The organism is Streptomyces sp. NPDC051172, from assembly GCF_040682555.1.
Classification (GTDB): Bacteria; Actinomycetota; Actinomycetes; order Streptomycetales; family Streptomycetaceae; genus Streptomyces.
This window is the reverse complement of the sequence record NZ_JBFBBE010000009.1, coordinates 1-57671: the sequence shown is the minus strand read 5'-3', so window position 1 is coordinate 57671 and position 57671 is coordinate 1. Positions and strand designations below refer to the sequence as shown.

Annotated in this window: 45 protein-coding genes and 3 pseudogenes (1 of these 48 running past the window's edge); 25 read left to right on the top strand and 23 right to left on the bottom strand. The window is 69.9% G+C overall.

From position 1 onward, the window contains the following. The 3 genes from AB0N07_RS07480 to AB0N07_RS07470 all read left to right on the top strand — a co-directional run. On the top strand, positions 1-690 hold the end of the coding sequence (locus tag AB0N07_RS07480; RefSeq protein ID WP_365833071.1) for an aldehyde dehydrogenase family protein. It extends 732 nt beyond the left edge of the window; the window shows 690 of its 1422 coding nt (coding positions 733-1422); the start codon falls outside the window, past its left edge; it ends in the stop codon at positions 688-690. A 540-nt stretch (positions 691-1230) separates the two neighbouring features. Next, positions 1231-2646, top strand: coding sequence for a DEAD/DEAH box helicase (locus AB0N07_RS07475; RefSeq protein ID WP_365833069.1), 1416 nt, complete (start codon positions 1231-1233; stop codon positions 2644-2646). A gap of 162 nt (positions 2647-2808) precedes the next feature. Further along, the gene (locus AB0N07_RS07470; protein WP_365833067.1) at positions 2809-3048 is read left to right on the top strand and encodes a DUF5302 domain-containing protein; all 240 of its coding nucleotides are present in this window, start codon (positions 2809-2811) and stop codon (positions 3046-3048) included. Positions 3049-3553: 505 nt separating this feature from the next. On the opposite strand, the gene AB0N07_RS07465 is transcribed toward AB0N07_RS07470, so the two are convergent. The 5 genes from AB0N07_RS07465 to AB0N07_RS07445 all read right to left on the bottom strand — a co-directional run bounded on the left by AB0N07_RS07465 (position 3554) and on the right by AB0N07_RS07445 (position 7106). Next, a complete protein-coding gene (locus AB0N07_RS07465; protein ID WP_365833065.1) occupies positions 3554-3841 on the bottom strand; it encodes an SCO5918 family protein in 288 nt (95 codons plus the stop codon). A 77-nt stretch (positions 3842-3918) separates the two neighbouring features. After that, on the bottom strand, positions 3919-4326 hold the full coding sequence (locus AB0N07_RS07460) for a hypothetical protein (RefSeq protein ID WP_365833063.1): 408 nt from the start codon (positions 4324-4326) through the stop codon (positions 3919-3921). Positions 4327-4405: 79 nt separating this feature from the next. Then, on the bottom strand, positions 4406-5920 hold the full coding sequence (locus AB0N07_RS07455; protein ID WP_365833061.1) for a DEAD/DEAH box helicase: 1515 nt from the start codon (positions 5918-5920) through the stop codon (positions 4406-4408). A 243-nt stretch (positions 5921-6163) separates the two neighbouring features. Beyond that, positions 6164-6370 (bottom strand): cold-shock protein, encoded by a 207-nt coding sequence (locus AB0N07_RS07450; RefSeq protein WP_020943091.1) that lies wholly within the window; start codon positions 6368-6370, stop codon positions 6164-6166. A gap of 301 nt (positions 6371-6671) precedes the next feature. Further along, a complete protein-coding gene (locus AB0N07_RS07445) occupies positions 6672-7106 on the bottom strand; it encodes a DUF5994 family protein (RefSeq protein WP_365833059.1) in 435 nt (144 codons plus the stop codon). An 837-nt stretch (positions 7107-7943) separates the two neighbouring features. On the opposite strand from AB0N07_RS07445, the gene AB0N07_RS07440 reads away from it, so the two are divergent. Further along, positions 7944-8624 (top strand): hypothetical protein, encoded by a 681-nt coding sequence (locus tag AB0N07_RS07440; protein WP_365833057.1) that lies wholly within the window; start codon positions 7944-7946, stop codon positions 8622-8624. Between the two features lie 83 nt (positions 8625-8707). Here AB0N07_RS07440 and AB0N07_RS07435 read toward each other — a convergent pair. Then, positions 8708-8848, bottom strand: a pseudogene (locus tag AB0N07_RS07435) (hypothetical protein); the annotation flags it as partial. A 220-nt stretch (positions 8849-9068) separates the two neighbouring features. Between AB0N07_RS07435 and AB0N07_RS07430 the strand changes: the two are divergent. Next, a complete protein-coding gene (locus AB0N07_RS07430; protein WP_365833055.1) occupies positions 9069-9557 on the top strand; it encodes a GNAT family N-acetyltransferase in 489 nt (162 codons plus the stop codon). An 846-nt stretch (positions 9558-10403) separates the two neighbouring features. On the opposite strand, the gene AB0N07_RS07425 is transcribed toward AB0N07_RS07430, so the two are convergent. From AB0N07_RS07425 to AB0N07_RS07390, 8 genes and pseudogenes are all read right to left on the bottom strand, one after another. Next, positions 10404-12089, bottom strand: coding sequence for a ribonuclease J (locus AB0N07_RS07425; protein WP_365833053.1), 1686 nt, complete (start codon positions 12087-12089; stop codon positions 10404-10406). A gap of 412 nt (positions 12090-12501) precedes the next feature. After that, positions 12502-12747, bottom strand: a pseudogene (locus AB0N07_RS07420) (aldo/keto reductase); the annotation flags it as partial. Positions 12748-12775: 28 nt separating this feature from the next. Continuing rightward, a complete protein-coding gene (locus AB0N07_RS07415; RefSeq protein WP_365833051.1) occupies positions 12776-13684 on the bottom strand; it encodes an amidohydrolase family protein in 909 nt (302 codons plus the stop codon). Positions 13685-13723: 39 nt separating this feature from the next. Further along, positions 13724-14071 (bottom strand): L-rhamnose mutarotase, encoded by a 348-nt coding sequence (locus AB0N07_RS07410; protein ID WP_365833049.1) that lies wholly within the window; start codon positions 14069-14071, stop codon positions 13724-13726. After that, positions 14068-16071, bottom strand: a complete 2004-nt coding sequence (locus AB0N07_RS07405) for a hypothetical protein (RefSeq protein ID WP_365833047.1) — start codon at positions 16069-16071, stop codon at positions 14068-14070. The genes AB0N07_RS07410 and AB0N07_RS07405 overlap by 4 nt, the downstream gene beginning before the upstream one ends. Before the next feature lie 8 nt (positions 16072-16079). Beyond that, positions 16080-16976: a carbohydrate ABC transporter permease gene (locus AB0N07_RS07400; protein WP_365833045.1), complete on the bottom strand. Its 897-nt coding sequence runs from the start codon at positions 16974-16976 to the stop codon at positions 16080-16082. Between the two features lie 55 nt (positions 16977-17031). Then, positions 17032-17949 carry a sugar ABC transporter permease gene (locus AB0N07_RS07395; protein WP_365833043.1) on the bottom strand — a complete coding sequence of 306 codons (918 nt, stop codon included), beginning with the start codon at positions 17947-17949 and terminating at the stop codon, positions 17032-17034. Then, positions 17946-19310 (bottom strand): ABC transporter substrate-binding protein, encoded by a 1365-nt coding sequence (locus tag AB0N07_RS07390; RefSeq protein ID WP_365833041.1) that lies wholly within the window; start codon positions 19308-19310, stop codon positions 17946-17948. Before AB0N07_RS07390 ends, AB0N07_RS07395 begins: the two co-directional genes overlap by 4 nt. Positions 19311-19632: 322 nt before the next feature. Here AB0N07_RS07390 and AB0N07_RS07385 point away from each other — a divergent pair, with 322 nt between their 5' ends. Further along, positions 19633-20394: an FCD domain-containing protein gene (locus AB0N07_RS07385; protein WP_365833039.1), complete on the top strand. Its 762-nt coding sequence runs from the start codon at positions 19633-19635 to the stop codon at positions 20392-20394. A 257-nt stretch (positions 20395-20651) separates the two neighbouring features. Here AB0N07_RS07385 and AB0N07_RS07380 read toward each other — a convergent pair whose 3' ends face one another. Continuing rightward, complete coding sequence (locus tag AB0N07_RS07380; RefSeq protein ID WP_365833037.1) at positions 20652-21107, bottom strand: hypothetical protein; 456 nt, start codon at positions 21105-21107, stop codon at positions 20652-20654. A 173-nt stretch (positions 21108-21280) separates the two neighbouring features. Next, the gene (locus AB0N07_RS07375; protein WP_365833035.1) at positions 21281-22606 is read right to left on the bottom strand and encodes a HAMP domain-containing sensor histidine kinase; all 1326 of its coding nucleotides are present in this window, start codon (positions 22604-22606) and stop codon (positions 21281-21283) included. 152 nt (positions 22607-22758) lie between these two features. Here AB0N07_RS07375 and AB0N07_RS07370 point away from each other — a divergent pair, with 152 nt between their 5' ends. The 5 genes from AB0N07_RS07370 to AB0N07_RS07350 are packed head-to-tail and all read left to right on the top strand — an operon-like array spanning position 22759 to position 28249. Then, positions 22759-23415 (top strand): hypothetical protein, encoded by a 657-nt coding sequence (locus tag AB0N07_RS07370; RefSeq protein WP_365833033.1) that lies wholly within the window; start codon positions 22759-22761, stop codon positions 23413-23415. Further along, positions 23379-24164 carry an ABC transporter ATP-binding protein gene (locus AB0N07_RS07365; RefSeq protein WP_365833031.1) on the top strand — a complete coding sequence of 262 codons (786 nt, stop codon included), beginning with the start codon at positions 23379-23381 and terminating at the stop codon, positions 24162-24164. The genes AB0N07_RS07370 and AB0N07_RS07365 overlap by 37 nt, the downstream gene beginning before the upstream one ends. Next, on the top strand, positions 24151-24813 hold the full coding sequence (locus AB0N07_RS07360) for an ATP-binding cassette domain-containing protein (protein ID WP_365833029.1): 663 nt from the start codon (positions 24151-24153) through the stop codon (positions 24811-24813). The genes AB0N07_RS07365 and AB0N07_RS07360 overlap by 14 nt, the downstream gene beginning before the upstream one ends. Continuing rightward, positions 24810-27461: an FtsX-like permease family protein gene (locus AB0N07_RS07355; RefSeq protein ID WP_365833027.1), complete on the top strand. Its 2652-nt coding sequence runs from the start codon at positions 24810-24812 to the stop codon at positions 27459-27461. The genes AB0N07_RS07360 and AB0N07_RS07355 overlap by 4 nt, the downstream gene beginning before the upstream one ends. A 59-nt stretch (positions 27462-27520) precedes the next feature. After that, positions 27521-28249 (top strand): response regulator transcription factor, encoded by a 729-nt coding sequence (locus AB0N07_RS07350; protein WP_365833025.1) that lies wholly within the window; start codon positions 27521-27523, stop codon positions 28247-28249. Positions 28250-28313: 64 nt separating this feature from the next. Here the strand turns inward: AB0N07_RS07350 and AB0N07_RS07345 are convergent, their stop codons facing one another. From AB0N07_RS07345 to AB0N07_RS07335, 3 genes are all read right to left on the bottom strand, one after another. After that, entirely contained in the window at positions 28314-30467 is a 2154-nt protein-coding gene (locus AB0N07_RS07345) for an FUSC family protein (protein WP_365833023.1), read from the bottom strand. A gap of 315 nt (positions 30468-30782) precedes the next feature. Further along, complete coding sequence (locus AB0N07_RS07340) at positions 30783-31958, bottom strand: glutathione-independent formaldehyde dehydrogenase (protein WP_365833021.1); 1176 nt, start codon at positions 31956-31958, stop codon at positions 30783-30785. A 298-nt stretch (positions 31959-32256) separates the two neighbouring features. Beyond that, positions 32257-33378, bottom strand: coding sequence for a hypothetical protein (locus AB0N07_RS07335; RefSeq protein WP_365833019.1), 1122 nt, complete (start codon positions 33376-33378; stop codon positions 32257-32259). Positions 33379-33512: 134 nt separating this feature from the next. Here AB0N07_RS07335 and AB0N07_RS07330 point away from each other — a divergent pair. Continuing rightward, positions 33513-33758: pseudogene (locus AB0N07_RS07330) on the top strand (hypothetical protein); the annotation flags it as partial. 69 nt (positions 33759-33827) lie between these two features. On the opposite strand, the gene AB0N07_RS07325 reads toward AB0N07_RS07330, so the two are convergent. After that, a complete protein-coding gene (locus AB0N07_RS07325; protein ID WP_365833017.1) occupies positions 33828-35609 on the bottom strand; it encodes a helix-turn-helix domain-containing protein in 1782 nt (593 codons plus the stop codon). Between the two features lie 273 nt (positions 35610-35882). Here AB0N07_RS07325 and dnaK point away from each other — a divergent pair, with 273 nt between their 5' ends. From dnaK to AB0N07_RS07285, 8 genes are read left to right on the top strand one after another with little or no spacing between them, the layout of a single operon-like run. Further along, a complete protein-coding gene (gene dnaK, locus AB0N07_RS07320) occupies positions 35883-37784 on the top strand; it encodes a molecular chaperone DnaK (protein WP_365833014.1) in 1902 nt (633 codons plus the stop codon). Positions 37785-37792: 8 nt separating this feature from the next. After that, positions 37793-38401 (top strand): nucleotide exchange factor GrpE, encoded by a 609-nt coding sequence (locus tag AB0N07_RS07315; protein WP_365833012.1) that lies wholly within the window; start codon positions 37793-37795, stop codon positions 38399-38401. 6 nt (positions 38402-38407) lie between these two features. After that, positions 38408-39361 (top strand): J domain-containing protein, encoded by a 954-nt coding sequence (locus tag AB0N07_RS07310; RefSeq protein WP_365833010.1) that lies wholly within the window; start codon positions 38408-38410, stop codon positions 39359-39361. Next, on the top strand, positions 39358-39765 hold the full coding sequence (locus tag AB0N07_RS07305; protein ID WP_365833008.1) for a chaperone modulator CbpM: 408 nt from the start codon (positions 39358-39360) through the stop codon (positions 39763-39765). The genes AB0N07_RS07310 and AB0N07_RS07305 overlap by 4 nt, the downstream gene beginning before the upstream one ends. Next, positions 39756-42395 carry an ATP-dependent chaperone ClpB gene (clpB, locus tag AB0N07_RS07300; RefSeq protein ID WP_365833006.1) on the top strand — a complete coding sequence of 880 codons (2640 nt, stop codon included), beginning with the start codon at positions 39756-39758 and terminating at the stop codon, positions 42393-42395. The genes AB0N07_RS07305 and clpB overlap by 10 nt, the downstream gene beginning before the upstream one ends. Then, a complete protein-coding gene (gene trxA, locus AB0N07_RS07295) occupies positions 42392-42838 on the top strand; it encodes a thioredoxin (RefSeq protein ID WP_365833004.1) in 447 nt (148 codons plus the stop codon). The genes clpB and trxA overlap by 4 nt, the downstream gene beginning before the upstream one ends. Before the next feature lie 5 nt (positions 42839-42843). Next, complete coding sequence (locus AB0N07_RS07290) at positions 42844-43107, top strand: UBP-type zinc finger domain-containing protein (RefSeq protein ID WP_365128997.1); 264 nt, start codon at positions 42844-42846, stop codon at positions 43105-43107. After that, positions 43107-44921 (top strand): FAD-dependent oxidoreductase, encoded by a 1815-nt coding sequence (locus AB0N07_RS07285; protein WP_365833002.1) that lies wholly within the window; start codon positions 43107-43109, stop codon positions 44919-44921. Before AB0N07_RS07290 ends, AB0N07_RS07285 begins: the two co-directional genes overlap by 1 nt. Before the next feature lie 563 nt (positions 44922-45484). On the opposite strand, the gene AB0N07_RS07280 is transcribed toward AB0N07_RS07285, so the two are convergent. Both AB0N07_RS07280 and AB0N07_RS07275 read right to left on the bottom strand, forming a co-directional pair. Beyond that, a complete protein-coding gene (locus tag AB0N07_RS07280) occupies positions 45485-48301 on the bottom strand; it encodes a SpoIIE family protein phosphatase (RefSeq protein ID WP_365833000.1) in 2817 nt (938 codons plus the stop codon). 158 nt (positions 48302-48459) lie between these two features. After that, positions 48460-49503 carry a PP2C family protein-serine/threonine phosphatase gene (locus AB0N07_RS07275; RefSeq protein ID WP_365832998.1) on the bottom strand — a complete coding sequence of 348 codons (1044 nt, stop codon included), beginning with the start codon at positions 49501-49503 and terminating at the stop codon, positions 48460-48462. A gap of 462 nt (positions 49504-49965) precedes the next feature. On the opposite strand from AB0N07_RS07275, the gene AB0N07_RS07270 reads away from it, so the two are divergent. Genes AB0N07_RS07270 through AB0N07_RS07260 form a run of 3 tightly spaced genes read left to right on the top strand, consistent with a single transcriptional unit; the run spans position 49966 to position 54485 of the window. Continuing rightward, positions 49966-50793: an FAD binding domain-containing protein gene (locus AB0N07_RS07270; protein ID WP_365832996.1), complete on the top strand. Its 828-nt coding sequence runs from the start codon at positions 49966-49968 to the stop codon at positions 50791-50793. Then, on the top strand, positions 50790-53507 hold the full coding sequence (locus AB0N07_RS07265; RefSeq protein WP_365832994.1) for a molybdopterin cofactor-binding domain-containing protein: 2718 nt from the start codon (positions 50790-50792) through the stop codon (positions 53505-53507). The genes AB0N07_RS07270 and AB0N07_RS07265 overlap by 4 nt, the downstream gene beginning before the upstream one ends. 6 nt (positions 53508-53513) lie before the next feature. After that, the gene (locus AB0N07_RS07260) at positions 53514-54485 is read left to right on the top strand and encodes an antibiotic biosynthesis monooxygenase (RefSeq protein WP_365832992.1); all 972 of its coding nucleotides are present in this window, start codon (positions 53514-53516) and stop codon (positions 54483-54485) included. Between the two features lie 44 nt (positions 54486-54529). On the opposite strand, the gene AB0N07_RS07255 is transcribed toward AB0N07_RS07260, so the two are convergent. After that, positions 54530-54775 (bottom strand): hypothetical protein, encoded by a 246-nt coding sequence (locus AB0N07_RS07255; protein WP_365833248.1) that lies wholly within the window; start codon positions 54773-54775, stop codon positions 54530-54532. 618 nt (positions 54776-55393) lie between these two features. On the opposite strand from AB0N07_RS07255, the gene AB0N07_RS07250 reads away from it, so the two are divergent. Next, the gene (locus tag AB0N07_RS07250) at positions 55394-56683 is read left to right on the top strand and encodes a tyrosine-type recombinase/integrase (RefSeq protein WP_365832990.1); all 1290 of its coding nucleotides are present in this window, start codon (positions 55394-55396) and stop codon (positions 56681-56683) included. Between the two features lie 24 nt (positions 56684-56707). Next, entirely contained in the window at positions 56708-57607 is a 900-nt protein-coding gene (locus AB0N07_RS07245) for a hypothetical protein (protein WP_365832988.1), read from the top strand. Positions 57608-57671: the final 64 nt, after the last annotated feature.

The following is a 57671-nucleotide window of genomic DNA, read 5'->3' as shown; positions in this document are numbered from 1 at the left end:
AGCCCCCAGGTGCTGATGGCCGACGCACTCTCCTACGGCGACGAACTCATCGACCACATGACCGAGGCCGCGTTCCTGACGATGGGACAGAACTGCACGGCCGGTTCCCGCGTCCTGGTCCACCACAGCATCGCCGACGAGGTCCTGGACCGCTTCACAACCGCAGCCGAACGCCTGGTCGTCGGCGACCCGGCGGACCCCCGCACGCAACTGGGCCCACTGATCAACCGGACGGCCTTCGACCGGGTCGCGGCGGCGGTGGAAGCCGCACGTTCCGGCGGAGCCCGCATCCACACCGGAGGCCTGCCGCACGGCCTGCCCCAGCGCGGCGCCTACTACCCGCCCACCGTGATCACCCACGCCCCCGAAGGCAGCGACGTCCTCACCCAGGAACTCTTCGGCCCCGTCGTCACCGTCCAGACCTTCACCTCCGAAGAAGAGGCGCTGCATCTGGCGAACGCCACCGAATACGGCCTCGCCGCCTCGGTGTGGACCCGCGACCTCGACACCGCCCTCCGACTGGCACGCGGCATCCAGGCCGGCGTGGTCTCCGTCAACGCCTACAGCGAGGGCGACATCACCACACCCTTCGGCGGCTGGAAACAGTCCGGATTCGGCGGCGTGGAGAAGTCGACCAACGCCTTCGACCAGTGGACCCGCGAGAAGACGGTCTGGATCCGCACCCGCTGATCCCGCTGAGGCCGTGTCAGGCATCCAAGCCTCGCCGTGTCGATGCCGGTGCCGCGGCGGCCCTTCCACTGCCGGGCCGAGCACACGGCGACCTCGGAGCGGGCGGGGATCACCTACCGGCTCGCCAGGCCGGGATCCGCGCGGTCCCGGACGACGGTGTGCAGCGCCGGGAGGCCCTCGGCGCCCCACTGCACCTGCCCCTGGCAGACGGCCGGAGCGAACCGCCATGGCCGCACGGACACCACCGGCGGGCCGCGCAGCCGCCCCGCCGGACGGCACTGACGGCGCTGGGCGCCCCCGGGCTTCGTACGAGCCCGGGGGCACCTTTGCCGTCGCAGATGCATGTCGGAAGGGCTGCCGGGCCGTGTCGGTTCACTCGGGAGGGGCGATCGTCATCAGGGGCGATGTATGCCTCGTGTTACCCTCGCTTGTTTGCGTGGTCGTCGCGGTGGGCAATTCTGCCTGTTCGGTTCCGCTTGTGCGCGGGCTGTATCACCCTGCCGGGCCTTCCTCGGTTCGTTCCTCTGCGGAAGGCTGTTCATGAAGCACCCCGATGACTTCGGCATCGCTCACGGCGGTCCCGCCCAGCCTGAGGCCACGACCCCGGCGCTGCCCCCAGCCGTCTCCTTCGCCGGTCTGGAACTGCCCGTGGGGGTGGTGCGGACACTGACCGGACTCGGGGTGCGTGAACTTTTTCCGATCCAGGCCGCCACACTTCCCGATGCCCTGAAGGGGCGCGACGTCCTGGGACGTGGACGCACCGGATCGGGCAAGACGCTCGCCTTCGGCCTGCCGCTGCTGACCCGTACGGCCGGGCGGCGCGCCGAACCGAAGCAGCCACTCGCTCTGATCCTCGTGCCCACCCGGGAGCTGGCCCAACAGGTCACCGAGGCGCTGGCGCCGTACGCCGAGGCCCTGCAGTTGCGGATGACCACGGTCGTCGGTGGCATGTCGATCGGCCGGCAGATCGCCGCGCTGCGCCAGGGAGCCGAGGTGGTCGTCGCCACCCCCGGACGCCTGCACGACCTGATCGAGCGCAACGCCTGCCGCCTGGGACGGGTAAGGATCACCGTGCTGGACGAAGCCGACCAGATGTGCGACTTGGGATTCCTGCCGCAGGTGGTCGACCTGCTCGACCAGGTACACCCCGACGGTCAGCGGATGCTGTTCTCGGCCACTCTGGATCGCGACGTCGACCAGCTGGTCCGCCGCTACCTGCACAACCCCGTCGTCCACTCGGTCGACCCGTCCGCGGGCACGATCACGACGATGGAGCACCACGTTCTGGTCGTCCACGGCCCTGACCGCTACGCCGTCACCACGGAGATCGCCGCCCGCGACGGCCGTGTACTGCTGTTCCTCGACACCAAGCACGCCGTCGACCAGCTCACCCGGCATCTGCGGGCCAGCGGCGTGCACGCCGGGGCCCTGCACAGCGGCAAGTCCCAGCCACAGCGCACACGGACCCTGGCGCAGTTCAAGAACGGCCAGATCACCGCTCTGGTGGCGACCAATGTCGCGGCCCGTGGCCTGCACGTCGACGACCTCGATCTCGTGGTCAACGTCGACCCGCCCACCGACCCCAAGGACTACGTGCACCGGGCGGGCCGCACCGCCCGCGCCGGTGAGTCCGGCAGCGTGGTCACGCTCGTACTGGCAGGCCAGCGCCGTGAGACGAGCGGCATGATGGCCGAGGCCGGCATCGAGGCAACCGTCACCAAGGTGCGCTCGGGCGAGGCGGAGCTGAGCCGGATCACCGGTGCCAAGGCTCCCTCCGGCACCCCGCTCGACGGCGGGCCCGCCGTCCCCCGGCCCAAGAACAGCAACGCGCCCTTCCGCGGCCTCGGCACCACCAAGGACCCCTCCCGCGGAGCCGGCGGCAGGTCCCGAAAGACCGGCGAGGCCCGCAAGCTCGCCGAGGCCCGCAAGGCGGCCCTCGTGCGGCGCAACAGCTGAGAGCCGTTGCCCGGCGGCCAATGTCCTGGCCGCGGGGTCGACAACCCGCGGCCCGGCCCGAAGCTGCCGCAGAAACGGAGCAGGATGATGTTGCCGACGTCCTGCACTGCGTCCGGCATGACAAGCTGTGCTTGCCCACCCCCCCGAACCCAGGAGGTCATCATGACCGCAGAGCCCGAATCCACCGGAGGTTCGGAGCCGGCTGGCCCCGAGATCTCTCCTCTGGCGGACAGCGACGGCAGCTACGACCTCAAGCGCAAGTTCCGCGAAGCCCTGGCGCGCAAGCGCGGTGCGCAGGCGGACGCCGCTGATATCGCCGCCAACCCCGATGCGTCGAAGGTCCGTTCCACGCGCGGCCCGGCTGCCAGCCAGCGCTCGTTCAGGCGTAAGAGCGGCGGCTGAGTCGATCAGCCCCGGCGATCCGGCCGCTGAACAGCCCCTTGGGCGCCGCCCACTTGCGCGCCCCATGCCGTGGCCCGCAGCGTGCACGTACCCCTGTGCGCGTTGCGGGCGAGGCGCAGCCGGCGGTCTCGTCTGTGGGAATGCCGCTGCGGCACCGAACAGGCTGTAGCCGGCGTTGGAGACGATCATGTCCACGAGACCGAGAGCCCGCCGGTCGAACAGCCGCTGCCACGCCATCTCCTGGTCGAGGAGGCAGGAGCGGAGCACTACGGCCAGTGCCCGCTGTCGGGGCACCACCGGCCGCATCGCGGCCCGGGAGGGCACGGAATCAGTGGGCTGATGCAGGGTGCGCGCGGTCGCGGTCGCCGTCGCACGTGTGCAGCGCTACCGGGTAACGGCTCGGGCCGTGTCGCACCGGTTGTCGCCGGGCAGCCCCGCGACGAGAACCAGGCCGGCGGGTCGTACCGACCTCATGCGGCCTCGCGGCTCACCACTTCGGAATCGTTCACCGGCCGAGCGCCCTGTCGTCCGCCCGCGCATCCCGGCTTGGCGCGACCGGGGGCACGTCGTGGCAGGTGAAGCCGAGTCGGGTCAGTGCCCGGCGCATCTCGGCCACCGTGAAGTCACGGCGGTTCTGCCTGGTGATCATTTCCCCGACCTGCATCACGGGGTAGACGCGGCGGTCGATGCTGACAGACACGCCGGTGACAGGTTCGGGCGGGACGCCGGTCATGGACTGTTCGATCTCGATCTTGGTCAGGTCGAAGGGGTACCGGGCGATGACACAGCGCATGGCTGCCTCCACGAAGTGGGGGAGAAGGCCGGGGACGGTGACCGGGTGACGGCGGTCGGGCGGGGTCGGTACGACGGTCAGGGCGTGAGAGCGAGCACGCCCAGGGCGTAGCCGTGTTCGTCGATCACGGGGGACACGTCCAGTGTCCGGATCCGCATGGCGGCCTCCGCCTCACCGAGTATCGATGTGGACGAGGTGAACGGCCCGCGGTCGAGTGGGATGTCCTGCAGCCGGGTTCGGTCGCTGTACCACGAGCCGCCGCGGTGTGCGGCGAGCTGGGCCCGTGTGACCAGTCCCGCGCACCGACCGTCCTCGTCCCGGAGGAGCAGATGCGGGACCCGCGCACCGATGAGGACGGACAGGGCCACGTCGACCGCCATGTGGTCGTCGACCTGCGGCCCGGGAGCATACATGGCGTCGCGGGCGGTCGGACCGGTGCCGTCGGCGCTGTCGAGCTCTTGTGTTCGGGGCGGGAACGTCGTCAAGGGCTTTTCCTCTTCGTTGGGGCGGGCAGGACGGGCGACGGCTCGTCCCGACCGCAGGGAATGCTTCCCCGGGCTTGAGCTATGGGTTGTTCCTCGGTACAGGCCGACGGCCCCGGGCGGCGGCCCGGCCGCTTCCGCCACGGCCGGCCCCCTGGCCGCTCCTCCCACGGTCGGCGGCCCGGCTCCTGTGATGCCGGCCGACGGATCCCCTGCTCTCGGGCCGTTCTTGGACCGGCGCGGGGAGGGTGACGGGCACGCCGGACGGGGTACGGGCACCGGTGATGCGGTGCAGTTCGGCCTCGCCCGGGCGGACCCGCACGATACGCGGAGTGATGTCCGCGTCGGCCATCAGACGGTCCATCGCGCGCCGCTGGTGCGGCAGCACGAGGGTGACGACCGTGCCGGACTCGCCTGCGCGGGCGGTACGGCCGCCGCGGTGCAGGTAGTCCTTGTGGTCGCCGGGCGGGTCGACGTTCACGACGAGGTCGAGGCCCTCGACGTGGATCCCGCGGGCGGCGACGTTGGTGGCCACCAGGGCCGTGACGTGGCCGTCCTTGAACTGGGCCAGTGTCCGGTTGCGCTGTGACTGGGACTTGCCGCCGTGCAGCGCCGAGGCGCGCACACCGACGGACAGCAGGTGTTTGGTCAGGCGGTCGACCGCGTGTTTGGTGTCCAGGAACATGATCACCCGCCCGTCGCGGGCGGCGATCTCGGTCGCCGTGGTGTGCTTGCCGGCGTCGTCCACATGCAGCAGATGGTGCTCCATGGTGGTGACGGCTCCCGCGGACGGGTCGACCGAGTGCACCACGGGGTCGTGGAGGTAACGGCGTACCAGGAGGTCGATGTTGCGGTCCAGAGTGGCCGAGAACAGCAGTCGCTGGCCGCTCGCAGGCACGAGGTCGAGCAACTGGGTCACCTGCGGCATGAAGCCCATGTCGGCCATCTGGTCGGCTTCGTCCAGGACGGTGACGGCGATCCGGTCCAGCAGGCAGTCCCGCCGTTCGATGAGGTCCTTGAGGCGGCCGGGCGTGGCGACGACGACCTCGGCACCGCCGCGCAGCGCGCTCGCCTGTCGGCCGATCGACATGCCGCCCACCACGGTGGCGAGCCGCAGCCGCAGGGTGCGGGCGTAGGGGGTGAGCGCGTCGGTGACCTGCTGGGCCAGTTCCCGGGTGGGGACGAGGACGAGGGCGAGCGGCTGCCGGGGCTGGGCCCGCTGTCCGTCCAACCGGGCCAGCAGCGGCAGGCCGAAGGCGAGCGTCTTGCCGGAGCCGGTACGGCCGCGGCCCAGGACGTCCCGGCCGGCCAGCGCGTTCGGCAGCGTGGCCGCCTGGATCGGGAAGGGCACGGTCACGCCCTCGGCGCCGAGGGCGGCCAGCAGACGTGCGGGCATGTCCAGCTCGGCGAAGGCCGCCACGGCCGGCAGCGGCTCGGTGAGGGTGGCCGGCAGCGCGAACTCCTGTTGGCGCGGGGCGGGGCGTGCGCCCCGGCCGGTCTTTCGCCCGACGGCCGGACGGGGACCCTGGCGGCCCGTCCCCCGAGTAGGGAAGCGGCTGCCGGAAGCGGTGCCTGTGTGACGGGGGGTGCGGTTCATGGAAGAACCTTCCTCGATGCGGCGTATCGAGGAATTCCGTCCAGCGGTGACGACCGCACGAGGATTCGCAAGAATGAGCCGAAGAAAAAAGAGCCGGGCCTCGTTGGCGCTGGAGCGGGGACGGTCGGCAGTCCGGAAAATCCGGAAAATGGGAAAATCAATGGGCTGGGGCCCGTACCCCAAGAGCACGGGCCCCAGCCACATGATGCGCGAACCACTGGCTCGCGACGATTCGCGTCTGCGTCAGGCGGGAACGATGTTCTCGGCCTGCGGGCCCTTCTGGCCCTGCGTGACGTCGAAGCTAACCTTCTGGCCTTCCTGAAGCTCGCGGAAGCCTCCGTTGCTGATGATGTTCGAGTAGTGGGCGAACACGTCAGCGCCGCCGCCCTCCTGCTCGATGAAGCCGAAGCCCTTTTCCGCGTTGAACCACTTCACGGTGCCAGATGCCATATTGAATCTCCCTTGGGGGGCAGTGCCGGACTCCGCACTTTACGAAGCCGAGTCGCCGCGATGATCACCCCTCCGGAAAGACTCCGGAAAGCTTCGCAAAGAAAAAATCTCTGGCAACCAAAACTGCAACTGACCCTACGTTAACACAGGCCGTATGGAGACGGTCATGCGTTTTCGGGAGCATCCTGTAATTATCCTCCCGTGTCGGGGTGTTTTTCTGTAGTGGCGGGACCAGGTTTCTGCGCCGCGCTCGTTCAGCTTCCGGCGTATTTCCCGGTTCAGACGCACGCCCGGCAGTGCCTCATTCCGCCTCTCCTGTCGACCCCCCGAGGCGATCGGTCTCGGCGAGGGCCAGCATGCGCGCGGCGGTCAGGGGGTTCTCGGGGTCGGCCGCGGCGGCCAGCAGCCGGGCGGCGGTTCCGGCCGGCTCGTCCGGCGGGACGACCAGGAGCACCCAGCGTCCCATGGAGCCGCAGTCGAGGGAGATGACGTGCGTCTCGCCCCCGGGGCCGGCCGGCTCCACGGCGATCACCCGGCCGGGCGCCATGACGGTGCGCGGGGTGTCGGGCCATTCGCTGGGGTTCACGGTTACCCGCACCGCCGTGTCCAGGTCCGGATCCAACGAGCCGACGAGCGAGGGGAGTTCGAGCTCCAGCGCATTGCAGCGCGGCCACCAGGCACCGTCCAGCGGGCCGTGGCTGATGTCCGGGGTGAGGGACAGGCGAGGTGTGGGCATGCGATACGTGTGCGCGTCGGCCGAAGACGCGTCTTCCGCCGGTGTTCCGCCGGGTTCCATCGTGCGGTCCCGTCCCGGGAGCCGTCGGACGACTGCCCGTTTCGTCACTCGCCGGGAACGGCACCGCTGGTCGCGCTGCGCGAAGAGCTCTCGGTGCGGTCAGGTTACCTCTGGACGAGGAGAAGAGGCGGGGGCGGTCGTGCGGCTGTGCCTCCTCTGGCGTCACCCGGTCCTCCTGATCCTCCGTCAGACGGATGCCCTCGTGTGTCGGCGAGACGGTGGCGGGGGTATGGCGTGATGTCCGGTCCTGTCGAGGTGCTGGTCGTGAGCCAGGACTGTGCGGGTTCCGCCGCTTGAGCGGTGTCAAGGGTGATGCGGAGCGGGGTCCCTCCTGTGCGGCCCGCGGGACAGCCGCGCCGCTCGGTCGAGGCGAAGCAGCGCCGGAGTGCTTCGGCGACGCGCCGGGCGCCCTCTGGCGTCGCGGCCACGATGCGGACCCTCGGCGTGGCCTTCGGAGGGACGGCTGAGGTCGCTGCCCGGCGCCCGGCGCCCGTCGACGGTGCGGGCTGCGACGCGTCACCACGGCTACCCCCTTTCGAAGGGCATGCCGGGCAAGGAAGCGGGCGTGCCACGACCGCCCCTTCGCGGAACGCCGGTGCTCTCCCGGAACGGGCTGCCGCAGCAGTCGGCCGCCGCCGCGCCACCGTGGCCGCCCCGGCCGGGAGTACGGTGGAGGCACCGAGGGCATGCCGCGCACCGGCTCCGACACCGGTGCCGCCCTCGGCGATCGGCGACGCCGGGTGGGCCCTGGTCCGCGCCCGGGGCAGGGTTCGACCCATGAGCGCGCAGCTGCTCTTCCCGACGACCTCGAACCTCCCCGAGCACCGGCCGTCACCGGGCCGGTCGCACAAGCGCAGGCCGGGCCGACCTGTGCGGGAGCGGGGATCCTCGCCCCGCGAGGGAGAACGCCTCCATCCGCTGACGCGCGGCCAGGTCGACGACCGCCTACAAGAGCTGGGTGACCTGTACGCGGAGGTCTCCGGCGGCGGCCCATGGGCGTGGAACGACGCGCGTGCCGCATTCCTGCGACACCTCGCGGCCGACGCGCGGCGACCGGGGTTCTCGCTGCTGGTCGCGGAGACCACGGTCCTGACCGGATGCGCCTACGGCTTTCCCGTGGGCGCCGCCCACCCGTGGTGGGCGGGCTTCGACGGAGACGTTCGGGAGAGCCTGCTCCGCCGCGCCGCCCCCGGGCGGCTCTTCGTCGTCGCCGGGATCGTCGTCCCGCCGCGCGTGCGCCGGGAGAACCAGGGCCGTGCCTGGAACCTCGCCCGGCGCCTGCAGCGGCGACTGCTCGCCGACCACGGCGCCGCGCTCGGAGTCACGTTGGTGGAAGCCCGGGACGACGGCATCGTCGAGACGTTGAGGTCCTGGGGGTGGCGTAGTGTCGCCGACGGCACCCTCACGGCCGTACCGCCCGGTTCATGCCGCGTGCTGGTGCTGACTGCGGGGACGTGAGCAGCGCCGTCATCGATCACGGCAGGTGGCATCCGGGCGGACAGCCGGTCGCACAGGGTGTGCAGCGGTTGGCGCGCGAGGGCCAGGGCACGGCGGCGCAGTCGGCCGAGTCCGCTGTCCAGGTCGTTGCCCGGAGCCTTGATCAGGCCGGCGGTGCACAGCAGGAGCGTGGACCCCGGCGGCAGGGCGCGAGCGGCACTCGGACGAGTACTGCCGAGGCCCAGGTGGGTTCCGAGAATCAGTCTCTGTCCGGCTCCCAGGCAACGGCGCGTTCCCGCCGGGGGTCAGCAGCGGGGGCGGCGGCCCGGAACCGGTCCGTCGAAGCGCCCAGGCGCCGGTGTCCGGGCCTTCCGGCCGGGCGAGGACGAGAGGAGTGCAGGAGCGCCTGCCCGAGCGGCCGACCCTTCCGAACGAAGACACCTTCCGGTGCGAAATACTCTCCCGGTGAGTTCACGCACTTCTCCGATCAGTCAGCCGGTCACCATACGGAGGGCCGTCGCGCGGGATGCCAAACGGCTCACACGGCTCGTGCGTGGCTCAGGCGCCTACGAGGGTAAGTACGCAGCCGCGGTCGCGGGCTACCGGGTCGGTCCTGATTACATCGAGGCCCACCGCGCCTTCGTGGCCGTCGGCGCCGACGATCCTGGAGGCCGGATCCTCGGGTTCTACTCGCTCGTCCTCGCACCACCGGAGCTCGACCTGCTGTTCGTCGCAGACGACGTGCAAGGACGGGGTATTGGACGACTGCTCGTCGCGCACATGCAATCCGAGGCCCGTGCCGCCGGGCTCGACCGTGTCATGGTCGTGTCGCACCTTCCCGCCGAGGACTTCTACCACCGCGTCGGTGCCGTACGGATCGGGACCGCCCTCGCGAACCCGCCCGCCGTCCCGTGGGACCGTCCCGAGTTCGAATTTCGCATTCCATCGGAATGACGCGGTGTGCCGGTTCGCGGGAGAACCGGTTTCGCCTGCATCGCCTCTCGATACGAGGCGGCGCCGTGAGCAGCTGTGGCATCGAGAAGCTGAGGGGCACTTCACGGCCAGGATCCCCTGGTGTCTGAGCCCGTCCCCGGCGCCCTCGGCGCGGGGCTGTGGCGGTGGACGTACGCGGCTTGGGACGCCGTTCAGGGTGGGGGAGCACCGGGCCGGTAGGGGGACAGCCCTTCGAATGGGCACTCTTCCTGGTGCGACTGCGGTAGAAGCTGCCGGGGCCGTGTCCTTCTGGTTTGCCTGCACAGCAGTTCGTGCCTGCTGTGCCCACTCCGACTTGTGCTGTGAGCAGCACCCACCTAGTCGAAAGGCAAGGAGCGGAACGCCATCAGGGTCGCCCGGGCGAGGAAGCAGTCCGCCCGGGTACCGCAAGGCCCCGGATTGAAAGGTGGTCCCCGGTCACGCATTCGCGATCCCCGCAACCCTGCCCTCCCAGGCGGCAGCTGCGGAAGAAGAAGGCTGGCGCAGCGCGCCGGTAGATGGTGTTGAAAGCTCGGGGCCCGGGTGCCGCACTGGCAGCCGGGCCCCCGACGCGTCCCCGAAAGAAGAGGTCGATGCCGTCTGTCGCATCGTCGTCCTCGAAGACCAGCTCGAAGAGGCGCAGCGCGTCAACGAGCAACTGTGCGCCGAGGGCGGCAGGCCTCAGCCGAAGACATGAGCCTGATCAGAACGCCCGAACCCGAGCCAACCGATGCACTGTCGGCGGATGAGCCCGCTGAGGGAACCGCACCGCCGGAGGAGCCCGGCGGTGCCGCGGCCGGAACGGGGACCGGACTGTCGGGCTGTGGCTCAGGCGTCGATGATGACGGGGATGATGAGGGGTTTGCGGCGGTGGGTGCGGAACGCCCAGTTCGCCACGGCCCGGGCGACGAGTTGTTCGAGTTGGCGCGCGTCCCCGACGCCTTCCTCGGCCGCGGTGGCCAGGGTCTTCTCGATGACGGGGATGACCGGCTCGAAGGTGGCGTCGTCGTGGACGAAGCCCCGGGCGAGGAAGTCGGGGGTCTCGGTGAGCTCGCCGGTGTCCGCGTCGACGATCGCCACCACTGTGACCACGCCTTCGGCGGCGAGGGTGAGGCGGTCCTTGAGGGACGCTTCGGTGGCGCCGCCGACTTCCATGCCGTCCACGTAGACGTTGCCGGCGGGGACCTTGCCGGTGATGGATGCGCGCCCGTCGACCAGGTCGACGACGACGCCGTCCTCGGCGATGACGACGCGGTCGGGGTCGACACCCGTACGGATGGCGAGGTCGCCGTTGGCCCGCAGGTGGCGCCATTCGCCGTGCACGGGCATGACGTTGCGGGGCTTGACGATGTTGTAGCAGTAGACGAGTTCGCCGGCGCTGGCGTGTCCGGAGACGTGCACCTTGGCGTTGCCCTTGTGGACCACATGGGCGCCCCACCGGGTGAGTCCGTTGATCACCCGGTAGATGGCGTTCTCGTTGCCCGGGATGAGGGAGCTGGCGAGCAGAACGGTGTCGCCCTTGCCGATGCGGATCACGTGGTCGCGGTTGGCCATCCGTGACAGCGCGGCCATCGGTTCCCCCTGGGAGCCGGTGCACACCAGAGCGATCTTGTGGTCCGGGAGCTTCTCCAGCTCCTTCGTGCTCACGACCAGACCGGAGGGGACCTTCAAATAGCCCAGGTCACGGGCGATGCCCATATTGCGGACCATCGACCGGCCGACGAAGGCGACCTTGCGGCCGTGCTGGTGGGCGGCGTCCAGGACCTGCTGGATGCGGTGCACGTGGCTGGCGAAGCTGGAGACGATGACCCGGCGTGGCGCGGTGCGCATCACCTGCTCGATCGCCGGGTTCAGCTCTCGCTCGGAGGTGGTGAAGCCGGGTACTTCGGCGTTGGTGGAGTCGGTGAGGAACAGGTCCACACCCTCCTCGCCGAGGCGGGCGAAGGCACGCAGATCGGTGATGCGGTCGTCGAGAGGGAACTGGTCCATCTTGAAGTCGCCGGTGTGCAACACCATCCCGGCCGGGGTGCGGATCGCGACCGCGAGGCTGTCGGGGATGGAGTGGTTGACCGCCACGAACTCGCAGTCGAAGGGCCCGAAGCCACGCCGGTCGCCCTCCCGCACCCGCACCGTGCGCGGCCGGATGCCGTGTTCCTTGAGCTTGGCCTCCAGGAACGCCAGGGTCAGCTTGGAGCCGACGACGGGGATGTCGGACCGCTCGCGCAGCAGGTACGGCACGCCGCCGATGTGGTCCTCGTGGCCGTGGGTGAGTACTACGGCCACGATGTCGTCCAGCCGGTCCCGGATCGAGGTGAAGTCCGGCAGGATCACATCCACGCCGGGCTGCGTCTCTTCGGGGAACAGCACGCCGCAGTCGACGATGAGCAGCTTGCCCGCGTGCTCGAAGACGGTCATGTTGCGGCCGATCTCACCCAAGCCGCCCAGGGCGATGACCCGCAACCCTCCTTCGGGAAGGGGCGGGGCTGCTTTCAACTCGGGGTGCGGATGACTCATACCCTGACCGTACCCGGAGAGCGGGACAGGGTGATCCATTACCAGTGTGATCCGACGAGAGCTCGCCGCGCGTGCCGGGGTGGCTCGAAGGCCGCGCGGGCGGTGAGCACCCCGCTCGCGATCGCACAGAAGAAGGTGGTGCCGGCCCGGGTAGATCTGTGACCGGGGGTTCTTGCTCACGCTGTGTCGCCCGCCGACCCGCTCGCCGGCACGCGGCCCGGGCGGTGCTGAGCGGGCGGGCGCGTGCCCAGGCCGACTCAGTCGATGGACGGGCAACTCTCCAAGGAGATCCACGACTTGGAGGGCCGACTGGCCCGACTCGCGCAAACAGTTGTAAATGAGGCGGCTCCACGGGGGGTGCTGTGTGTGGTCGATGCGGTCCAGGGGTGTTGTCGGTACGGCATGCGGATACTCAGTGCGTCGGCTCTGAGGGATCCGAGGGCAGGCGGCCGTCACCGCTCGTGGTGGGCGCATCAGCCCTGATCAGGCCCTGCGCACGCAGCTCGTCCCAGAGGCCGCCGGGCACGGGCTGAGCATGCAGTTCGACGTTGCGCCGGACCTGTTCCGCGGTGCGCATGCCCAGGGTGACGTTGACGACGGCGGGGTGCGTGGAGGGGAAGGTGATGGCGGCGGCGGGCAGGGTGGTGCCGTACCGCTCGGTGGCTCTCGCGGTGCAACGGGAGCGGTCAAGTCGCCGGGGCGCTGGTGTCACCCTCCTCGGCGACAAGGGGCAGGCCGTAGAACGTGGTCGCGGTGCCGACCAGGAGTGCGTGGACGTCGCTGTCGCTCCAGCCGGTGAGTAGTTCGTCCACGGTGGCGGCCCACCGGTCCCAGCCGCCCGCCAGGTTGGCGACAGGCCAGTCCGAGCCGAACATCAGCCGGTCCGGGCCGAAGGCGGAGACCAGCACATCCCAGACGGGTCGGATGTCGGCGGTGGTCCAGTGGGTGTGGTCGGCCTCGGTGATCAGTCCGGAGACCTTGCACACCACGTGCGAGTGTGCGGCCAGCCGCCGGATCCCGCGTTCCCACTCCGCGATGTCCTGTCGGGCGATGTCCGGCTTGCCCGCGTGGTTGAGGACCTGGGGCAGGTCGGGGAAGCGTTCCGCGAGCCGGATCGCCTGGTCGAGCTGGTGGTCGCGGACGAGTACGTCGTAGCGCAGTCCGCGATCTCTGGCCGCCCTCAACCCACGCTCCACATCGGGGAGTTGGAGCCAAGACGCGTCTGTCTCGCCTTGGACGAGGTGGCGCAGGGAGCGCAGGTGTCCGCCGCCCGGCCCGGCGATCAGCTGGTCGAGCACGTCACCGATCGCCGGGGCTGTCAGGTCGGCCCAGCCGACCACGGCCTGGATCAGCGGCTCCTGTTCCGCGAGCGCGAGCAGGTCCTCGGTCTCGGCGACCTCCGCGATGCACTGGACGACCACCGTGCCTTGCAGCCGCCGGCCATCGATGGGGTGGGTGGCGGTGGAGCGCAGGTCCTCGGGGGTGAACGTGCGGCGGATGGATGCCACGTCGGGGTCGTCGAGCCAGGGCTGCGGACGGTGGGAGAGGTCCCACAGGTGGTGGTGGGCGTCGATGAGGACGGGGGCGGGGGGCATGGCAGGTTCCAAGTCGGCTCGGTCAGATACGGACCGCGGTCAGGCGGTGGTGTCTTCGCCTGGCGGGTTCAGGTGCCAGATCTCGGGGAGTTCGCTCCACTGGCGGCCCTCGCCCCGGTCGGGAAAGGGTTCCTGGCACGGGTCGGTGAGCTTCCACCACCGCTGGGTCTCGGGGTCGGCCTCGATGGACGCCATGTCCGCCTCGAAGTCCTCGCCGTGGTACTCCATGTAGGCGAACAGCACGTCACCGTGGAGGTAGATGCTGTAGTTGCGGATGTTCGCCCGGTGCAGGGCGGCTTCGACTCCGGGCCAGACCGCGGAGTGGAGCCGGAGGTACTCCTCGCGGTGCTCGGGGCGGAGCCTGATGGTCTGCGCGATGCGCTTCACGCCGATTCCCCTGTCGTGTCGGTGGAGTTGGCCTGTTCGGCCGCGGTGTCGAACGGTGTGCGGTAGCTGGGAGTACGGGTGCGCAGGCCCAGCCGCAGGGTGAGCCGGATGCGGGTGGAGGCGGGCAGGCGGACGGTCAGGTACGGGCCGTGGCACGGGACTTCGGCCTCGGAGACCACCGGCTCGGTGTGACCGTAGTCGTACATGTCTCCGATCCAGCCGTCGTCCGTGCAGGTCGTGTACCGGACGCCGGTGATGGTGTGTTCGGCGAACGCGCCCGCCTGGACGATGACCGTGCGGTCGGCGTCGGGGGAGAGGTTGACGAGTTCGACGGTGGTGGCCTCGGGGTCGATGGAGGTGACCAGGGCGGCGACGTCGGCCGGCAGGCCGGCCCGGCGGGCGTCGGCGTCGTGGTAGCGCAGCCTCGCCTGCTGCAGACCGCCCTGGTACATCACCTGCGGGCCGCCCCACGTCAGCTGGACCAGGGCTTCGGTGGCCACCGGGTTGCACTGCTGCCACACGTGGATGTCGGCCTCGGGCACGTCCAGGTCGCGGTAGCGGTCGATGCGCCGCAGCCGGTGGCGGATCTGGGCCTGGGCGGCCGCGAGGATCCGCTCGGGGTAGCCGGGGTCGTCGCCGGCGAGGAAGGCGAACCAGGCCTTCTCGTGCCCGGACTCCTCCTTGGCGCGGAACGGGCGCACGGTGCGCCAGTCGATGCCGTCGGCCTCGCGCAGCCGCTCAAGCCGGGCGCGGTCCTCCTCCGAGAAGGTGTGGTGCCACAGGGCCACCGGTACGGGGGGCGTGGCCGGGTTGTAGTCGAACCAGCCCGAGTCGTTGTGCCGGAACGGCAGGTGCAGCGTGGGCGTGTCACAGTCCGGACCGAGCTCCGCCACCCACTTGGAGGGCAGGCTCGAGTCCGCCTCCGTGTGGGGCATGACCTTGCCCTGGTCGATGAGGGTGTCGAGGGAGGTCGCGACCATGGTGAGGTAGTCGTCGTCCCCGGTGACCGTGGCGGCTGCGAGGGCGGCGACGCAGGCCGCGTGGCCGAGGCTGTGCCAGCCGTGCGGCCAGGACCAGCCGTAGTGGCCGCCGTACCAGCGGCCTTCCAGGAGGCTGCCGACGATCCCGTCCGGGCCGACGTTGTCCGGGATCAGGCCACCGTGTTCGCGGGTGCGCTCGCGCCAGGCGCCGACGTACTCGACGATCCAGTCGCGGTAGCGTTCCTCGCCGGTCAGGATCCAGGCGTTGAGGACGAGTCCGGCGGCGGCGAGGTTGAGCGCGGTGTCGCCGACGCCCATGCGGTCGCGCATCTGGTCGCCGAGGCGCGGGTCCGCCGAGAGCGGGTACGGGCCGTCGGCGGCCTCGGGGATCCAGTCGAGGGGGTAGCCGTAGGTCTCGGCTTCCTTGAGCAGCCAGGGGTATACGTCGCCGTCGAAGAGGCCGGTGCGCTCGGGGTCGCTGCCGTTGTGGGGGCGGGTGATGATGCGGTGCTCGGGGTCGTAGTTGCCCTTGGCGGGGTCGACGTACAACTCGGCGAAGCGCAGCGCGCGTTCGGCCCAGCGGTCGGGGGCGGCCATGCACAGGAAGTACAGCAGCAGCAGGCTCTCGCCCTGGTGGAACCAGTCGTAGCCGCGCTCGTACTCGTCGCGCAGCATGTCCAGTTCGGTCAGCTGCCTGGTGACGCCCTCCCAGTGCTTCTCGCTGGCGGGCAGGAGGTCGTCGGCGCCGCCGAGGAGGTAGAGCTGGGGCCAGTTGAAGAAGACCTCGTAGAAGTCGTCCACGCCGTCGCGGGTGGTCAGCCGGCCGTTGTAGTTCAGCCGTCCGTCGGGGCCGGTGAAGTCGCGCTCGAAGCGGCGCCAGGCGTGGTCGAGCAGGTCGAACAGCGAGCGCTGGGCGACGGCCCAGCCCGGGGGTTCGAGCAGCGGCACCGTGGCCCGGACATCGAGTACGGGGGACGGGGTGTCCTCGGCCTGGGCGTCGGGGTGAGAGTCGAAGGGCATGAGAGCGGTTACTCCTTGGTGGCGCCGGCGAGCATTCCGCTGACCAGGAAGCGCTGGGCGAACAGGAACACGACGAGCACCGGTGTGATGGCCACCAGCGTCGCCAGTGCCAGTTGCGGGCGTTGGATGGCGAGGTCGCCGGCGGTCGGGTTGAACGACGGCACGTTGCTGAGCAGACTGCCGACACCGACCTGGACGGGTATCTGGTCGCTGTCGGGGAGCATCACGTACGGCAGGAAGTAGTTCGTCCAGTTGGCGACGAAGCTGAAGAACCCGACCAGCGCGATGACGGGGGTGGCCAGCGGCAGGGCCACATGGCGGAAGACGCCGAACTCCGAACAGCCGTCCATCCGCGCCGCGGCCAGGAGGTCCTTGGGCACGGCGGTCGTGAAGTAGATGTAGGTGAGGTACACGCCGAAGGGGTAGAACGAGTACGGCAGGATGATCGACCACATGGTGCCGATCAGGTGCACCGCGTTGATCTCCAGGAACAGCGGTACCACCAGGGTGGCGTTCGGCATCAGCATCACGACCAGGGTTGCGATCAGCAGCGCGTGCCGGCCGCGGAACTCGGTCATCGCCAGCGCGTATCCGGCCGGGATGGCCAGGCAGAGTGTGATGACCAGTGAGATCGCGGCGTAGAGCGCGGAGTTGCGCAGCCACAGCAGGATGGCGTCGTCCTGGAAGGCGGTGAGTGCGTGCCAGTTGGCCGTCAGTGCGTGCCAGGACCCGAAGGACAGCGGGTTGTCGTGGACGAGTTGCTGGTCGGTCTTGGTCGCCGCGAGCAGCAGCCAGACCACCGGGAGCACGAAGAACACCACGAAGACGGTGAGTACCGAGCCCGCCAGCAGCCGGGAGGCCACTTGTTGAGGGGGCCGGCGGCGCTGCCGTCGGGTTCGCCTCATGACGTTCGGGTCCCGTTCGGTGCGAGGAGCGGTGGCAGGAGGGGTGGACCGTGTGTCAGTCGGCATCGAAGAACCCCGATCGTGCGACGAAGACACCGGCGACCGACACGCTGACGACCAGGAGTTCCACCGAGACGGCGGCGGCGCCGTTGATGTTGTTCATCTGGAAGGCGAAGTCGTAGGTGAGCTGGTTGAGCGAGTAGTCGCGGCCGGCCACGCCCGTGCTGGCGAGAGAGAGCAGCTGCGGCTCGACGAAGAGCTGGGCGCCGCCCGCGAAGGCCAGGATCACCATGTACACGATCCATTTGCGGAGCATGGGGATCTGTACCCGCCAGGCGGTCTGCCAGCCGTTCGCGCCGTCGATGCGGGCGGCCTCCATGACGTCCTTGGGGATGTTGTTGAGGGCGCCGTACATGACGACGATCCAGCCGCCCGCGCCGGTCCAGAACGCGATGATCGTGAACAGCAGCGCCAGGTTGCCGGGGGCGATGACCTCGCCGAAGGTGTGGAAGCCCAGCGTTTCAAGCAGCGAGCTGACCGGGCTGACCGTCGGGTCGAGCATGAACAGCCACACCAGGACGCTCGCGGCGCCGGCGAGGGCGCCGGGGATGTAGTAGAGGAAGCGCAGCGCCTGGCTGACCGGCCCCAGGGACAGCCGGTGCAGGAGGAGCGCGAGGACCACCACGAACACCACGAGGGACAGGAGCCAGAAGACGAGGTACAGGGCCACATGGCCCAGGGAGTCGGTGAAGCGGAAGTCGCGCGCCGTGGTGACGAAGTTGGACAGGCCGGTGAAGGCGCCCCCGGCGTCGGTGAACGCGAAGTAGATCGCGTAGCAGGTCGGAAGGATGCCGAAGGCGATCAGCAGCAGTACGTAGCCGGCGACGAATGCCATGCCGGCCCGGCTCTGCCGCAAGGTGCCGCGAGGGCGCCCCCGGACAGAGCCGGCCGAGGAGGAGTGGGTGAGGGTCACTTGGAGACCTTGTATCCGTCGGCCTGGGCGTACTTGACGATCGAGTCCTGCCAGGCGGGCAGCAGCGATTCGATGGTCTTGCCCTGCGTCAGGCCGGGCTTGACGGTGGCGGCCCAGATCGCCTCCTGGCTGAACTGGCCCGAGCCCCAGTCGGACCACACCTGCGAGGAGGCGTCCTTGAGGGCGGTGAGGTCACCGGCGAAGTACCCGGAGGCGGCCTGCGCCTTGAGCCAGTTCTCGGCGGCGGGCGCGTAGGCCGGGAAGCCGGGGGCCTTCGCGCCCTGGTAGGCATTGTCGGTGGTGACCCACGTCAGGAAGTCGGTGGCCGCCTTGATGTGGGTGGAGTGCTTGGACAGCAGCCAGGTCCCGCCGCCGACGTTGCCGGTGGACGGCGCACTGTCGCCCTGCCACTGCGGTATGGGCGCCACCGCGATCTGCTTGGCCGGGGTCTTGAGCCCGCTCTCGAAGACCGCGCCGCCGTACCAGGCCGGGCCCGGCATCAGCAGGACCTTCTTGGCCTTGTTCTTGGCGAAGTCGGTGCTGAAGACGCCGCTGATCGACATCGACTTGTTCTTGATCAGTACGTCCAGCAGCTTGGCCATCTTGGTGCAGGCCTCGCTGGTGGTGTTGACCGACACTGCCTTGGGGCCGGTGATGTGGTTGGCGCCGCACTTGCTCGCCCACAGGTAGATCTCCGGGGTGAAGGTGTCACCCGCGTCGCCCACGAGGTAGCCGGGGTGCTCCTGGGCCACCTTCTCGCCCAGCGCCTGGTACTCCTCCCAGGTCGTCGGCACCGTGTAGCCGAACTGCTTCAGCAGCGGGGCGTTGTACCAGAGCACCGCCTGGGAGAGGTCGTTGCGCAGGCAGTACAGGGTTCCGTCGACCGTGCAGACGTCGTTGGCGCCCTTGGCGAACCCGCCAAGCGTCGCGTCCGGGATCAGGCCCTTGTTCAGCGGCGCCGCGAAGCCGGCGTCGACGGCCCAGCTCGCCTCGTTGTTCTGGGAGCTGAAGACGACGTCCGGCCAGCCCTTGCCGGTGCGGTTGAACAACTGGACCTTGGTCTGGAGGTAGTTGGACCCGTTGGCGTCGCCGTCGTAGCTGACGATGTGCATCTTCACGCTCGGGTGCGACGCCTGGTACTGCTTCGCGGCGGCCATACGGGTCGCGTCCACCCAGACGGTCAACGCCCCCTTGTCCTGAGCGGCCTGGGCGAATCCGTCCTTCGTGGTGCCGCCGCCGGCGCCGCCGCCACCACAGGCGGTCACGGTGAACAGCACGGTGGCGGCACAGCCGGCCAGCAACGCGGCTCGTCTCCTGCTGGTCCCTGTCTCCTGGGCGGCCGAAGGCTTGTAGACGGACATGAGCGACTCCACTGGGTTTTCCATGAGGCGGCCTGGCGGCTCTGTCGTTACCGCCGCGGAAGAAATTAGCCGCCATATCGTGAGGCCAGTCAAGAGGTGAGTATGTCTTTTTTTGGAGCAGGGCGCGAGTGATGTGGCGTCGATAAGAGGTGCGATGTGCAGCTGAATCGGCACTTAAGCCGCATATGGAGATCGACTATGGAGATCGTCCACTGAGACTGAGGTCGATTAATGAGTACTACTCATCGCCCCTCTGTGTACGATGACCGCGGCTTCAGGGCCGATCAGTCACCGTCCTCGGAGACACCCGGAGGCAGCACACATGAAGGACACGCCCGCCGTGGCAGCGGTGGTGAACGGCGCGGACGAGCGGCGCGACCACCGGCCCGGATACGAGGTCGTGGCGGAGCGGATCCTCGAGTTCGTCGCCGAGGCGCGCCTGGCCCCCGGTGACCGGATGCCCACGGAGAAAGACCTGGCTCAGCGGCTGGACACCAGCCGAGCGGTGGTTCGGGAAGCCGTCAAGGTCCTCTCGGCGCTCGGCCGGGTCCGGGCACACAAGGGACGCGGACTGTTCGTCGCGGACGACGACGCCATGCTGATGGCCAGTCGCTGGGGAGGCTTCTTCCGTCCCGTGGACCTGGATCACGTGCTCATGCTGTTCGAGTTCCGAAGGGTTCAGGAGACGGTCGCCGCCAGACTCGCGGCCACGCGTGCCACGCCCGCCGAACTGCGCGCCCTCGAGGTCGCCATGCGGCAGTGCCGGCACGGGTACGTCCATGGTGAGATCGACGTCTTCAACCAGGCCGACGACGACTTCCACGCGGCGGTGGCCGCGGCCTCGCACAACACGTTCCTCGGCAGCGCGGTGCGTGACGCCCGCCGGCTGCAGCGCCAGTCCAGCGCGATCGGCATCCACGACACCTTCGGCGAGGGCGCCGCGGCCGCAGTGGAGGAGCACGAGGCGATCTACCGCGCCATTCGCGACGGCCGCCCCGAGGAGGCCGCAGAGTCCACCGCCGTGCACCTCGACCGGACGCTGGAGGACTACCGGCGGGAGATCCAGCGCCGCCTGTTCGGATGACCTGCGGACCAGGACATGCCGGCGCCGACACGGCCCCTGGACGGCGGAGCGGCCACGGACTGCTGCAGGAACTCGACCGCTGTAGGAGCGGCGCGTCCCGGTCGACCGCCGGCACCTCGACCCGGAAGCCGTGGAACGCGCGGTGGACGTGCTGCGCGTGGCCACCCGGCCGGTCATCGTGGTGCGCGAGAACCGGGCCGCACGGGCGGCAGTCGCAAGCAGGGACACGGCCGATGTGGATCTCGGCCCGCAAGGCGTCAGCCTGCTCGAGGCAGACGACGACCATGTACCGGACGCATGGCGCCACGGCACCGCACGATGTGCCCGCCCGCGGCCAGGAGCGTAGCCAGCAGCCGGAACTCCGTGGGCGACAGGGCGACAGGGCGACAGGGCGACGGCGGTGCCGTGCACGGTGACGTAGTGGCCGACGCGTCCAGAATCAGGTCCCCGGCCGCAATCGCCGGGGCCGGCGCAGTGCGCTTCACGGACGCACGCAGCCTTGCAGTGAGTTCCCGGTCGGCGAACTGGTGCCGGGAGGTCAGGAAGATGACCGGGGCCAGGACGTCGTTGGCGCGCAGCGCCCGGCACACGTCCCGACCGTCCGCGTCGGGCAGCCCTTTGTGCAGGACAACCGCCGCGATGTCGCCGGTGGCCAGCCGCGGGGCGGTGGCACCGTCGGCGGCGAGGACGGGCTCGACACCCTCCTCGTACACCCTCAGGTGCTCCGGCCGGGCGGTTCGTGTCTGAGACGAGTGACTCGGGCGGCCAGTGGGCCATGGTTCTTCGGCGCTGTGGACGATCGGCGAAAGGGAGGCGCTCCCGGCTTGTGCGCTCGTGCCAGTCACCCGAAAACCCATGGTCACGAAGATGCCGGGGCGCTCTTCCCTCACCTGTCCGTCGGCTCGGAGGCCTCATGGCCGTCCCGGAGGAGCGGGACGAGCAGAGTGAAGGTCGCTGGAGCGCTGCTGGTGAGGGAGAGCCGTCCGCCTATGGAGACGGCCAGGTCGCGGGCGAGGGCCAGGCCGATGCCCGTTCCCTCACCGTCGCCGGTCTGTCCTCGGTCGAACAGCCGCGCCGGTTCGCCCTGCAGGGTGCCCTCGTCGCTGACGTCGAAGGCGAGGGCGTCGCCGAGGTCCCGTACCGCGACCCTGGTCGTCCCGCGCCCGTGCGTCCGTGCGTTGTCCAGCAGCACGCCGAGAATCTCCGTCACGGGGCCACCGGGCACCCGGGCATCCGCCGGCAGCTCCCGCGTGCCGCACTCCAGACGGCGGCCGTCGTCGGCGAACAGGCCGTGCCACCGCTCCTGTGTCTCCTGCAGGAGGCGTGTCACCGCAACCTGCCCGGCGGTGAGACGGGGCGGGTCCTGGGGACGGGACAGCCGAAGTACTTCCTCCACGGTGAGGTGCAGGCGCTGGGTGGTGGTCAGGGCCTCGGCCAGGAGCGGTCGCAGCCGGGCGTCGTCGTCCTGCTGCAGGCCCGCCTCCAGTGTGAGTTGCAGGCCGGTCAGGGGGGTGCGCAGCTGGTGGGAGGCGTTGGCGGTGAAGTCGCGTTCGCGGCGCAGCAGTTCGGACAGGCTACGCAGCATCTCGTTGTGGGTGCGGGCGACCTGGTCGATCTCGGGGATGCTGCTGGGGGCGGCCCGGGCGTTCAGGTCGCCCTCGGTGACGGCCCTGCAGTGGCGGGAGAGGTCCTCCAGCGGTGTGGCCAGCACGCGGGCCTGACGGCGGGCGACGAGGACGGCGACACCGAGCGCGAACGCGGTCACCCCGAACAGCACGCCCCACACGGCCAGCACCCGGTCCCGTACGGCGTCGGCGGGTGAGGACACCCGGACGACGCCGATGACCTGCTCGGCGTGTGACACAGGCACAGTGACCACCAGATCGCCGCCCGACCGCCCGCGCATCGGCTCACCGCCGAGCGCGCGGCCGACCGGCGCGTCCCCCGTCCCGGGGCCGCTGCCGGACCGCAGCCGCTGGTGCCGGTCGTACAGCCCCAGGTGCCCACCCGCCGGGGCGGCGGGAAGCTCCACCGGATCGCCGGTCGTGTAGTCCGGGCTCACCCGCACAGCGGCGGCCAGGGCCGCGCGTTCCAGGGTGTCGCGCTGATGGGCGTACAGGGACGCCCTGATCGCCAGCGCCAGTGGTACGGCGAGCAGGACGACGGCGACCAGGGCGGCGGTGAGGGCGACTCGCACCACGCGCTGTCTCATGCCCTCATCATGCGGGCCCGCCGCGTGGCAGGACGGGCGCGGCACAGGCTTTTGCCGTCGTCTAACCCTCGGCGAGCAGGGCGTTAACCGGCCGCTTCCTAGCGTCGTCTCCGTGACCGTCCGCTCCGGGCGCTCCTTGGAGGGCAGTGGCCATGGCAGTACAGGTTCGTACATCCGCGATCGCCGGGCTGACACTCGTCGCCGCGGTGACCGCCGGCTGTTCCGGTTCCACCTCGCACTCCGGTTCCGCTACGACGTCGCCGTCGCCGTCGCCGTCGGCTTCCTCGGCGGGAGGCGGCAGCGCCGGCCAGGCAGCGGCTCCCACGGAGTCCAATCCGCCCGGCGACATCCCCGACAACCAGGTCTACGTCGCCTACCGGCCGACCGGCGGAGCCCTCACCGGCTTCACGGTGAAGGTGCCCGAGGGCTGGGCCCGCACCACAAAAGGCGATACCACGGCGTTCACGGACAAGCTCAACACCATCAGGATCACGGCGGTCTCCGCGGCCAACGCACCCACGGTCGGCTCCGTCACCACCTCGGTCGTCCCGCAACTGCGCTCCCAGGTGGCGAAGTTCGCCGCGCCGAAGGTGTCGGAGGTGAGCCGGCACGCAGGCCGTGTCGTGCGCCTCACCTATCAGGGCGATTCGGCGAAGGACCCGGTCACCGGCAAGGTGGTGCGGGACGCGTTCGAACGGTACGCCTTCCACCGGTCCGGTCACGAGGTGGAAGTGACCCTGTCCGGCCCGGTCAACGCGGACAACGTCGACCCATGGCGCACCGTCAGCGACTCCTTCGCCTGGCGGTGAGCGCGGTGTCCCTCCACTCCCACGGCTCGGTCGACGATGTGCTGACGGCTCGCGAGCTGTACCGCTTCTACCGGGCCGGCGACGAGGAAACGCTCGCGCTGCGCGGAGTCTCGCTCGCGGTGCGTCGAGGCGAGACGGTCGCGGTCGTCGGCCCGTCCGGGGCGGGCAAGTCGACCTTGCTGGCCTGTCTGGCCGGCCTCGACGAGCCCTCCGGCGGCGAGGTCCGCGTCGCGGGCGTGAGGATCAGCCATCGGCCGGAGACCGAGCGGTCCCGGCTCCGCGCCCGGCACATCGGCGTACTCCTGCAGTCCCGCAACCTGCTGCCCCACCTCAGCGTGCGCGACAACGTCCGCCTGCCGCAGCGCGCCGGAGGCGGCAAATCCGTCGCTTCGGCCAGGGAGCTGCTCGACCAGGTGGGCCTCGCCGACCGAGCGCACGCGCTGCCCCGGGAGCTGTCGGGCGGGGAACTGGCGCGCGCCGGCCTCGCGGTCGCGCTGGCCAACTCTCCCGCCGTGCTGCTGGCCGACGAGCCGACCGGTGAACTGGACGGCAAGACGGAGCAGTTGGTCCTCACGATGCTGCGGGAGCGGGCCGCGCAGGGCTGCGCGGTACTGATCGTCACACACAGCGCGGAGGTCGTACGAGGCGCGGACCGGGTGATCGAACTGGCGGACGGCAGGGCCACCACGACCACATCGGTGCCCCAACAGAGCCCTGTACTGCGGGAGGACCACGATGTCACGCGATGAGGCCCTCGTGGCCTGCCGCGACGCGGCGCTCACCTTCGGCCGAGGCGGCCAGGCCGTCGTGGCCGTACACGGCGCGAACCTGGAGATCGGGGCCGGTGACCGGCTCGCGGTCGTCGGCCCCTCCGGGTCGGGCAAGAGTTCGCTGCTGCACCTGCTGGCCGGGCTCGAGCAGCCCACCAGCGGCACCGTGACCCGGGCTTCCTCCCTGGGGCCGTACGACATCGGTCTGGTCTTCCAGGGCGACAGCCTCATCCCCGCCCTGAACGTGGTCGAGAACACCGCTCTCCCGTTGATCCTTGCCGGCCGACCGGAGGACGAGGCCCGCACGGCCGCGCTCGCGTCCCTCACCCTGGTCGACGCGACCGACCTGGCCGACCGGCTGCCCGAGGAGATCTCCGGCGGCCAGGCCCAACGGGTGGCCGCCGCCCGCGTACTGGCCCAGGGGCCGCGTCTGGTCCTCGCCGACGAGCCCACCGGACGCCTCGACCACCGCACCGGCGGCCGCGTCCTGGACGCCTTGCTGACCGTCGCCGACCACGCGGGTGCGGCCCTCGTCGTCACCACCCACGACCCCGCTGTCGCCGCCCGGCTCACCACCCGGCGCACCATGCGCAACGGCCGGCTGCTCGCACCCGAGGAGGTGTCATGATCGCCTCGTGGACGCGCGGCCTGGCCCGCCACCGCACCGGGCGACTTCTGGCCGCCCTGGCCGGTATCGCGCTCGCGGTCGCCCTCGTCGCCGCGCTCGGCTCCTTCCTGACCGCGTCCAAGGCCACCATGACCCAGCGCGCCCTGCGCTCGGTCGCCGTCGACTGGCAGGTCCAGGTACAGCCCGGCGCCGACCCGAACACCGTGCTGAACCTGGTCGACAAGACACCGGGCACCCACACGGCCCTTCCGGTCGGCTACGCCCGAACCACCGGCTTCGCCGCCCGCGTCCAGGGCAGCACCCAGACCACCGGCCCCGGCATGGCGCTCGGCCTGCCCGACGGCTACCGCAGCCGGTTCCCCGACGAGATCCGCACGCTCTCCGGCGCCTCCACCGGGGTCCTCCTGGCCCAGCAGACCGCCTCCAACCTGCACACCGCCCCCGGCGACACCGTCAGCATCCAACTGCCGGGCATCGGAGCGCGCTCAGTGAAGGTGGACGGCGTGGTCGACCTGCCCCAGGCCGACTCCCTCTTCCAGACCGTCGGCGCGCCCAGCCAGTCCCAGCCGACCGCACCCCCCGACAACGTCGTCCTCCTTCCCGCCTCCCGGTTCGCCGCCCTCACGCGGGGCGTCGGCGCGGTCACCACCCAGATCCACGTCGCCCGCGACGACGCCAGGCTGCCCGCCGACCCGGCCGCCGCCTTCACCGCGGTCACCGGCGCCGCCCACAACCTGGAGGCCCGCTCCGCCGGTGCCGCGCTCGTCGGCAACAATGTCGGTGCCGCTCTCGACTCCGCCCGCCAGGACGCCCTGTATGCGCAGATCCTCTTCCTGTTCCTGGGCGTGCCGGGCGCCGTCCTGGCTGCCGCGCTGACCGCCGCAGTCGCCTCCGCAGGCGGCGAGCGGCGCCGCCAGGAACAGGGCCTGCTGCGGCTGCGCGGACTGCGCCCCCGGCAGATCACCACCCTGGCGGGACTCGAAGCCGCCCTGATCGGTCTCCTCGGTGGCGTGGCCGGGCTCGGCATCGCCGCACTGACCGGCAGGCTCGCCTTCGGCGGCGCCTCCTTCGGAGCGGGCGCGGGAACCTGGGCCGCCTGGTACGCCATCGCCTTCGCCCTGGGCGCTGCCGTGGCCGCCGGATCGGTCCTCGTACCCGCCGTACGAGATCTGCACGCGGTGACCGTGGCCGACACCCGCAAGGAAGCGGGTGCACGCCGCACCCGAAGCCCCTGGTGGATGCGGTACGGCCTGGACTTCGTGCTCCTGATCGGCTCCTGGCTGGTCTTCCGTGCCTCTTCCGGCAACCAGTACGCCCTCGTGCTCGCCCCGGAGGGCGTCCCCGCCCTCTCCGTGTCGTACTGGGCCTTCCTCGGCCCCGCCCTGCTGTGGATCGGCGCTGCTCTGCTGCTGTGGCGTCTCACCCTCCTCGTCCTCACCCACGGCCGTCCCGCCCTGGCCCGGTTGGCCCGCCCGCTGACCGCGACGCTCGCCGGCACGACTGCCGCCGTCCTGTCCCGGCGGCGACGCCCGCTCGCCCGCTCGGTGGTCCTGCTCGCGCTTGCCGTGTCCTTCGCCATCTCCACGGCCGTCTTCAACGCCACCTACCAGCAGCAGGCCGAGGTCGACGCCCGGCTCACCAACGGCGCCGACGTCACCGTCACCGAACCTCCCGGTGCCCGCACCGCACCCGACGCCGGATCCGCCCTGAAGATCTCCGGCGTACGGCACGTCGAACCTCTCCAGCACCGCTTCGCCTACGTCGGCTCCGACCTCCAGGACCTCTACGGTGTCCGCCCGGACACCATCACACAGGCCACCTCGCTCCAGGACGCCTACTTCTCCGGCGGCACCGCCCACCAGTTGATGCGCAAGCTGGCCCAGCGCCCGGACAACCTGCTGGTCAGCGTCGAGACGGTCAACGACTTCCAGCTTTCGCCCGGTGACACCGTCAACCTGCGCATCCAGGACGCCCGCACCAAGGCCCTGCGCACGGTGCCCTTCCACTACGCCGGCATCGCCAAGGAGTTCCCCACCGCGCCGAAGGACAGCTTCTTCGTCGCCAACGCCTCCTACATCACCAAGGCGACCGGCAGCGACGCGGTCGGCGCCTTCCTCCTCGACACCGGCGGCACCCACCAGAAGCAGATCGCCGCGCGCCTGCGTTCACAGCTCGGCACCACTGCCACCGTCACCGACCTGACCCAGACCCGCGGCACCGTCGGCACCAGCCTGACCTCCGTCGACCTGGCCGGACTCACCCGTATCGAACTCACCTTCGCGGTCCTGCTGGCCGCCGGAGCCGGCGGACTCGTCCTCGCCCTGGGACTCGCCGAACGCCGCCGCACCTTCGCCATCGCCACCGTCCTCGGCGCCAAGCCGCACCACCTGCGGGGCATGGTCCTCACCGAGGCCCTCCTGCTGGCCGCGGGCGGACTGGCCGGGGGCGCCCTGATCGGCTGGGCCCTGTCCCAGATGCTGGTCAAGGTCCTGACCGGCGTCTTCGACCCACCGCCCGCGAGCCTGTCGGTACCCGGCGGCTACCTGGCACTCACCGCGACCGCCGCAGTGATCGCCGTACTCGCGGCAGCCCTGAACGGCATCCGCGGCACCCGGCGCCCCGCCGTGGAGGAACTGCGCGACCTGTGAACCGGCCACATCCGGGGGAGCCCGTGCCGATCGCCCCACCGCCTCCTACGCTGTCGGCCATGGGCACGTCCGCCGCACCCGACCCCGACCGCCTTCGCATCCTCGTCGTCGAGGACGACGACACCATCGGCCACCACCTGGAGACCGGACTGCGCAGCAACGGCTACGCCCCCACGTGGAGCCGCACCGGCACCTCCGCCCTGGCCGAGGCGGAGCGCAGCCGCTACGACGCCCTGCTCCTGGACCTCGGCCTGCCCGACCTCGACGGCCTCGACGTCGCCCGCAGCCTGCGCGCCCGCTTCCCGGACCTGCTGATCATCATCCTCACCGCACGCACCGACGACATCGACGTCATCGCCGGCCTGGACGCCGGCGCCGACGACTACCTCGACAAACCCTTCAGCCTCACCGTCCTGCTGGCCCGCCTGCGAGCCCACCTGCGCCGCCGCACGGTCACCTCTCCCGCGCAGCAGCCGATCCGGCTCGGCGACCTGCTCATCGACGTCACGGCACGCCGCTGCACCCTCCGTGACAAGGAAGTCCCCCTGCGCCCCAAGGAGTTCGAACTACTCGCCCTGCTCGCCCGGCACCCAGGCGAAGCGATCGCCCGCGAAACCCTCATGGCCCAGGTCTGGGACGAGAACTGGTTCGGCCCCACCAAGACCCTCGACGTCACCATGGCCGGCCTGCGCCGCCGCCTCACCGAAGCCGCCGACACGGCCGTCCAACCATGCCGGCTCCCACAGATCACCACCCTGCGCGGACACGGCTACCGGCTGGAGAGCTGACGGCAGGGGGCTCACGCAGCGTGCACGGCTTGGTTGCCGATCATCTACATCGACGCCTTGTGGATCAAGATCTGCTCCCCTCCGCCGCCGCGGCGGTCCGCACCCGCTGCTCCTCGCGAGCAGAGCCGACGTCCCGTTCCAGGGGGGTGCGGCTCACGGCTGTCGCGAGGTCTTCCAGGGCCCGTTCTTGCAGTTTCGCCTCGCGCCGCACGACCGGGCTCCCATGACCGGCGGCGTCCTCCCACGCGTGGAGCGCCTCCTCCACGCGTCCCCAGTCCGGATTCCTGTGCTCGCGCACGGCGACTGCTGCCTTCGCGGTGTCCGCCTCCAGGGCCTCGGCGAATCGCTCCGCCTCGGGCACGAAACGGCTGTCGGCCCGCGGGACGTGGCTCTCCATGAGCATCGCTGCCCGGCCGAACCCCTTGAGCGCCTCCTGCGCCTCCTGCGCCTCGCGCGACGTCAGACCCCTGGGGCGGACCGGTTCCCGCCTTGCCCGGTCGTATGCCTCCTGCCAGGCGGCACGTGCCTCCCTGCTCTCCAGCAGTGCCCGGCGCATGTCGGCGTGTTGCTCCCGGGTCGGTTCGGCGTAGTCGCGCAGCACCGCGGCCGCGTAGCGGCCGTTGGCGGCTAGCCAGTCCGCAAGCCGGCCCGGCAGCCGGGGTGTCTCCCATGCGGGGAACACGACGTACGCCAGCATCGCCAGGGCCCCGCCGAGCAGGGTGAGCACCACCCGCTCCGGGACCGTCTGCTCCCATGCCTGGCCGCCCATGCCGAGCAGGAAGACGACGTACGCGGCGGTGAAGCACTGGGAGTAGGCGTAGCCGGTACGGTTCACCGTGTACGACAGGCCCGCCGAGACCACGGCCAGCGCGCCGGACACATGGGCGTCCGGGCCCAGGGCCCGCACCACGCCGGTGGCGAGCGTGACCCCCGCCAGGGTTCCGGCGAGACGGGCCACCGCACGCGCGTACGTCCGGTGGAAGTCCGGCCGCATCACCATCACCGAGGCGATGGGCGCCCAGTAGCCGTGGCCGAGGGGTAGCCGGGCGGCGATCAGATAGCCGAGCGTGGCCACCGCCGCCAGCCGGACGGCGTGCCGGAACACTGGTGAGTCCTGGTGGAGCTCACGGCGCACCGCCCGGACGACGACCGGGACCAGCCGGAGCATGGTCGGGCGCACCAGGAACGCGGCGCCGACGGGACCGGGCGGCGTGGGTGTCCTCCCGCGCGCGCAGCCGCTCCCGGCGATCTCCAACGCCTCACCGAGCAGGTCCACGAGCCGCTCGGCGGCTTGCCGTGCGGGGCCCTCCAGCACCTCGTGTTCCTCGTCGACCCGCAGGACGTCCATGCTCTCGGGCCGCACCTCGGCGGGAGTGCCGCAGCGGATCGAACGGGCGGCCGCATCCAGGACGTCGGCGGCCGCGTCGAGCAACTCCCGCGCGCGGTCCCGCCCGGGTCCCTCCGCCGGGGCGCCCACGTCCGGGTCGGCGAGCGCCGCGACCACTGGCCGAAGGCGCTCGGCGAGCCCCCGGGGGCCGTGCAGGACGGAGGGACGGGTGCGGGCCTGTGACGGCGTCACGGCAGCCGCGTCCCGGGCCGTCATCAACGGCTCCGGGTCGAACGGGGCGGTTGGGTCGTGCCGCAACCGGCGGGCGTAGTCCGCCACGGCTGCCAGGGCATCGGCGAGCGCGTCACGATGCGCTCCCCAACGCCGGATCGGGAACAGCAGGATCAGCACGGCCTGCGTCACGCTTCCGAGTGCGATGACCCCGGCGTGCTCCAGGGCTCGTCCCGTGCTGGTGGGCAAGGTGATGGTCACCAGCATGCTGCCCACGGTCGTGGCTGCGACGATCCCAGCGGTTGATCCGACGGCCCACGCCATTCCCGCGGCGAAGGCCCATACGGCCAGCAGCGGCAGGAAGGTCACGAGTCGCCCCGCCGCCAGGTAGCCCACGAAGGTGCTGAGCGCCAGACCCGCGCCCGTGCCGAGCGCGACCACCTTGCGCGGACGCCAACTGCGCTGGAAGGTGGCGCCACCCGCGGAGTAGGCGCCGAGGGCGGCGGACGCGGCATACGCAGGGGAGACAAGCCACAGCGCCGACGCGATGGCGATCGCCACCCCAGCGGCCGCGCGCAGCGCGAGCAGGGGCTCCAGCCGGGTCTCCTCGATCGTGAGCCCGGATCGCACGACCTCCCGGAAGGCTCGCGGCCACGTCACGGGTGTCCGCCTCGCCGAGACGCCCTGCCGGGTCGCGTCGGTCTGGTCGAGGTGCGGCAGCCGTCGGGCATGGAGACCTCCCACACGACCCGCCGGCCGGCTGGCGGCCGCAGCCGCTGGAGGGGGTGCTGCCACTGCGGACACTGCTGAACGTCCGCCGTCCGTCCTCCAGGCCGGAGCACGGGCATTCGTTGTTGGTTCAGGTCCGGCCGGAGCGCGGCGATTGCCGCCAGCCCCGTCCGGGGGACGGGCAGATCGCTACCCGTCGCCCGGACCGGTCCGGGGGAAAGAGGGGGCACGGCGGCCCCGGGTCTCTTACCGCCTGTGGCCGTTGCCATGGCCGTCGGGGTGCAGGACGACCTTGGTCCACCCCTCGTCACGGGCGTCGAAGTGCTCGTAGGCGGCGGGGGCCTCGTCGAGGCTGAGCTCGTGGGAGACGACGAAGCTCGGCTTCGCCTTCCCGCCGGCGATCAGGTCCCGCAGCGCCCGGTTGTACCTCTTCACCGGTGCCTGCCCCGTGCCCATGCGCTGGCCCTTGAACCACATCATGCCGAAGTCGATCGGGATCTTGCCCTGGGCCTCCAGCTCGCCCTGGGCCTCCGCGCCGCCGGGGTCCTCGGGCAGGAAGACGCCCACCACGCCGATGTCGCCGGTGAACCTGACCGAGTCGATCAGGCCGTTGAGCGTGAGGCTGGCGTCCTCGTGTCCCTGGGGGTCGTGTGCCTGGTAGCCGACGCATTCGCAGCCGTTGTCGGCGCCCAGACCGAGGGTGGCCTCCTTGACGACCTCCGCCGGGTTCTGCTCGGCGGTGTTGATCGGGACGGCCCCGAGTTCCTCCGCCTTGCGCAGCCGGTCGGGCTGGTGGTCGGCCGTCCAGACGCGGCCGGCGCCCTTGAGGAGGGCGGAGTAGGTCGCCATCAGCCCGACGGGACCGGCCCCGAAGACGATGGTCTGGTCGCCCGGTTCGACGTGGGCCATCTCGGTGGCGTGGTAGCCGGTGGGGAAGATGTCGGCGAGCATCACGTAGTCGGTCTGCCGCTCGGCGGCGTCCTCGCCCAGGCGCAGCGCGTTGAAGTCGCCGTAGGGCACGCGCAGCAGTTCCGCCTGGCCGCCCTGGTAGGGGCCCATGTCGGCGAATCCGTAGGCGGCTCCCGCGAGGGCCGGTTCCGGCTGCATGGTCAGGCAGTAGTTGGTGAGCCCCTGCTCGCACTGCTTGCAGAAGCCGCAGGCGATGTTGAAGGGCAGGACCACATACTCGCCGACCTGGACCTTGCGGACGGCCGAGCCGACCTCCACCACCTGGCCCAGGTTCTCGTGTCCCAGGGTGCGGCCGGACTCGAACGAGGTGCGGCCTTCGTACATGTGCAGGTCCGACCCGCATATGTTGGTGGTGGTGATCTTGACGATGATGTCGCAGGGGTGTTCGATCTTCGCGTCCGGTACGTCCTTCACTGTGACCGTTCGCGGTCCTTCATATACCGCTGCCTTCATGGTGACTTCCTTGATATCGCGGCATGGCGGTGATGGAGAGGGCGCGAAGAGCCTGGCTCTCGGAAGTGCTGCGACGGAGACCGTGGCTCCGGCACGCCTCTGGAGGGCCGTTCACCTGATCAGGTGAAACGGTCGTTTTGCCGCCGGCCCCGCCAGGCGGAGCTTCGGCGCTCCGGCGGCGTGCCGTGCGGGTCCCCGTGGACCCTCCGGACGAAACAACCACGCACCGACCGATCAGCGGAATCTCCGGACCCGGACGACCACAAACCGACGGCGCACCTCCGACTGAGGTCACCCGTTATTCACCGCGGTCGTCCTGCAGCGCGCTGCGACGCTCCTGTTCACGCTTGGAGTAGGCGGCCGCCCGGATCGCCTCGTCGCTCTCCAGGCCCGATCCCAGCGCGCCGCCCACCGTGGCGACCGAAGCGACGAACCAGGACAGCGTCCAGTACTCCGTGGCGTGCAGCGGGGTTCTTGTCATGGAGGCGAACAGCCGGTCGTTGAGGATGAAGAGCGCCCAGACCAGGTTGATGACCGCCAAGCCCGCGTAGCAGACGACGACCCCCATACCCACGGTCACGACCGTCGAGGCGTTGTAGAGAGCCGCCTTCTTCCTCGCCTCCGGCGACACCTCGTCCGTTCGATGCCACAGGTTCGCGTCCACGATCAGCCATCCGATCATCAGCGCGACCGACCCGACCATGGCGATCACCAGGCGTGGCGTGCTCAGGGAGGTGGCGAGGCTCCAGACGGTGGAGTTCACGGTGGCGACCGCCCCCGTCGCGAGTGCGGCCGCCAGGGCCTTCGACAAGCCGGGCACCAAGCGCCAGGGCCGGTTCGCGCGGACCATACCGCCGAGCACCCTCAGGTAACCGCGCAGCCCACTGACGACGTACCGCAGATCGGCGAGCTCCTCCTCACCGACCCGGCCCGGACGGATGGGCGCGAGACGGCCGGTGAAGGGTCCCCGCAGCGGCTGACTTCCCGGCGACTCCTCAACCCCCGTGGTCCACGGGCCCGCCAGGCTGAGCACCGCTTCTTCGACGGCCTGCCGGGCCCTTGTCTGCAGCCGGAAGCCCCCCAGCGTGGGAAGGGACAGCAGCGCCAAGCGGTGTTCGTGACTCAGATCCACCACGAGCTTGACCCCCTGCGAGTGCAGCGGAAGGTCGGTGAGAGCCACGACGATGTCCCAGTTCCCGTCACTTCCGCGGTCCATGATCCGGTGCATCAAGGTGAGCGGGTCCTCGGCCCCTGCGGTGAAGGGCTCGCTGACCACCGCGACGTCGAACCGTCGTCCCTGGTCCGACCTGTCGGCGAGCCGGTCAGGAAGCATCCGGGCCATACGCTGCGCAATCTCCGTCGGCGTATCCGGATCCGCCAGAAGAACCACGACCAAAACGTCCTGTGACGACACCCGCACGGCTCCTTCTCGTCGGATGCCCCCGCGAGTGCCCACGGTATGCCCCGAGGTAACGGCAGCGCCCCCGGCGTGTGAGCGGGACCGGTGACGGCGCCTGTCGCGCGGTTCGCGGCGCGATCGGGTGATCAGGAACGGTGGACAAGGACGCGACCGACCCCTTCGTGCATGTCCGGGGCGCCGGTGAGAACAACCTGCGGAACATCGATGTCGACGTTCCGCGGGACGCGATGGCCGCCTTCACCGGCGTCTCCGGTTCGGGCAAGTCCTCGCTCGCGTTCGGCACGCTCTACAGGGAGGCCCAGCGGCGCTGCTTCGAGTCCGTGGCACCGTACGCCCGAAGGCTGTTGCAACAGGTCGGCGCACCGCACGTGCAGGAGATATCGCGAACGGGCGCTCCGGTTCGTCAGGAGTGGGCCCTGCCCCGCCTGTCACGGCACAGGTGGTAGGCGTCAGCCCGGACCGCCCAGCACGATCTTCCACACCCGGGTCGCCACCTGGAGGTTCAGCCGGTCCTCGACGTTCGCGAGGTCGTGACCGCTGATGTCGCGGATGCGCTGCAGCCGGTATCGCAGGGTGCTGCGGTGGATCGCGAGGGAGTCGGCGGTCTCGTCGTAGTTGCCGCCGCAGTCGAAGTACCGGGACAGGGTCTCCACCATGGTCGCGTGGTGCCGGGAGTCGTAGTCGATGAGCTGCCCGAGCCACTCCTGGACGAACCCCTCCAGTTCCCGGTGACCGCTGCCGGGTCCCAGGATGCGGTAGAGACCGAGCTCGTCGAAGAACGACGTGCCGTAGCGCTCGCGGGAGTGGCGGCGCACGTCCAGGGCGCGCTGCGCCTCCCGGTAATGGGAGGGGATGTCGACCACGGAGTCGCAGGAGGCGCTCACTCCGATCGTCCCGGACCGTGTCCCGTTCTCCCGGGCGAGCGCCTCGTACAACGCGCGAGCGTGCGGCCTGTCGCCGGCGATGAGGACGACATGGTCGGAGCGGCGGGTCAGCAGTGAGCGCATGCCCACCGCAGCGGCCACCCGACCCACGGTCTGCGCGAAGGAATCGTCCGCGTTCCGGTTCGACCACTGCACCACGACGACGTAGTGGCTGCCGTGCAGGTCGTGTCCGACTGCCTCGGACCGGGCGTAGGCGCTCGGTCCGTCCGTCCCTGCCAGGAGGTCGTCGGCCAGCTCGTGGCGCAGCCTCAGTTCCACTTCGGCCAGATTGCGCAGGTGCGTCAGCTCCAGGGTGAGCGAGTTGGCTGCGTGTCCGAGCGCCAGGACGGTGTGCTCGTCTGCCTCGTCGCGGGCATCGACCAGTGCCAGGAGGCCCAGGATCTCGCCGTGCGGGCGGATCAGGGTGATCAGCCGGTCCCCGATCCGCACCGGCCCGGCCTGACGGGCGATGGCGTGCAGCATTTCGTCCCGGCGCACGGGGTCCGGTTCGGGGTAGGGGACGGGGCGGCTGGGGCCGGTCCAGGACCTCAGCCGACCGAAACGGTCCTCGACCAGCGCGGGAAGTCCGGTGAGTCCGTGCAGTGCGCGGGTGACAGCTTCCTCGCCGCCACCTGAGGCGGCGACGTCGGCCGTCATGGCGTGGACGGCTCGCTCGTAGCCCAGCTCGGCCACCGCAGAGATCAACTGCCGCTGGAGGACTGTGCGCTCCTCCCTCAGCCGGTCCAGCTCCAGCGCGTCCTCGCGTTGGCGGCGGCGCGCGAAGGCGACCGACAGCGCGGCAGCGGTGTGCCGGACGAGCATGGCGAGCAGAGATCGCTCGGCCCTGGTGGGCCGGGAGCAGGACGTGACCACGAGGTAGCCGTGGAGTCCCGCAGGTCCGCGTAGCCCCAGGGCCCGGCCCCAGGGCCTGCCTGCCAAGGCCACCTCGCCGTCCTGCCCGGCCAGCTCCCGGACCCTCCGGGCCACCGCCACGGCATGAGTCGGCCCGTTTCCAGGGCTGGGGACCAGGTCGCGGCCCACCTTCAGGTACCCGGCCTCGGCGCTGTACGGCCCCGCGGTGACCAAGTGGTCCGTGGCCAGGCGCAAGATCTCACCTTCGTCCGAAGTGTCGAACAGGGCATGTGAGAGCGCGGCCAGTTCGTGGAGGGCGTGGGTGGCTGGGGTGTGAACGGGCAGGCGGGGATGCCTGGGCGCGGCCGTGGGGTGACGCCGGGCGCTGCCCCGCGGAAGGCCGCCCCTCCGGTCGGAGTAGCGGTGGTGCAGGCGGTAGGCCCGACTGCCGACCATGGGATCACTCCGTCCTTCGGAGGCGAGCGGCTTATCGCGTACCCGTTCCCGGGTCGCCCTACCCGAGATGTGCGGGTTCCTTCTCTCGTACTCGTGGGGCGACCGGACCCGTGCATTCCTGACCCGCCAGGCGCAGGCGTCGAGCCACCCGGTTCATCAGCCTGGGGAATGCCCGGCCCTCCGTGCGCACCGGTGAGGCGGCGGAGCCACACCTCCACCTGAACGACGTGATCCGGGGAGTCGACACAGGCGTCGCACTGAAAGGAGTTCCTCATGGCCAAGGCAGTGGGCATCGACCTGGGCACCACCAACTCGGTGATCGCCGTGTGGGAGGGCGGTGAGCCGTCCGTCGTGCCCAACAGCGAGGGCAATCGCACGACACCGTCCGTGGTGGCCTTCACCGACACCGGGGAACGTCTGGTGGGCCAGCTGGCCCGGCGCCAGGCGATCCTCAACCCCAAGGGCACCATCTATTCCGCCAAGCGGTTCATCGGCCGGCACTTCGACGAGATCTCCGACGAGGCCAGGGCGGTGGCGTACGACGTCGTCGAGGGTGACGGCGGGGCGGCCCGCTTCAAGGTGCGCGACAAGCTGTACGCGCCTGAGGAGATCAGCGCACAGGTGCTGCGCAAACTCGCCGACGACGCGTCCAAGCAGCTGGGGGAGCGGGTCACGGAGGCGGTCATCACGGTGCCCGCCTACTTCAATGACGCTCAACGCACTGCCACCAAGGACGCCGGACGGATCGCGGGACTGGAGGTGCTGCGGATCATCAACGAGCCGACGGCGGCCGCCCTCGCGTACGGCATGGACAAGAAGGAGCATGAAACCGTCCTCGTCTTCGACCTGGGCGGCGGCACCTTCGACGTGAGCATCCTCGACGTCGGCGACGGCGTGGTGGAGGTGCGCTCCACCGCCGGCGACAGCCACCTGGGCGGCGACGACTTCGACCGGCGTCTGGTGGACCACCTCGCGGACGACTTCCAGAAGGAGAACGGGATCGACCTGCGCAAGGACCCGCAGGCGCTGCAACGACTGTTCGAGGCGGCGGAGAAGGCCAAGACCGAGCTCAGTTCGGTGACGCAGACGCAGGTCAGCCTGCCGTTCATCACCGCCGACGCCTCGGGCCCCAAGCACCTCACCGACTCGATCATGCGGTCCACTTTCGAGCAGATCACCGGCGACCTGGTGGAGCGTTGCCTGGGACCGGTGCAGCAGGCGATGGCCGACGCCAAGGTCGGTGAGAGCGACATCGACGAGGTCATCCTCGTCGGCGGTTCCACCCGCATCCCCGCCGTCCAGGCCCTGGTTCGCCGGCTGACCGGTGGCAAGGAACCCAACATGAGCGTCAACCCCGACGAGGTCGTGGCCCTGGGCGCCGCGATCCAGGCCGGGGTGCTCAAGGGCGAGGTCAAGGACGTCCTGCTGCTCGACGTCACACCCTTGTCGCTGGGCGTGGAGACACGCGGCGGAGTGATGACGAAGATCATCGATCGGAACACCACCATCCCGGTGCGCCGCAGCGAGACCTTCTCCACCGCCGAGGACAACCAGCCGGCCGTCGATGTGGTGGTCCTCCAGGGCGAGCGCGAGCGGGCCGCCGACAACCGGGTGCTGGGCCGGTTCCAGCTCACCGACATCCGGCAGGCGCCGCGGGGCGAACCGCAGATCGAGGTCACCTTCGACGTCGACGCCAACGGCATCCTCAACGTCAAGGCCCGCGACCGGGACACCGGCAAGGAACAGGGCATCACCATCAGCGAGAGCTCCAACCTGAACCGCAGTGAGGTCGAGCGCATGGTCCAGGAGGCCGAGCGCAACCAGGGCCAGGACCAGGCACTCCGCGAGGCCGTTGACGCCCGCAACGAACTCGACGCAGTCGCGTACCAGGTCGAGAAGCTTCTTGGCGAACTGGGAGACGCGGCGCCCGCGCACGAGAAGGCACGCGCCGAAATGCTCGTGTCCGACGCCCGCACGGCGGTCAAGGAAGAGGCGGGCGTGGAGCGCTTGCGGCCTCTGACCTCCGAACTCCGGCAGGTGTTCGCCGGGCTGGCGGCCCATCAGGGCGCCTCCGCCACGGGCGGCGGTCCCGGCCAGGACGCCGCAGCGGACGGTCCCCCGAGCGGCGGTGGCGCTGACGATGATGTCATCGACGCCGAGTTCGACAAGGGCTGAGGCGCGCCATGCCCACCCACCCCCAGGAACCCGACCGGGCCGCGTCGGATCCGGGCGCACAGGTCCCGGAAGGTGCCGGACCCGGTCCTCGCGGGGATCTGCCCCAACCGGAGCCGCCGCGGCCCGAGGCGGCGAACGGCGAACCGGGGCCCGATGCCGCCGGCCCCGCGCCTGCCGAGGACGAGTACACGACCGCCATCCAGGAACTGGAGGACCGCTGGCGGCGCGCGCTCGCCGACCTCGACAACCTTCGCAAGCGTCACGCCAGGGAACTGGAGCGCGAGCGGGCGGTCGAGCGGTCCCGCACGGCGGCCGCCTTCCTGCCCGTCCTCGACAACCTGGAACTCGCCCTGACCCATGCCGGTGCCGATCCGGGTGCGATCGTGGAGGGCGTCCGGGCCGTACGCGACCAGGCGGTGAACGTCCTCGCACTGCTGGGCTACCCGCGGCACGCGGAGAGCGGTGTCGCCTTCGACCCGGCCTGGCACGAGGTGGTCGGCGTAGTCCAGGACCCCGACGCCCCACCGGGCACGGTCGTCGAGGTGCTGCGCCCCGGCTACGGGGACGGCGAACGGCAGCTCAGGCCCGCCGCCGTGACCGTCGCGAAGCGGGAGTGACCGGCGATGGCACGGGACTACTACGAGGTGCTGGGCGTGTCCCGGACCGCGAGCCAGGACGAGATCCAGCAGGCATATCGCAAACTCGCCCGTAAGTACCACCCCGACGTCAACAAGGATCCCGGGGCGGAGGAACGCTTCAAGGACCTCAACGAGGCGTACAGCGTCCTGTCCGATCCCAAGACCCGGGCCCGCTACGACCGCTTCGGCGAGGACTTCCGCAAGATCCCCGAGGACTTCGACGAACGGGTCGCGGCCGGGGCGGGCGGCGGCTTCCGCGGCCGGAGGACCACAGGCGCGGGCGGCCCTCGCGTCCGCTACACCACAGGCTTCGGCGACGACTTCGGCGCGGAGGGCATCGACATCGAGGATCTGCTCGGCTCCATGTTCGGAGCCGGCGCCGCCCGAGGCGGCGTCCCCGGGGCGGACCAGGAGGCCGAACTGCCGCTCACCGTCGAGGAGGCGTACCGAGGCGGCCGTCGCACCGTCACACTGGCCGGCCCCACCGGGCAGCCGCGGCGGTACGAGGTCGACGTGCCGCCGGGCGTCACCGACGGGCAGCGCATCCGGCTGGCGGGTGAGGGTGGCCGGGGCAGCGCTGACGCCGCCTCGGGCGACCTGTACCTGCGGGTGCGTATCCAGCCCCACCCCCGGTTCCGGCTGGACGGCCGCGACGTGCACGTCCAGGTCCCGGTCGCCCCGTGGGAGGCGGCCCTGGGCGCGACCGTGCCCGTGCCCACGCCCGGCGGCGGCACGGCGAAGGTCACGGTGCCCGCGGGCTCGTCCAGCGGCCGGCGACTGCGGCTGCGCGGCGAGGGCATGCCGAACCCGCGGGGCGCGAACGGCGACCTGTACGCCGAACTTCGCGTCATGGTGCCTCCCGCCCTCGGCGACCGGGAGCGCGAGCTGTTCGAGGAGCTCGCCGCCACTTCCTCGTTCGACCCCAGGAGGACGCGATGAACGACCGACCCGCGGGAGCGGGAGGCATCGGCCGGGCCGGTGTGGGAGCCCGTCCGGTACGAACGGGCGCCGACCTCACCGCCTCGACGGCTGTCCGGTACGCGCTCGTGCCCGTCCCCAGGCTCTCCCTGGCCGCCGTGGCCCTTCGCTCCGGCCTCCACCCGGATCTGATCCGCCGGTTCGTCGCCCTCGGCCTGGTCGACGCCGAGCGCGACTCCGCGGGGCGACTGGTGTTCGATCCCACGGCCCCGGCGGTGCTCGCCCGTATCCAGCGGCTGCGCACCGGACTCTGCCTCAACTACGCATCCATCGGCCTGGTGCTCGACCTGCTGGACCGCATCAGCATGCTCGAAGCCGCCCTGCGCCGCACCGGTACGAGGAGTGAAACACCCCCATGGACATGAACCGTCTCACCCAGAAGTCCCAGGAAGCCCTCCAGGAGGCCCAGAGCGCGGCTGTCGGCATGGGGCAGACCGAGGTCGACGGGGAGCACCTGCTGCTCGCGCTTCTCGATCAGGAGGACGGTCTGATCCCGCGGTTGCTGCAACAGGCCGGCACCGAGTCGAAGGAACTGCGCGCGGCCGTGCGCGAGGAACTCTCCCGTCGCCCGAAGGTCACCGGTCCCGGCGCGGCACCCGGCCAGGTCTTCGTCACCCAGCGCCTGTCCCGCCTGCTCGATACCGCCGAGCGGGAGGCCAAACGCCTCAAGGACGAGTACGTGTCCGTGGAGCACCTCCTGCTCGCCCTGACCGAGGAGGGCTCGGCGACCGCTGCCGGACGGCTGCTCAAGGAGCACGGCGTGACCCGGGATTCGTTCCTGGGCGCGCTCACCCAGGTCCGCGGCAACCAGCGCGTCACCTCCGCCAACCCCGAAGTGGCCTACGAGGCCCTGGAGAAGTACGGCCGCGATCTCGTCCTCGAGGCCCGCTCCGGCCGGCTGGACCCGGTCATCGGCCGTGATACCGAGATCCGCCGCGTCACCCAGATCCTCAGCAGCAAGACCAAGAACAACCCCGTCCTCATCGGCGATCCCGGCGTCGGCAAGACCGCCATCGTCGAAGGCCTGGCACAGCGCATCGTTCGCGGCGACGTCCCCGAGGGCCTGCGCGACAAGACGGTGTTCGCCCTCGACATGGGCTCCCTGGTCGCCGGCGCCAAGTATCGCGGCGAGTTCGAGGAACGACTCAAGGCCGTGCTGTCCGAGGTGAAGGCCGCCGAGGGACGGATCCTGCTCTTCGTCGACGAGTTGCACACGGTCGTCGGCGCGGGCGCCGCCGAAGGGGCCATGGACGCGGGCAACATGCTCAAGCCGATGCTCGCCCGCGGCGAACTCCACATGATCGGTGCCACCACCCTCGACGAGTACCGCAAGCACATCGAGAAGGACGCCGCCCTCGAACGCCGCTTCCAGCAGGTCCTGGTCGACGAGCCGAGCGTGGAGGACACCATCTCCATCCTGCGCGGACTGCGTGAACGCCTGGAGGTCTTCCACGGCGTGAAGATCCAGGACACCGCACTGGTCTCCGCGGCCACCCTCAGCCACCGCTACATCACCGACCGGTTCCTGCCCGACAAGGCCATCGACCTCGTCGACGAGGCGTGCGCCCGGCTGCGTACCGAGATCGACTCGATGCCCGCCGAACTCGACGAGATCACCCGCCGGGTGACCCGCCTGGAGATCGAGGAGGCGGCCCTGGCCAAGGAGACCGACGCCGCCAGCAAGGCCCGCCTGGAGGAACTGCGCAGGGAACTGGCCGACCTGCGCGGCGAGGCCGACGCCAAACACGCCCAGTGGGAGGCCGAACGGCAGGCGATCCGCCGTGTGCAGGAACTACGCCAGGAACTGGAGCAGCTCCGCCACGAGGCGGAGGAGGCCGAACGCGCCTACGACCTCAACCGCGCCGCCGAACTGCGCTACGGCCGCCTCCAGGACCTGGAGCGCCGGCTGAAGGCCGAGGAGGAGCAACTGGCTGCCAAACAAGGGCAGAACCGGCTACTGCGCGAGGTCGTCACCGAGGAGGAGATCGCCGAGATCGTCGCCGCCTGGACCGGCGTGCCCGTCGCCCGTCTCCAGGAGGGCGAACGCGAGAAGCTGCTGCGCCTCGACGAGATCCTGCGCGAGCGGGTCATCGGCCAGGACGAGGCGGTCAAACTCGTCGCCGACGCCATCATCCGCGCCCGCTCCGGCATCCGCGACCCGCGCCGCCCCATCGGCTCGTTCATCTTCCTCGGCCCCACCGGCGTCGGGAAGACCGAGCTGGCCAAGACTCTCGCGGCGGCCCTGTTCGACTCCGAGGAGAACATGGTCCGCCTCGACATGAGTGAGTACCAGGAGCGGCACACCGTCAGCCGGCTCATGGGCGCACCGCCCGGATACGTCGGCTACGAGGAAGGCGGCCAGCTCACCGAGGCCGTACGCCGCAAGCCCTACTCGGTCGTGCTGTTCGACGAGATCGAGAAGGCGCACACCGATGTCTTCAACACCCTGCTGCAGGTCCTCGACGACGGCCGCATCACCGACTCCCAGGGCCGCACGGTCGACTTCCGCAACACCGTGATCATCATGACGTCGAACATCGGCTCCGAGCACCTCCTCGACGGCGCCACTGCCGAGGGCGAGATCAAGCCGGACGCCCGTGCCCTGGTGATGGGCGAGCTGCGCGGGCACTTCCGCCCGGAGTTCCTCAACCGCGTCGACGACATCGTGCTGTTCAAGCCGCTCGGTGAGCGGCAGATCGAGCGGATCGTGGAGCTGCAGTTCGACGAGCTGCGCCGCCGCCTCGCCGAACGTCGCATCGCCGTCGAACTCACCGATGCTGCGCGTGAGTTGATCGCCCACCAGGGTTACGACCCGGTGTACGGGGCCCGGCCGCTGCGCCGCTACATCTCCCACGAGGTCGAGACGATGGTCGGACGCGCCCTGCTGCGCGGTGACGTCCAGGACGGCGCGACGGTCCGCGTCGACGCCGAACACGGAGAGCTGGTGGTCACCTACGACCAGCCCGAGGACGTGCAGGGAGCGCGGGCGGCATGAACACGACGCAGGTGCGGACCGTCAGTTGCCCGAACTGTCGGCGCATCAACCGGGTCCCCGTGGCCGCGGAGGGCCGCCCCAGGTGCGGCCACTGCAAGCAGCCCCTGCCGTGGATGGTGGACGCGGGTGACGACGACTTCACCGAGGTCGCCGAGCGGGCCGACGTCCCCGTCGTGGTCGACCTGTGGGCCACCTGGTGCGGCCCCTGCCGCATGGTCAGCCCCGCGCTGGAGAAGGTCGCCACCGATCTCGCCGGCCGAGTCAAACTCGTCAAGGTCGACGTCGACAAGAACCCACGGCTGTCTCAGCGTTTCGAGGTCCAGGCCGTACCAACGCTGCTGATCCTCGACCGGGGCGAGACGGTCGCCCGGCAGGCGGGGGCGGCCCCCGCCCCCGTTCTGCGCCAGTGGGTGGAAGAGTCGATCTCCGCCCGGAAAGGGTGATCCGGATGACCCTGCACGCAGACCCTCACCTTGCGCTTGTCCGGCCGGTCCAGCCGCTGACCCCGGAAGGGTGTCAGGAGTGTCTGATGCTCGGCTCCCCGTGGGTCCACCTGAGGCTCTGCCTGACCTGCGGGCACGTCGGCTGCTGCGACTCCTCGCCGAACAAGCACGCGCGCAAGCACGCAGCTGCCGTCGCCCATCCGATCGTGCAGTCCTTCCAGCCCGGCGAGGAATGGCGCTGGTGCTTCGTTCACGAGGCGTTCGTCTGATGTCCGGCGACCAGTCGCTGCCGGGCGAAGAACCAGTGCCGAGGAAAATGGACGAGGCCGTCTTCTGGGAGACTCCGGACGTCTACGGCGCGTATCCGCGCCTCACGGAGGAGCAGACAGCACGTCTGGCGGAGCACGGGCAACGCCGGACCATGGCTCCGAACGACGTGCTGATCCGGGAAGGGGAGCGCTGCGAGACGTTCTTCGTCGTCCTCAGCGGTACCGTCGCCGTCGTCGAGGACTACGGCACTCCCGGGGAGCACGTGCTGCGCGTGCACGGCCCCGGTCGCTTCATCGGCGAACTCGGCCTGCTGTACGGACAGGTGGCCTTCTACACCGCTGTCGCCAGGGAGCCGGGCGAGGTCCTCGTCGTCTCCTTGGACCAGTTGCGCCACCTGGTGTCCCAGGACTCCACCATCGGGGACACCGTGCTGCGCGCCTGTCTGTGCCGTCGCGCGCTGCTCGTCGGACAGGGCGCCGGCTTCCGCATCATCGGCTCGCGGTACTCGCCCGACACCAGACGGCTGCGCGAGTTCGCCGTCCGCAACCGGCTGCCGCACCGCTGGATCGACCTGGAGACCGACGAGGAGGCCGAGGAGCTGCTGCGCCGCTTCGGCGTCGGCCCGGCGGATACTCCACTCGTCATCTGGCGGGACACCACCCTGTTGCGCAACCCCAGCAACGCGGAACTGGCCCGGCTCATCGGCCTGCCGTCACTACCCGCCGGAAACCGTCACGGCGACGTCCTCATCGTGGGCTCCGGACCCGCCGGCCTCGCTGCCGCGGTGTACGCCGCCTCCGAGGGCCTGAGCACCACGGTGGTGGAGGCGATGGCCACCGGCGGCCAGGCCGGCACGTCGTCCCGCATCGAGAATCTGCTCGGCTTCCCATCCGGCATCTCCGGCGCCGAACTCACCGAACGCGCCGTGCTCCAGGCCGACAAGTTCGGCGCCGGGATCAGCCTTCCGCTGGAGGCGACCGGCCTCCATGCCAAGGACGAGGACCACTACGTGGTGGCGTTCGCCGACGGCAGTGAGATCGCCGCCCGCGCCGTCGTCCTGGCCATGGGTGCCCGCTACCGCCGGCTCCAGGTGCCCGGCATCGAACGCCTGGAGGGAACGAGCGTGCACTACTCGGCGACCGTCTACGAGGCCCAGCAGTGCCGTACCGACCCGGTGGCCGTCGTCGGCGGAGGCAACTCGGCGGGCCAGGCGGTGCTGTTCCTCGCCGGGTACGCGCCGAAGGTGCACCTGCTGGTCCGAGGAGCCGGCCTTGAGGCCAACATGTCCCGCTACCTGGTCGACCAGGTCGAGCGCCATCCGCGGGTGGAGGTCATGCTGCACACCGAGGTCACCGAGGTCATCGGCCAGGAAGCGCTGGAGGAGCTCGACGTGGTCGACAACCGCACGGGCGTGCACCGCCGCCTCGCGGCACGGAGCCTGTTCGTCTTCACCGGCGCCGAACCTCACACCGAATGGCTCGCAGGCACCGTCGCCCTCGACTCCCGCGGCTTCGTCCTCACCGGGCCGGAGGCACAGGAGGCCTGCGCCTACCCCGAGGTGTGGCACGGCCGCGGGCGCTCGTGCATGACCCTGGAGGCCGGCCTGCCCGGGGTCTTCGCGGTGGGGGACGTCCGCAGCGGCTCGGTGAAGCGGGTGGCCTCCGCGGCCGGTGAGGGCGCGATGGCCATCCACTTCGTGCACCGGCACCTGGGGCACTCGGCCGTACCCGGCACCCCGGGCACGCCGGCCGTCACGGGCCGCTCGGACGTCTCCCCACATCTACGTCACAAGGAGTCCGCATGGCTCGCATGACGAATGGCGGACGATGAGATGACGAGAAGCAACAAGGAGGCGATGGCCGTGCCCGTCTGGTCAGCTCGTGCCTGCGATAGGCGTGGCCACGGCGGTCATTGGCGCCCTGACCGTCACGCGGCACGCCCGACTGCCTCCGGGTCAGCAAGCTGCTGGCATCAGACCGGGCGGTGTCCGGCCTGCTGACCTGCACGGTGGCTGCTGCGCTCTCCGGGCACCGTCCCCGAGCAGGATCTGACCATTCCGTTGCATCGCATCCCGACCAGTCCTTGCAGTGGCTTCGTCGTCACCGACGTGCATGCCTCGGCCCACTGCGCCGTCACGGTGTGATCGGCCGACGGGGCCCGGGAGGACAAGTCACCTGCCCACACGTGGGGGAGCGGGGCCGAGTCGAGTCCGGTCTCCTCGCGGCCAGGCGACGTTCGAGTCTCGACAGCCGCCAAGCCGGCGGGGCGACGCCGGGCTCCGGAGTCAAGCGCCGTCGAACGGGCCAAAGGGGTTCGTTGCGCCGGACATGCCGCTGTCCACGGCGCTCGGGGTCGACGTCGGCTCACAGACCGGGCTTACAGACCGGGCTCATCGAACTGGTCGAGGTCGAACTGGTCGAGAAGGAAGTCGACCGGTGCGAGGCCCGAGGCGGCGGATTCGCCGTCGTGAAGAAGCTGCTCCGTCCAGATGACCTTGCCGCGGGTCGTGTACCGCGTTCCCCATCGCTGCGCGAACTGCGCCACCAGAAAGAGCCCCCGCCCGCCTTCGTCCGTGGTCGCGGCCCGCCGCAGGCGCGGCATCGTACCGCTGCCGTCCGAGACCTCGCAGATCAGACGGCGTCCGTGCAACAGCCGCACGCCGACCGGCGGCGAGCCGTACCGGATCGCGTTCGTGACCAACTCGCTGACGATCAGCTCCGTGGCGAATCCGGTCTCCTCCAGCCCCCACTCCAGCAACGTCTCCCTGCAGCGCGCCCGCACCGAGGGAACCAACGCCGGATCGGGCGGCACGTCCCACTCGGCCACGCGCGACGGCGGGAACATCCGGGTACGTGCCGTCAGCAGCGCGATGTCGTCGGAGGGGCGTGACGGCTTCAGCGCGTCGATCACCGCCTGACACGTCTCCTCCGGAGTGCGTTTCCCGGACCCGCGCAAAGCCCGGCGCAGCCTCTCCAGCCCGACGTCGAAGTCGTGGGCGCGGTTCTCCACCAGGCCGTCGGTGTACAGCACCAGTTGTGAACCCTCCGGCAGGGACACCTCTGTGCTCTCGAAGGGGTAGCCGCCCAGACCGAGGGGTGCCGAGACCGGCACACCGGGGCAGGTGACCGTCCCGTCCGGGCGCACCACCACCGGTTCCGGGTGTCCCGCACGGGCCATGGTGCAGGTCCCCGCCACCGGGTCGTAAACCGCGTACAGACAGGTAGCTCCGGTCACCGCCTCCCCTTCGTGGCCATCCACGGCATCACCCCTGTTCCTCTCGTTGTCCATGCGCACGACCATGTCGTCCAGGTTCCCGAGCACCTCGTCCACGGGCAGGTCCAGGGTGGAGAAGTTGTGCACAGCGGTGCGCAGCCGACCCATCGTCGCCGCCGCGTGCAGCCCGTGACCGACGACGTCACCCATCACCAGGGCCACGCGCGCGCCCGGAAGCGGGATGACGTCGAACCAGTCCCCGCCCACCCCCTCCTCCGAGGGCAGATACCGCCAGGCCACCTCCAGCGCGTCCTGCTCCGGCTGTCCACGCGGCAGCAGACTGCGCTGCAGCGCCACCGCCATCGCGTGCTCCCGGGTGAACCTCCGGGCGTTGTCGATGGCTACCGCCGCCCGTACGGCCAGTTCCTCCGCGAAGGTGAGATCCTCCGGCTCGAACGCAGGGGAATCCGCCGTCCGGTAGAAGTTCGCCACGCCCAGCGGTACGTTCCGCGCCCGCAGTGGCACGGCCACCAGCGACCGCAGCCCGCCCTCCAGGGCCTTTTGGGAGCGCTCCGGGTCCTGTTCCCGCCAGCCGTGTGACCGGCGCAGGTCCGTCTCCAGCATCCCCCGCCCCTCCTGCAGCGTCCGCATCTGCGGGGTGCGGGGCGAGAACGCGATCACTTCGTCCAGCGGATACACCGGCATCATCCGCTGTTCGCCGCCGATCGCCGCCCGGCGCAGATGCCGCCACCCCTCCGCCGTCGGCTCCCACCCCCGCAGCACCGCGTCGAGCAGATCCACCGTCACGAGGTCGGCGAACTGCGGCGCCGCCACGTCGGCCAGCTCCTGGGCCGTACGCCTCACATCCAGCGTCGTCCCGATCCGCACCCCGGCCTCGTACAGCAGCTTCAGCCGCTCCCGCGCGACCTCGGCCCGACCCGAGACCTCCGCCAGCTCCGTGGTGTCCCGGAGGGTCACCACGCTGCCTCCCCGGTCGCTCTGCGGGTACGTCAGCCGTTTGTTCACCGCCAGCAGTCGGTCCCCCGCGCGACGCACCTCGTCGGTGACCTCCTCCCGCGACGACAGCAGGCTCATGACCGGCTCCGAGAGTCCCAGCTCCCGCACCGAGCGCCCCCGCACGTCAGCCGGCAGTCCGAGAAGCCGGGTCGCCTCGTCGTTCGCCAACAGCAGCCGTCCGTCGGCGTCCGTGATCAGCACGCCCTCCCGCACCGCGTGCAGGACCGCGTCGTGGTGCTCGTACAACTGTGCCAGCTCCACCGGAGCCAGGCCAAAGGTCTGCCGTCGCAGCCGCCGGGACACCAGCGTCGTTCCCGTCATGGCCAGTGCCAGCGCGACCGCGCCGCCGGCCAAGATGATCGGCAGCTGTGGCAGCCACAGCTCCGCCACGTTCTTGACCGTGATTCCGGCGGAGACCAGGCCGACCACCTTGCCGCGCGAGTCGGTCACCGGGACCACCGCCTGCACGTCCGTCCCCTGGCCCGCGGGCAGAGGCGGCCCACCGGCCTGCTCGACGACGGTACGGCCCTTCAGCGCCGGTGCGATGGTGCCGACGAACTTCTTCCCGATCTCCCGCGGATACGGGTACGTGTAACGAATCCCCTTCGTGCTCATGACGACGATGAAATCCATGCCTGTGCGCTTGCGCGCCGCCTCGGCCCGCGGCTGGAGCACCGCTGAGGGGTCCGGGCTCTGCAGTGCCGCGGCCACGCCCGGGGCACTCGCGAACGACTGGGCCGCGATGACCGACTCCCGTCGTCCTTTCTGCAGAGCGTCACTCGCCGCCTGGAGCACCATGCCGACCACCGCGGCCACCACCAGCAGGACCACGATGACGACCTGGAGGAGGAACACCTGACCGGCCGCACTGCGCGGGTCCAGCCGGGAAGCGCGGCCCTTGCGCGAGCGTCCGACGGGCGGATGACGTTCCGGGCCCAGAGGGCGTCCGGAGAATGCCTCCATACACCCTTGATAACACCACTGGGGGCAGGCCGACGCTGATCAAATCCGTCGCGCGGCTGCCGCGGCGCAGCAGCGGAGGGCGTCGGTGCAGGAAGGACCGAGCTGAGCGGGAACACGGCGCCGAGAGCAGACGCAGCCGTGACACGGCTTCCAGGCACCTACGCGGCGCGCTCCGAAGTCCCGGGGCGCCTGCAGCGGACGGCGACGGCCGCGATGTCGTCATCGAGCCTTCCGCCGCTGTAATGGAGTAGGTCTCGGTGAAGCCGGTCCAGCAGCTCACGGGGCGTCGCCGGGCCGAGCTGCCGCATCCACTCCGGTAGCGGGAAGAACGTGCCGGCCCGGTCCCGGGTCTCCGTCACGCCGTCGGTGTAGAGCAGCATCTGGTCGCCGGAGGCGAAGGCGACGGTGTCGACGTTGTAGTCGTCCCCGAGGAGGGTCGCGAGGTTGAGGGGCGGTGAGGGGACGGTGGGCTCAAGGACGCGGATCTCGCCGCCGCGCACCACCAGTGGCGGAGGATGTCCACAATTGAGGATTTTGACGTGTCCGCCGCCACTGGGGATCTCGGCGATCAGCGCAGTGGCGAAGTGCTCAGGCTGATCCGGGTCGAGCTTGGCGACGCTGTAGCGCCTCATGCTCGTCTCCAGCCGATGGATGACGCCCCTCAGGTCGGGCTGGTCGTACGCGTTCTCCCTGAAGCAGTTGATCACCGCCGAGGCGGCTCCCACGGCCGGCAGCCCTTTGCCGCGCACGTCACCGATGAGCAGCCGAACCCCGTACGGCGTGTCGGCCACCTCGTAGAAGTCGCCTCCGATCCGGGCCTGCTCCTGAGCCGCCAGATACAGCGACTCGACATCGAGATCCTGGACACGGCGCGGCAGCGGGCGCAGCAACACCTGCTGCGCTGCGTCGGCGACGAGCCGGACCTGGAAGAGCGTTTCCTCTCGTTGGAGTCGAAGATGACTCGTATATGCGGCCGTCAAAGTGACCGCGACGATCGCAGCCGCCGTGTAGGGCGTTCCGAGATCGGAGTACACGAGGCTCAGCCCGATCATGGTCAGCAGGCAGAAAGCCCCCAGCGCGATCGTCGGCAGCACGGGCCACATCGCAGCGGCCAGGGCGGGTGCGGCAGGCAGGAGACGGCTGAACGCGATCTCCCTGGGAGTGGCGAAGGCCAAGCCGGTGATCAGGGCGGTGAGAATCACGGGCGACAGCAGGACGATCTCGCGTCGGGCATCGGGTGAAGGGCGGTGGCGCCGAGGTCGTCCTGTCCTGATCACAAAAATCATCTTAATGGGGCATAACGGGCTTCGTTCGCGAGAGCGTCGGCGCCCATGCGCGCCGACCGACCGCTGAACCGCGCCGTGCAGCCCCTCAGAAGGCCGCCCCGGCTGTGAGCGGCCCTCCCGCGGTGGGCAGCCCAGGTCAGCGGCGCAAGAACACCGGTGTGGCTGTTCGTAGTGTGTCCGCCACTCTCAGCTGTCCTCGGCCGGGCCGTCATCCGCATGCTGCGATAAAATGGCCAAAACTGTGTGCGCTGTCCCCTCGCGGCTCGGCCGCCCGACGTTGCGGCACGCTGGTATCTGCTCGGTGAGTGGGAATCCACGCCAACACCCCCAGGGGACGGTTGCCTTCCCGTAGGTCCGTTCTCCCGTAGGTCGGTTTTCATGGACCTCAACACCATCACCGAAGTAGTCCGGCAGCCGTCCGAGCAGCCAGGCCTGGACTGGCACGAGGGCGACGCCTGGCTCGCAGGCGGAACATGGCTCTATTCCACGGAGCAGCCGGACCTGCGACGGCTGATCGACCTGACGGCGTTGCGTTGGGAGCCTCTTGTTCCGACGGACGAGGGTCTGGAGATCAGCGCCACCTGCACCATTCGCGACCTGTACGCCTTTCCGTCGCTGGAGACCTGGACCGCCGGAATTCTCCTCCGGAAGAGCTGCGAGGCATTCCTGTCCTCGTTCAAGGTCTGGAACGCGGCGACCGTCGGCGGAAACATCTGCATGTCCTTGCCCGCCGGCCCGATGATCACGTTGACGGTCGCGCTCGAAGCGCGGTACGAGCTGTGGGCGCCCGACGGCTCCGTACGCTTCGTCGACGCCCTCGATTTCGTCACGGGCGACCACCGCAACATTCTCGCCCCCGGGGAGATCCTGCGGCGCATCATCATTCCGGAGTACGCGCTGCGCAAACGCACCGCGCACCGTCGCTTCACGCTGACCCGGCTCGGCCGCTCGACGGTGTTCCTCGTCGGCACACAACGCCTGGGCGCGAATGACCTGCTGCTCACCGTCACCGCCGGCACCACACGGCCTGTCCGCATCGCCTTCGTGTCCCTGCCCGATGCCCGGACCCTGCGGCAGAGCATCGACGCCGTGCCTGCCGACGTCTGGTTCGCCGATCCCAACGGGACCCCCGACCACCGTCTGCACCTGTCACGGCACTTCGCCGAAGAGATCCGCCGCGAACTCACGGCTGGGGACCTGCCATGACCTACATCGTGAACGGCCGCAGATTCGACCGGGAACCGGCCCCGGGCCAGTGTCTGCGCACGTTCCTGCGCGCACTCGGCCACTTCGGCGTCAAGAAGGGGTGTGACGCGGGCGACTGCGGCGCCTGCACGGTGTGGCTGGACGGCGTACCGGTACACAGCTGCATCACCCCCGCCTTCCGCGCGAACGGCCGTGAGGTGACCACGATCGAGGGCCTTGGGCGACCAGGCGCCCTGCATCCCATGCAGCGGCAGTTCGAGGACGCCCCGGGATTCCAGTGCGGTTTCTGCACCGCAGGGATGATCATGACGTCGGCGACCTTCACCGAGGACCAGAAGGCAGATCTGCCGCGGGCGTTGAAGGGCAACCTCTGCCGCTGTACCGGATACCGGGCGATCGAGGACGCCGTGAAGGGCGTCCGTGCGGTGGAGACGGCGGCACCGGGCAAGGCCGTCGGGACGAGTGTCGGCGCGCCCGCGGGCCACGACGTGGTGACCGGTCATGCCGAGTTCACCATGGACACGCGGATCGACGGCATGCTGCACCTCAAGGTGCTGCACTCGCCCCACGCCCACGCCCGGATCCGCTCGATCGACAAGAGCGCCGCCCTCGCCGTGCCCGGCGTGCACCGGGTCTACACCTGGGAAGACGCACCCCGCAGACGCTTCACCACGGCGATCCACACCGACCACCTGGTCGACCCGGACGACACCTACATCCTCGACGACACGGTCCGCTTCGCCGGCCAGCGCGTCGCCGCGGTCCTGGCCGACACGATCGGGGCGGCGGAGGAGGGCTGCCGGCGTCTCACGGTCGAGTACGAGGTGCTGCCTGCGGTGTTCGACCCGGAGGCGGCGATGGCCGACGGCGCACCCCAGCTGCACGGCTCCCACGATCCGTTCGTCCGCGACCCCGGCCACAACATCCTGGTCGAACTCCACTCGCACATCGGCGACGTCGACGCGGGATTCGCCGCGGCCGACGTGATCCACGAAGGCACGTACTTCTCACCGCGGGTGCAGCACGCACATCTGGAGACCCACGGTTCGATCGCCTGGCTGGAGGACGGTCGGCTGAACGTCCGCACCAGTTCCCAGTCACCGTCGATCGCAAAAGTCAAGCTGGAGTACCTGTTCGCGCTGCGCCCGGACCAGGTGAGGGTGTTCTGCAAGCGCGTCGGCGGCGGATTCGGCGGCAAGCAGGAGGTGATCGCGGAGGACCTGGTCGCGCTCGCCACCCTGGACACCGGACGGCCCACCTGTTTCGAGTACACCCGTGAGGAGGAGTTCACCACGGCCTCGCCGCGGCATCCGATGAGCCTGACGGTCAAGCTCGGCGCGAAGGCTGACGGAACGCTCACCGCCTTCCAGGTACGCAACGTGTCGAACACCGGCGCCTACGGGAACCACGGCGGCGAAACGCTCTACGCGGGCGGAGCCGCCGTCATGATCTACCGCTGCCCCAACAAGAAGTACGACGCGTACTCCGTCTACACGAACACCGTGCCGAGCGGGGCGCTGCGCGGTTACGGCATGACGCAGCCGGCGTTCGCCGTGGAGTCGGCGATGGACGAACTGGCCCGCGCCCTGCACATCGACCCGCTCGAACTGCGCCGGCGCAACATCGTGCGGCCGGGTGAGCCCCTGCTCGCGATGCACGGGGGCCCCGACGACGTGATCTTCACCGAGGACGGCCTCGCCCTGTGTCTCGACCTGGTGGGCGACGCCCTGGCTCGTACGGACGACCAGCCGCCCCCCGGCCCGGAGTGGCTCGTCGGAGCCGGAGTGGCGAGTTCCCTGCACGAGACCGCGCCCCCGACGGACCACCTCTCCGAGGCATGGGTCACGCTGGGCGACGATCTCATCTACGAACTGACCGTCGGCACCCCCGAGTTCGGGGAGGGAACCTCCACGGCCCATGTCCAGATCGCAGCCGACCAGCTGGGCACGACACCGTCACGGATCCGTCTGGTGCAGTCCGACACCGACCGCACGGGATTCGACACCGGTGCCTTCGCCAGCGCGGGCCTCTTCGTGGCGGGCAATGCGGTCCTGCGGGCGGCCAATGCCGTGCGCGACCGCATTCTGCAATTCGCCGCCGCGCACACGGGCATCCATGTCGTGATGTGCACGATGGACGACGACGGTGTCGTCTGCGGGGACCGGCGGGTGTCGCTGGCGGAACTCGTCGCGCTGGCCCGGAGTCGTGGAATCCGCTTCACCGCCGCCCGCAAGGCATACGGCTCACCCCGGAGCGTCACCTCCAACACGCAGGGGTTCCGGGTCGCCGTGCACCGCGTGACGGGTGAGATACGGATCCTGTACAGCGTGCAGGCGGCCGACGCCGGGGTGATCATCAACCCGGCGCAGGTCCGGGGACAGGTGGAGGGCGGTGTCGCCCAGGGAATCGGCTTCGTGCTGACCGAGAACCATCAGGTCGACGGCAACGGCGTCATGGTCAACCCGAACCTCCGAAACTACCGCATCCCCACCTACGCCGACCTCCCCCGTACCGAGGTCCTCCTGGTGGGCTCGGCGGATTCGGTCGGGCCCCTGCGGTCGAAGGGAATGGCGGAGTGCTGCATCAACCCGGTGGCCCCCGCGCTCGCGAACGCGGTGCATGACGCCACGGGTGTCCGCTACCGTGCGCTGCCGCTGACTCCGGAACGCATTTACGGCCGGCTCCCTGCGGAGCAGTCGGTGTCGACAGGTTGAGCCACCATGAACACCGAAAAGAACGTAGCCGCCGCGGCGACGGCGATCATCGGCCAGAAGGTCCTGCCCGGGATGGAGCGGGAGTTCGAGTCATGGCAGGAGGATCTCAACGCCGCGGCCGCCTACTACCCCGGTTTCCTCGGCGCCGAGATCTCCCCGCCGACGGCGCTGCAGTCCGATTGGGTCGTCGTGTACCGGTTCGACTCGGTGGCGCATCTGCAGGCGTGGATCAACAGCGCGGCCAGGCAGACGTATCTCGGCACCGGCGCCAAGTACTTCGACGGTCCAGCGACCCAGCAGGTGGTCAGCAGCGGCACCCAGTCACCGGATCCGCTGGTCACCGTGGTGGTCACGCACCGCGTCTCCCCGAACCAGGTCGACGACTTCCTCGCCTGGCAGCACCACATGGTCCAGGAGGAGAGCAGGTTCGAGGGGTTTCGCGGGACCGAGCTCTTCCGCCCCGTCGAGGGGCTTCAGGCGGAATGGACCACGCTGTACCGCTACGACAGTGCGGAACACCTCGACGCCTGGCTGACGTCGCCCCAACGGCAGAGGATCCTGGCCGAGGGCGAGAAGTTCAGCGACTTCCAACTGCGTACGATCGACAACTCGTTCGGCAGTTGGTTCGCCTTCGAGGGCAACGGCAAGGAGGCACCGTCGCCGCCCTCCGAGACCAGGACCTCCCTCGCGGTCTGGGTCGGCCTGTACCCGACTGTCGTGCTGCTGACGCTTGCTCTGTCCCCGCTGCACATGTCGCTCTGGATCGGCCTGCTCGTGGGCAACCTGCTGTCGAGTTTCCTCATGAGCTTCCTGACCATGCCCTACTACGTGAACCCGATGCTCGGGCGATGGCTGCGGCCGGCACCGGACGAACCGGCCAGGGCCAACCTCCGTGGTCTCGGTGTGGTCGCGATGGCGATGGCCTTCTGGGTCGTCGTCTTCTACCTCGTCACGGTCCGGTTCTGGACGCTGCCCTGACCGGCGACTTCGGCGGCCTGCCGTCCTGAAGCCGAGCGGCTTCTTCAGGAGGCAGTACTGGTCGTGCCCGGGTGGATCTCGCCGCAGTCCAGGCGACGGTGGTCGTCCGCGGCGGAGTGGACGTAGTCGTAGCCCACTCCGTTGCGGTTGGCCCGGCCCGTCCGTCCCGCCGTGTCGGCGGGGACGATCGTCACCGAACGGCCGGGGAAACGGCTGCGCAGCATGTGCTCAGTGAGCGTGCGCGCGAAGCCGATGCTGAGCTCGCCGGACTGCAGCGAGCTCTCCTTCACGTCGTGCGAGCGCGGTTCGCCATCGGCTGGATCGTACGGAAGGGAGGAGCGGCGCACCCAAGTGCGCGGGGGCGCGTGACTTGGGCTTCGCCCGGGCGGGTCGGTGCCGGCGCCTTGGACGCGTCTCGCCCCCGAGTTCCACGCTGCCGAGGGGTCTCGGGCGGGCGGCAGACAGCGACCTGGTTCCGGGGCGGTCGAGCACCGACCGGCTCATCGGGTAAGCCGGCATCCGGTCAGCATGAGTCGCCGGGCTTTCCTTGAGGATTGCCTGAACAGGCGCCGCTGCGGCGCGAAAGCCCAGGCGTGAAGCCGTCTCGCCCGAGCGGAGCGATGTTCCTCACAATCCTCGACCGGCGTGCCCCGGTGTAGAGTCGACACCGCCCTTGACCTGCAGAAAGCTGGCAGGGAGCCGTCTTCCAGGAGTTCAACATGCTGCGCACCATGTTTAAGTCCAAGATCTAACGCTTGGTCATCTCCGCAGGTCAGAGGCATGATAGCCGGGCTGAGGTCAGCAAACAGTCAGCATTAGGCGCGGTTGCGTCCTCGCGTTGCTGACCTCCGGGCTGGGGAGTGACCCGGCCAGGGTCGTCCGCCAACCCCCACCCGGAGGTTTCATTCGTGCCCCGACAGCTCGCCCGCGGCATGGGGTCCTTCTTCAAGGACTGCGACTGTGCCAAGCCAACGCGCTGCCCGCACCCGTACACGATTCGATTCAGGGACGCTCTCGGCAAGCAGCGTGAGGAGACCGGCTACGGCACGCAGGACGACGCGATTGAACGCCTCACGCAGCTCTACGCGGAGAAGAAGCGGACGGCGCCATCTGTTGCCGAGGCCCGCCGAGAACTCGGCCAGCAGACGGTTGAGGAATACGCGAAGCAGTGGCGGCCCCGGCAGCGCCGAATGACGGAGTACTCCACGGGCGAGCACGTTGACAGCTCCATCAATGTGCACATCATTCCTCGGCTCGGATCGCGGAAGCTGAACTCTGTCACGCCAATCGTGGTCGAGCGTTTCTTGGACGAGTTGGAGGCCGATGGGGTCGGTCGCGGCAACCAGGTGAACATATTCCGCACGCTGAAGGCGATCCTGCGGGACGCTTACGGCAAGGGAGCCATGGTGGATGACCCTGCAAAGGGCGTCCAAGAACCGGAGTACGTCCGGGAGAAGGTGGTCATCCCGTCCCTCGCCTACGTGAAGAAGGCGCTGGCTGTCGCTGATGAGCTTCTCGCGCTCGAGATCGTCATGATGGCGGGTTGTGGATTGCGAAATGGCGAGGCTCGGGCGGTCAACATCAATAACGTCGTGGCGGACGATGTCTATAGAGTGCATGAGCAGATCCACTCCAACACACACAAGCCGGCGAAGCTGAAGCACCGCAAGGCGGGAGAGTTCAGGGAGGTTCCTTTGCCGCGATCGGTGCGGGAAGCCATGGAGCGATACGAGGAGAAGCACGGAACCACGAAGCAGGGATATCTGCTGCGTGGCCCCAGTGGGTACTACACAGAGCCGATGGAACGCCGTCGCGTGCAGAAGCTGTTCAAGGACCTTCCCGCGGAGCGCGGTGTCGGCATGTACAGCTTTCGGCACTACTTTGCCTCGAACTCGCTCGGGAACGGCATACCCATCACCGACGTGGCGGAATGGATGGGGCACAAGTCGATCGAGGAGACAGGAAGATCTTGGTCGATCCCCTGGATAGCAGAGGCCCTTGTGTGTCACGGAACCGCACTCACCCCACTGGACACCCACGCCGAGCACCTAACTTCGTGGCATTGCGTGATCATTCCCGGCCGATCACGAGAACGACGGAGCCCTGGGGCAGCCAGCCACTCACAACGCCACCGGCCAGCCCCGGAAGAATCGAGGCTGAACCACAGGGCGGTCTGGTGCGTTGTGAGATTACGTTGATCCTGACTTGCGATGGAGGGTTCCATGCCTAAATCGACAGATGCGGAACGAGCCGCCGCCGTCCTTGCCTTCTACGGTCTCGGCGGAAGCCAGGCCATCCTGGCTCCGGGATACCTGCCGAGTCAACATGCGCCGCAAGGCGCCACTGAATTCGAACAGAGTATGCGGATTCGGCTGGACAAACTCGCTAGAGATAATTCTGGGTATAGTGCGGGGCCGGAGGAAGCGGCCGCCTTGCGGGCGGCGGGACTGCATCTGAAAGAACGCGGGAATGGCAAATGGGGCATTGACAGAACCAAGGTGGGCTCAGAAGCGGAAGTCAAGGCAGATGCCATAGACCAGCAGAATGCCGCCAACGTCCTTGCCTTTTACGGTCTCGGCGGAAGCCAGGCCATCCTGGCTCCGGGATACCTGCCGAGTCAGTCTGCGCCGCAAGGCGCCACTGAATTCGAACAGAGCATGCGGAGGCGGCTGGACAGCCTCGCTAGAGAAAATTCTAAGTATCGTGCGGGGCCGGAGGAAGCGGCCGCCTTGCGGGCGGCGGGACTGCATCTGAAAGAACGGGAGAAAGGCGGATGGGCCATTGACAGAACCAAGGTGGGCTCAGAAGCGGAAGTCAAGGCAGATGCCATAGACCAGCAGAATGCCGCCAACGTCCTTGCCTTCTACGGTCTCGACGGAAGCCAGGCCATCCTGGCTCCGGGATACCTGCCGAGTCGATATGCGCCGGAAGGCGCCACTGAATTCGAACAGAGCATGCGGATTCGGCTGGACAGACTCGCTAGGGATAATTCTGGGTGCAGTGCGGGGCCGTTGGAGGCGGCCGCCTTGCAGCGGGCGCAATTTCCCTTGAAAGGACGCGGGAATGGCAGATGGGGCATTAATAAATCTGCCGTGACTGCTCAGGTCGTTGATTACGCGTGAGCGGGTGGCAGCCAGGGGTTTCCGGCGAAGAGGTCGCGGAGCACGGTCAGGGGGTTGAGGTCGT

Excerpts from the sequence above, each read along its gene's own strand:
- AB0N07_RS07475 (WP_365833069.1), top strand. The coding sequence starts at position 1,231 with ATGAAGCACCCCGATGACTTCGGCATCGCTCACGGCGGTCCCGCCCAG.
- AB0N07_RS07470 (WP_365833067.1), top strand. The coding sequence starts at position 2,809 with ATGACCGCAGAGCCCGAATCCACCGGAGGTTCGGAGCCGGCTGGCCCC.
- AB0N07_RS07465 (WP_365833065.1), bottom strand. The coding sequence starts at position 3,841 with ATGCGCTGTGTCATCGCCCGGTACCCCTTCGACCTGACCAAGATCGAG.
- AB0N07_RS07455 (WP_365833061.1), bottom strand. The coding sequence starts at position 5,920 with ATGAACCGCACCCCCCGTCACACAGGCACCGCTTCCGGCAGCCGCTTC.
- AB0N07_RS07450 (WP_020943091.1), bottom strand. The coding sequence starts at position 6,370 with ATGGCATCTGGCACCGTGAAGTGGTTCAACGCGGAAAAGGGCTTCGGC.
- AB0N07_RS07445 (WP_365833059.1), bottom strand. The coding sequence starts at position 7,106 with ATGCCCACACCTCGCCTGTCCCTCACCCCGGACATCAGCCACGGCCCG.
- AB0N07_RS07440 (WP_365833057.1), top strand. The coding sequence starts at position 7,944 with ATGAGCGCGCAGCTGCTCTTCCCGACGACCTCGAACCTCCCCGAGCAC.
- AB0N07_RS07425 (WP_365833053.1), bottom strand. The coding sequence starts at position 12,089 with ATGAGTCATCCGCACCCCGAGTTGAAAGCAGCCCCGCCCCTTCCCGAA.
- AB0N07_RS07415 (WP_365833051.1), bottom strand. The coding sequence starts at position 13,684 with ATGCCCCCCGCCCCCGTCCTCATCGACGCCCACCACCACCTGTGGGAC.
- AB0N07_RS07405 (WP_365833047.1), bottom strand. The coding sequence starts at position 16,071 with ATGCCCTTCGACTCTCACCCCGACGCCCAGGCCGAGGACACCCCGTCC.
- AB0N07_RS07400 (WP_365833045.1), bottom strand. The coding sequence starts at position 16,976 with ATGAGGCGAACCCGACGGCAGCGCCGCCGGCCCCCTCAACAAGTGGCC.
- AB0N07_RS07390 (WP_365833041.1), bottom strand. The coding sequence starts at position 19,310 with ATGTCCGTCTACAAGCCTTCGGCCGCCCAGGAGACAGGGACCAGCAGG.
- AB0N07_RS07385 (WP_365833039.1), top strand. The coding sequence starts at position 19,633 with ATGAAGGACACGCCCGCCGTGGCAGCGGTGGTGAACGGCGCGGACGAG.
- AB0N07_RS07375 (WP_365833035.1), bottom strand. The coding sequence starts at position 22,606 with ATGAGACAGCGCGTGGTGCGAGTCGCCCTCACCGCCGCCCTGGTCGCC.
- AB0N07_RS07370 (WP_365833033.1), top strand. The coding sequence starts at position 22,759 with ATGGCAGTACAGGTTCGTACATCCGCGATCGCCGGGCTGACACTCGTC.
- AB0N07_RS07365 (WP_365833031.1), top strand. The coding sequence starts at position 23,379 with ATGGCGCACCGTCAGCGACTCCTTCGCCTGGCGGTGAGCGCGGTGTCC.
- AB0N07_RS07360 (WP_365833029.1), top strand. The coding sequence starts at position 24,151 with ATGTCACGCGATGAGGCCCTCGTGGCCTGCCGCGACGCGGCGCTCACC.
- AB0N07_RS07355 (WP_365833027.1), top strand. The coding sequence starts at position 24,810 with ATGATCGCCTCGTGGACGCGCGGCCTGGCCCGCCACCGCACCGGGCGA.
- AB0N07_RS07350 (WP_365833025.1), top strand. The coding sequence starts at position 27,521 with ATGGGCACGTCCGCCGCACCCGACCCCGACCGCCTTCGCATCCTCGTC.
- AB0N07_RS07340 (WP_365833021.1), bottom strand. The coding sequence starts at position 31,958 with ATGAAGGCAGCGGTATATGAAGGACCGCGAACGGTCACAGTGAAGGAC.
- AB0N07_RS07325 (WP_365833017.1), bottom strand. The coding sequence starts at position 35,609 with ATGGTCGGCAGTCGGGCCTACCGCCTGCACCACCGCTACTCCGACCGG.
- dnaK (WP_365833014.1), top strand. The coding sequence starts at position 35,883 with ATGGCCAAGGCAGTGGGCATCGACCTGGGCACCACCAACTCGGTGATC.
- AB0N07_RS07315 (WP_365833012.1), top strand. The coding sequence starts at position 37,793 with ATGCCCACCCACCCCCAGGAACCCGACCGGGCCGCGTCGGATCCGGGC.
- AB0N07_RS07310 (WP_365833010.1), top strand. The coding sequence starts at position 38,408 with ATGGCACGGGACTACTACGAGGTGCTGGGCGTGTCCCGGACCGCGAGC.
- AB0N07_RS07305 (WP_365833008.1), top strand. The coding sequence starts at position 39,358 with ATGAACGACCGACCCGCGGGAGCGGGAGGCATCGGCCGGGCCGGTGTG.
- clpB (WP_365833006.1), top strand. The coding sequence starts at position 39,756 with ATGGACATGAACCGTCTCACCCAGAAGTCCCAGGAAGCCCTCCAGGAG.
- trxA (WP_365833004.1), top strand. The coding sequence starts at position 42,392 with ATGAACACGACGCAGGTGCGGACCGTCAGTTGCCCGAACTGTCGGCGC.
- AB0N07_RS07290 (WP_365128997.1), top strand. The coding sequence starts at position 42,844 with ATGACCCTGCACGCAGACCCTCACCTTGCGCTTGTCCGGCCGGTCCAG.
- AB0N07_RS07285 (WP_365833002.1), top strand. The coding sequence starts at position 43,107 with ATGTCCGGCGACCAGTCGCTGCCGGGCGAAGAACCAGTGCCGAGGAAA.
- AB0N07_RS07280 (WP_365833000.1), bottom strand. The coding sequence starts at position 48,301 with ATGGAGGCATTCTCCGGACGCCCTCTGGGCCCGGAACGTCATCCGCCC.
- AB0N07_RS07270 (WP_365832996.1), top strand. The coding sequence starts at position 49,966 with ATGGACCTCAACACCATCACCGAAGTAGTCCGGCAGCCGTCCGAGCAG.
- AB0N07_RS07265 (WP_365832994.1), top strand. The coding sequence starts at position 50,790 with ATGACCTACATCGTGAACGGCCGCAGATTCGACCGGGAACCGGCCCCG.
- AB0N07_RS07260 (WP_365832992.1), top strand. The coding sequence starts at position 53,514 with ATGAACACCGAAAAGAACGTAGCCGCCGCGGCGACGGCGATCATCGGC.
- AB0N07_RS07245 (WP_365832988.1), top strand. The coding sequence starts at position 56,708 with ATGCCTAAATCGACAGATGCGGAACGAGCCGCCGCCGTCCTTGCCTTC.